65 protein-coding genes and 1 other RNA gene (1 of these 66 cut by a window edge) are annotated in these 52,801 nt (G+C 65.5%); 11 read left to right on the top strand and 55 right to left on the bottom strand.

Features of this window, described 5'->3' with window-relative positions; genetic code table 11:
* The 17 genes from ACWHTU_RS00330 to ACWHTU_RS00250 all read right to left on the bottom strand — a co-directional run.
* Positions 1-1,273 carry the beginning of a phage tail protein gene (locus tag ACWHTU_RS00330; protein ID WP_447860957.1) on the bottom strand. 1,427 nt of this gene lie to the left of the window's left edge, so only the first 1,273 of its 2,700 coding nucleotides appear in the window; its start codon is at positions 1,271-1,273; its stop codon lies off the left edge, out of view.
* Positions 1,273-1,914 carry a DUF6441 family protein gene (locus tag ACWHTU_RS00325; RefSeq protein WP_447860956.1) on the bottom strand — a complete coding sequence of 214 codons (642 nt, stop codon included), beginning with the start codon at positions 1,912-1,914 and terminating at the stop codon, positions 1,273-1,275. The genes ACWHTU_RS00330 and ACWHTU_RS00325 overlap by 1 nt, the downstream gene beginning before the upstream one ends.
* A complete protein-coding gene (locus ACWHTU_RS00320; RefSeq protein ID WP_165908759.1) occupies positions 1,911-2,075 on the bottom strand; it encodes a hypothetical protein in 165 nt (54 codons plus the stop codon). The genes ACWHTU_RS00325 and ACWHTU_RS00320 overlap by 4 nt, the downstream gene beginning before the upstream one ends.
* The gene (locus tag ACWHTU_RS00315; protein ID WP_447860955.1) at positions 2,075-2,503 is read right to left on the bottom strand and encodes a DUF6631 family protein; all 429 of its coding nucleotides are present in this window, start codon (positions 2,501-2,503) and stop codon (positions 2,075-2,077) included. Before ACWHTU_RS00315 ends, ACWHTU_RS00320 begins: the two co-directional genes overlap by 1 nt.
* 10 nt (positions 2,504-2,513) lie before the next feature.
* Positions 2,514-3,266: a phage tail tube protein gene (locus ACWHTU_RS00310; protein ID WP_447860954.1), complete on the bottom strand. Its 753-nt coding sequence runs from the start codon at positions 3,264-3,266 to the stop codon at positions 2,514-2,516.
* Positions 3,267-3,268: 2 nt separating this feature from the next.
* Entirely contained in the window at positions 3,269-3,490 is a 222-nt protein-coding gene (locus ACWHTU_RS00305) for a DUF7210 family protein (RefSeq protein WP_123770460.1), read from the bottom strand.
* Between the two features lie 8 nt (positions 3,491-3,498).
* On the bottom strand, positions 3,499-3,924 hold the full coding sequence (locus tag ACWHTU_RS00300; protein ID WP_447860953.1) for a hypothetical protein: 426 nt from the start codon (positions 3,922-3,924) through the stop codon (positions 3,499-3,501).
* Entirely contained in the window at positions 3,921-4,205 is a 285-nt protein-coding gene (locus ACWHTU_RS00295; RefSeq protein WP_447860952.1) for a head-tail joining protein, read from the bottom strand. The genes ACWHTU_RS00300 and ACWHTU_RS00295 overlap by 4 nt, the downstream gene beginning before the upstream one ends.
* Positions 4,206-4,218: 13 nt before the next feature.
* Positions 4,219-5,220 carry a major capsid protein gene (locus tag ACWHTU_RS00290; protein WP_447860951.1) on the bottom strand — a complete coding sequence of 334 codons (1,002 nt, stop codon included), beginning with the start codon at positions 5,218-5,220 and terminating at the stop codon, positions 4,219-4,221.
* A 66-nt stretch (positions 5,221-5,286) separates the two neighbouring features.
* Positions 5,287-5,664, bottom strand: a complete 378-nt coding sequence (locus ACWHTU_RS00285) for a head decoration protein (RefSeq protein WP_447860950.1) — start codon at positions 5,662-5,664, stop codon at positions 5,287-5,289.
* A 3-nt stretch (positions 5,665-5,667) separates the two neighbouring features.
* Positions 5,668-6,891 (bottom strand): S49 family peptidase, encoded by a 1,224-nt coding sequence (locus ACWHTU_RS00280; protein ID WP_447860949.1) that lies wholly within the window; start codon positions 6,889-6,891, stop codon positions 5,668-5,670.
* Positions 6,892-6,896: 5 nt separating this feature from the next.
* Positions 6,897-8,414 carry a phage portal protein gene (locus ACWHTU_RS00275; protein ID WP_447860948.1) on the bottom strand — a complete coding sequence of 506 codons (1,518 nt, stop codon included), beginning with the start codon at positions 8,412-8,414 and terminating at the stop codon, positions 6,897-6,899.
* The gene (locus ACWHTU_RS00270) at positions 8,414-8,635 is read right to left on the bottom strand and encodes a phage head-tail joining protein (RefSeq protein WP_104302188.1); all 222 of its coding nucleotides are present in this window, start codon (positions 8,633-8,635) and stop codon (positions 8,414-8,416) included. Before ACWHTU_RS00270 ends, ACWHTU_RS00275 begins: the two co-directional genes overlap by 1 nt.
* Positions 8,635-9,027 (bottom strand): hypothetical protein, encoded by a 393-nt coding sequence (locus ACWHTU_RS00265; protein ID WP_447860947.1) that lies wholly within the window; start codon positions 9,025-9,027, stop codon positions 8,635-8,637. The genes ACWHTU_RS00270 and ACWHTU_RS00265 overlap by 1 nt, the downstream gene beginning before the upstream one ends.
* Positions 9,027-9,518 (bottom strand): hypothetical protein, encoded by a 492-nt coding sequence (locus ACWHTU_RS00260; RefSeq protein WP_447860946.1) that lies wholly within the window; start codon positions 9,516-9,518, stop codon positions 9,027-9,029. Before ACWHTU_RS00260 ends, ACWHTU_RS00265 begins: the two co-directional genes overlap by 1 nt.
* 12 nt (positions 9,519-9,530) lie before the next feature.
* On the bottom strand, positions 9,531-11,504 hold the full coding sequence (locus tag ACWHTU_RS00255) for a phage terminase large subunit family protein (protein ID WP_447860945.1): 1,974 nt from the start codon (positions 11,502-11,504) through the stop codon (positions 9,531-9,533).
* Positions 11,504-12,034, bottom strand: a complete 531-nt coding sequence (locus ACWHTU_RS00250; protein WP_019562352.1) for a hypothetical protein — start codon at positions 12,032-12,034, stop codon at positions 11,504-11,506. Before ACWHTU_RS00250 ends, ACWHTU_RS00255 begins: the two co-directional genes overlap by 1 nt.
* A 120-nt stretch (positions 12,035-12,154) precedes the next feature.
* On the opposite strand from ACWHTU_RS00250, the gene ACWHTU_RS00245 reads away from it, so the two are divergent.
* From ACWHTU_RS00245 to ACWHTU_RS00235, 3 genes are all read left to right on the top strand, one after another.
* Positions 12,155-12,421, top strand: a complete 267-nt coding sequence (locus ACWHTU_RS00245) for a hypothetical protein (RefSeq protein ID WP_447860944.1) — start codon at positions 12,155-12,157, stop codon at positions 12,419-12,421.
* A 93-nt stretch (positions 12,422-12,514) separates the two neighbouring features.
* Entirely contained in the window at positions 12,515-12,760 is a 246-nt protein-coding gene (locus tag ACWHTU_RS00240; RefSeq protein WP_447860943.1) for a hypothetical protein, read from the top strand.
* 34 nt (positions 12,761-12,794) lie between these two features.
* A complete protein-coding gene (locus ACWHTU_RS00235) occupies positions 12,795-13,382 on the top strand; it encodes a DUF3489 domain-containing protein (RefSeq protein ID WP_072756622.1) in 588 nt (195 codons plus the stop codon).
* A gap of 56 nt (positions 13,383-13,438) precedes the next feature.
* Here ACWHTU_RS00235 and ACWHTU_RS00230 read toward each other — a convergent pair whose 3' ends face one another.
* The 18 genes from ACWHTU_RS00230 to ACWHTU_RS00145 form a co-directional block, all read right to left on the bottom strand.
* Positions 13,439-14,704 carry a site-specific DNA-methyltransferase gene (locus ACWHTU_RS00230; RefSeq protein WP_447860942.1) on the bottom strand — a complete coding sequence of 422 codons (1,266 nt, stop codon included), beginning with the start codon at positions 14,702-14,704 and terminating at the stop codon, positions 13,439-13,441.
* Positions 14,701-16,128, bottom strand: a complete 1,428-nt coding sequence (locus tag ACWHTU_RS00225; RefSeq protein WP_447860941.1) for a DNA modification methylase — start codon at positions 16,126-16,128, stop codon at positions 14,701-14,703. Before ACWHTU_RS00225 ends, ACWHTU_RS00230 begins: the two co-directional genes overlap by 4 nt.
* Positions 16,110-16,628 carry an HNH endonuclease gene (locus ACWHTU_RS00220; protein ID WP_054284880.1) on the bottom strand — a complete coding sequence of 173 codons (519 nt, stop codon included), beginning with the start codon at positions 16,626-16,628 and terminating at the stop codon, positions 16,110-16,112. The genes ACWHTU_RS00225 and ACWHTU_RS00220 overlap by 19 nt, the downstream gene beginning before the upstream one ends.
* 479 nt (positions 16,629-17,107) lie before the next feature.
* Entirely contained in the window at positions 17,108-17,503 is a 396-nt protein-coding gene (locus tag ACWHTU_RS00215) for a DUF6362 family protein (protein ID WP_077729913.1), read from the bottom strand.
* The gene (locus ACWHTU_RS00210) at positions 17,490-17,705 is read right to left on the bottom strand and encodes a hypothetical protein (protein WP_077729912.1); all 216 of its coding nucleotides are present in this window, start codon (positions 17,703-17,705) and stop codon (positions 17,490-17,492) included. The genes ACWHTU_RS00215 and ACWHTU_RS00210 overlap by 14 nt, the downstream gene beginning before the upstream one ends.
* Positions 17,702-18,193: a crossover junction endodeoxyribonuclease RuvC gene (locus tag ACWHTU_RS00205; protein ID WP_172601808.1), complete on the bottom strand. Its 492-nt coding sequence runs from the start codon at positions 18,191-18,193 to the stop codon at positions 17,702-17,704. Before ACWHTU_RS00205 ends, ACWHTU_RS00210 begins: the two co-directional genes overlap by 4 nt.
* A 284-nt stretch (positions 18,194-18,477) precedes the next feature.
* On the bottom strand, positions 18,478-20,664 hold the full coding sequence (locus ACWHTU_RS00200) for an AAA family ATPase (protein WP_447860940.1): 2,187 nt from the start codon (positions 20,662-20,664) through the stop codon (positions 18,478-18,480).
* Entirely contained in the window at positions 20,664-21,419 is a 756-nt protein-coding gene (locus ACWHTU_RS00195) for a PD-(D/E)XK nuclease family protein (protein ID WP_102043231.1), read from the bottom strand. Before ACWHTU_RS00195 ends, ACWHTU_RS00200 begins: the two co-directional genes overlap by 1 nt.
* A 10-nt stretch (positions 21,420-21,429) precedes the next feature.
* Entirely contained in the window at positions 21,430-21,786 is a 357-nt protein-coding gene (locus tag ACWHTU_RS00190) for a DUF6511 domain-containing protein (RefSeq protein ID WP_127478525.1), read from the bottom strand.
* Positions 21,783-23,459, bottom strand: coding sequence for a DEAD/DEAH box helicase (locus tag ACWHTU_RS00185; protein ID WP_102042184.1), 1,677 nt, complete (start codon positions 23,457-23,459; stop codon positions 21,783-21,785). Before ACWHTU_RS00185 ends, ACWHTU_RS00190 begins: the two co-directional genes overlap by 4 nt.
* Before the next feature lie 14 nt (positions 23,460-23,473).
* Positions 23,474-24,070 carry a hypothetical protein gene (locus ACWHTU_RS00180; protein WP_102042183.1) on the bottom strand — a complete coding sequence of 199 codons (597 nt, stop codon included), beginning with the start codon at positions 24,068-24,070 and terminating at the stop codon, positions 23,474-23,476.
* 12 nt (positions 24,071-24,082) lie between these two features.
* Positions 24,083-24,940 carry an ATP-binding protein gene (locus ACWHTU_RS00175; protein ID WP_102042182.1) on the bottom strand — a complete coding sequence of 286 codons (858 nt, stop codon included), beginning with the start codon at positions 24,938-24,940 and terminating at the stop codon, positions 24,083-24,085.
* Complete coding sequence (locus ACWHTU_RS00170; protein WP_102042181.1) at positions 24,937-25,218, bottom strand: hypothetical protein; 282 nt, start codon at positions 25,216-25,218, stop codon at positions 24,937-24,939. The genes ACWHTU_RS00175 and ACWHTU_RS00170 overlap by 4 nt, the downstream gene beginning before the upstream one ends.
* A gap of 5 nt (positions 25,219-25,223) precedes the next feature.
* Positions 25,224-25,694, bottom strand: a complete 471-nt coding sequence (locus ACWHTU_RS00165) for a hypothetical protein (RefSeq protein WP_102042180.1) — start codon at positions 25,692-25,694, stop codon at positions 25,224-25,226.
* Positions 25,691-25,903: a helix-turn-helix transcriptional regulator gene (locus ACWHTU_RS00160; protein ID WP_024892258.1), complete on the bottom strand. Its 213-nt coding sequence runs from the start codon at positions 25,901-25,903 to the stop codon at positions 25,691-25,693. Before ACWHTU_RS00160 ends, ACWHTU_RS00165 begins: the two co-directional genes overlap by 4 nt.
* A 189-nt stretch (positions 25,904-26,092) precedes the next feature.
* Positions 26,093-26,317, bottom strand: coding sequence for a DUF2188 domain-containing protein (locus tag ACWHTU_RS00155; protein ID WP_026045836.1), 225 nt, complete (start codon positions 26,315-26,317; stop codon positions 26,093-26,095).
* 65 nt (positions 26,318-26,382) lie between these two features.
* On the bottom strand, positions 26,383-27,339 hold the full coding sequence (locus ACWHTU_RS00150) for a hypothetical protein (RefSeq protein WP_127476613.1): 957 nt from the start codon (positions 27,337-27,339) through the stop codon (positions 26,383-26,385).
* Positions 27,340-27,347: 8 nt separating this feature from the next.
* Positions 27,348-28,571, bottom strand: a complete 1,224-nt coding sequence (locus ACWHTU_RS00145; RefSeq protein WP_102042178.1) for a hypothetical protein — start codon at positions 28,569-28,571, stop codon at positions 27,348-27,350.
* 198 nt (positions 28,572-28,769) lie between these two features.
* On the opposite strand from ACWHTU_RS00145, the gene ACWHTU_RS00140 reads away from it, so the two are divergent.
* Together ACWHTU_RS00140 and ACWHTU_RS00135 are read left to right on the top strand one after the other, a co-directional pair.
* Entirely contained in the window at positions 28,770-29,096 is a 327-nt protein-coding gene (locus tag ACWHTU_RS00140; protein WP_102042177.1) for a helix-turn-helix domain-containing protein, read from the top strand.
* Positions 29,086-29,979: an ImmA/IrrE family metallo-endopeptidase gene (locus ACWHTU_RS00135; protein WP_447860939.1), complete on the top strand. Its 894-nt coding sequence runs from the start codon at positions 29,086-29,088 to the stop codon at positions 29,977-29,979. The genes ACWHTU_RS00140 and ACWHTU_RS00135 overlap by 11 nt, the downstream gene beginning before the upstream one ends.
* Before the next feature lie 135 nt (positions 29,980-30,114).
* Here the strand turns inward: ACWHTU_RS00135 and ACWHTU_RS00130 are convergent, their stop codons facing one another.
* On the bottom strand, positions 30,115-30,276 hold the full coding sequence (locus tag ACWHTU_RS00130; protein WP_447860938.1) for a hypothetical protein: 162 nt from the start codon (positions 30,274-30,276) through the stop codon (positions 30,115-30,117).
* A gap of 35 nt (positions 30,277-30,311) precedes the next feature.
* Here ACWHTU_RS00130 and ACWHTU_RS00125 point away from each other — a divergent pair, with 35 nt between their 5' ends.
* From ACWHTU_RS00125 to ACWHTU_RS00115, 3 genes are read left to right on the top strand one after another with little or no spacing between them, the layout of a single operon-like run.
* Positions 30,312-30,809: a DUF2924 domain-containing protein gene (locus tag ACWHTU_RS00125; protein WP_072755420.1), complete on the top strand. Its 498-nt coding sequence runs from the start codon at positions 30,312-30,314 to the stop codon at positions 30,807-30,809.
* Complete coding sequence (locus ACWHTU_RS00120) at positions 30,806-32,164, top strand: recombinase family protein (RefSeq protein ID WP_072755419.1); 1,359 nt, start codon at positions 30,806-30,808, stop codon at positions 32,162-32,164. Before ACWHTU_RS00125 ends, ACWHTU_RS00120 begins: the two co-directional genes overlap by 4 nt.
* Entirely contained in the window at positions 32,161-32,592 is a 432-nt protein-coding gene (locus tag ACWHTU_RS00115; RefSeq protein WP_102042175.1) for a hypothetical protein, read from the top strand. The genes ACWHTU_RS00120 and ACWHTU_RS00115 overlap by 4 nt, the downstream gene beginning before the upstream one ends.
* A 31-nt stretch (positions 32,593-32,623) precedes the next feature.
* Here ACWHTU_RS00115 and ACWHTU_RS00110 read toward each other — a convergent pair whose 3' ends face one another.
* From ACWHTU_RS00110 to ACWHTU_RS00045, 14 genes are all read right to left on the bottom strand, one after another.
* Entirely contained in the window at positions 32,624-33,211 is a 588-nt protein-coding gene (locus ACWHTU_RS00110; RefSeq protein ID WP_024892249.1) for an NERD domain-containing protein, read from the bottom strand.
* Positions 33,208-33,696, bottom strand: coding sequence for a hypothetical protein (locus ACWHTU_RS00105; RefSeq protein WP_024892248.1), 489 nt, complete (start codon positions 33,694-33,696; stop codon positions 33,208-33,210). The genes ACWHTU_RS00110 and ACWHTU_RS00105 overlap by 4 nt, the downstream gene beginning before the upstream one ends.
* A complete protein-coding gene (locus tag ACWHTU_RS00100) occupies positions 33,693-34,619 on the bottom strand; it encodes a nucleotidyl transferase AbiEii/AbiGii toxin family protein (RefSeq protein ID WP_185974921.1) in 927 nt (308 codons plus the stop codon). The genes ACWHTU_RS00105 and ACWHTU_RS00100 overlap by 4 nt, the downstream gene beginning before the upstream one ends.
* Positions 34,616-35,215, bottom strand: a complete 600-nt coding sequence (locus ACWHTU_RS00095; protein WP_024892246.1) for a type IV toxin-antitoxin system AbiEi family antitoxin domain-containing protein — start codon at positions 35,213-35,215, stop codon at positions 34,616-34,618. Before ACWHTU_RS00095 ends, ACWHTU_RS00100 begins: the two co-directional genes overlap by 4 nt.
* 338 nt (positions 35,216-35,553) lie before the next feature.
* Positions 35,554-35,903, bottom strand: a transfer-messenger RNA (tmRNA) gene (gene ssrA, locus ACWHTU_RS00090).
* A gap of 190 nt (positions 35,904-36,093) precedes the next feature.
* Positions 36,094-37,062 (bottom strand): VTT domain-containing protein, encoded by a 969-nt coding sequence (locus ACWHTU_RS00085; RefSeq protein WP_447860937.1) that lies wholly within the window; start codon positions 37,060-37,062, stop codon positions 36,094-36,096.
* A 15-nt stretch (positions 37,063-37,077) separates the two neighbouring features.
* On the bottom strand, positions 37,078-37,464 hold the full coding sequence (locus ACWHTU_RS00080; protein ID WP_447860936.1) for a rhodanese-like domain-containing protein: 387 nt from the start codon (positions 37,462-37,464) through the stop codon (positions 37,078-37,080).
* A 44-nt stretch (positions 37,465-37,508) separates the two neighbouring features.
* Complete coding sequence (locus tag ACWHTU_RS00075) at positions 37,509-37,715, bottom strand: CDGSH iron-sulfur domain-containing protein (RefSeq protein ID WP_447860935.1); 207 nt, start codon at positions 37,713-37,715, stop codon at positions 37,509-37,511.
* A 33-nt stretch (positions 37,716-37,748) separates the two neighbouring features.
* Positions 37,749-38,177, bottom strand: a complete 429-nt coding sequence (locus tag ACWHTU_RS00070; protein ID WP_447860934.1) for a VOC family protein — start codon at positions 38,175-38,177, stop codon at positions 37,749-37,751.
* 9 nt (positions 38,178-38,186) lie between these two features.
* Positions 38,187-39,104: an MBL fold metallo-hydrolase gene (locus tag ACWHTU_RS00065; RefSeq protein ID WP_447860933.1), complete on the bottom strand. Its 918-nt coding sequence runs from the start codon at positions 39,102-39,104 to the stop codon at positions 38,187-38,189.
* Complete coding sequence (locus tag ACWHTU_RS00060; protein ID WP_447860932.1) at positions 39,101-39,547, bottom strand: VOC family protein; 447 nt, start codon at positions 39,545-39,547, stop codon at positions 39,101-39,103. The genes ACWHTU_RS00065 and ACWHTU_RS00060 overlap by 4 nt, the downstream gene beginning before the upstream one ends.
* Before the next feature lie 181 nt (positions 39,548-39,728).
* Positions 39,729-40,466: a pirin family protein gene (locus ACWHTU_RS00055; RefSeq protein WP_447860931.1), complete on the bottom strand. Its 738-nt coding sequence runs from the start codon at positions 40,464-40,466 to the stop codon at positions 39,729-39,731.
* A 51-nt stretch (positions 40,467-40,517) separates the two neighbouring features.
* Entirely contained in the window at positions 40,518-40,967 is a 450-nt protein-coding gene (locus tag ACWHTU_RS00050; protein ID WP_447860930.1) for a DoxX family protein, read from the bottom strand.
* A gap of 205 nt (positions 40,968-41,172) precedes the next feature.
* Positions 41,173-41,310, bottom strand: a complete 138-nt coding sequence (locus ACWHTU_RS00045; protein WP_447860929.1) for a hypothetical protein — start codon at positions 41,308-41,310, stop codon at positions 41,173-41,175.
* A 274-nt stretch (positions 41,311-41,584) separates the two neighbouring features.
* On the opposite strand from ACWHTU_RS00045, the gene ACWHTU_RS00040 reads away from it, so the two are divergent.
* Both ACWHTU_RS00040 and ACWHTU_RS00035 read left to right on the top strand, forming a co-directional pair.
* Positions 41,585-43,183, top strand: coding sequence for a hypothetical protein (locus ACWHTU_RS00040; RefSeq protein WP_447860928.1), 1,599 nt, complete (start codon positions 41,585-41,587; stop codon positions 43,181-43,183).
* Between the two features lie 29 nt (positions 43,184-43,212).
* Complete coding sequence (locus ACWHTU_RS00035) at positions 43,213-43,809, top strand: hypothetical protein (protein WP_447860927.1); 597 nt, start codon at positions 43,213-43,215, stop codon at positions 43,807-43,809.
* Between the two features lie 79 nt (positions 43,810-43,888).
* Here ACWHTU_RS00035 and smpB read toward each other — a convergent pair whose 3' ends face one another.
* Positions 43,889-44,374, bottom strand: coding sequence for an SsrA-binding protein SmpB (gene smpB / locus ACWHTU_RS00030; RefSeq protein ID WP_447860926.1), 486 nt, complete (start codon positions 44,372-44,374; stop codon positions 43,889-43,891).
* A 121-nt stretch (positions 44,375-44,495) separates the two neighbouring features.
* On the opposite strand from smpB, the gene ACWHTU_RS00025 reads away from it, so the two are divergent.
* Positions 44,496-45,008 (top strand): DUF721 domain-containing protein, encoded by a 513-nt coding sequence (locus tag ACWHTU_RS00025; RefSeq protein WP_447860925.1) that lies wholly within the window; start codon positions 44,496-44,498, stop codon positions 45,006-45,008.
* A 171-nt stretch (positions 45,009-45,179) separates the two neighbouring features.
* Here ACWHTU_RS00025 and gyrA read toward each other — a convergent pair whose 3' ends face one another.
* The 4 genes from gyrA to dnaA form a co-directional block, all read right to left on the bottom strand.
* Positions 45,180-47,654: a DNA gyrase subunit A gene (gene gyrA / locus ACWHTU_RS00020; RefSeq protein ID WP_447860924.1), complete on the bottom strand. Its 2,475-nt coding sequence runs from the start codon at positions 47,652-47,654 to the stop codon at positions 45,180-45,182.
* A 57-nt stretch (positions 47,655-47,711) separates the two neighbouring features.
* Positions 47,712-50,213 carry a DNA topoisomerase (ATP-hydrolyzing) subunit B gene (gene gyrB / locus ACWHTU_RS00015; RefSeq protein WP_447860923.1) on the bottom strand — a complete coding sequence of 834 codons (2,502 nt, stop codon included), beginning with the start codon at positions 50,211-50,213 and terminating at the stop codon, positions 47,712-47,714.
* A gap of 95 nt (positions 50,214-50,308) precedes the next feature.
* The gene (gene dnaN / locus ACWHTU_RS00010) at positions 50,309-51,436 is read right to left on the bottom strand and encodes a DNA polymerase III subunit beta (RefSeq protein WP_447860922.1); all 1,128 of its coding nucleotides are present in this window, start codon (positions 51,434-51,436) and stop codon (positions 50,309-50,311) included.
* 24 nt (positions 51,437-51,460) lie between these two features.
* A complete protein-coding gene (gene dnaA / locus ACWHTU_RS00005; protein ID WP_447860921.1) occupies positions 51,461-52,801 on the bottom strand; it encodes a chromosomal replication initiator protein DnaA in 1,341 nt (446 codons plus the stop codon).

Raw genomic sequence — 52,801 nt, 5'->3', positions numbered from 1 at the left:
GGCGACGGGCGATCTCGGCGTCGAGTTCGCGCTGCTCCAGCGCAGTCTTGCGGCCGTGGTAGTCGCGCACCGACAGCAGCCGGTCTTCCAGTGCTTGATCGACCGCGCGCTGTTGGCGCTCGAGGCCGTCTTTGAGCAGGGCGAACTCGGCGTCCATCTGCGCCTTGCGCAGGGCCGCCAGGGCGCTGGCGGCCTCGCGGGCCTGGCCCGGAGCCGTGAGCCGTTGCAGCAGCGCCGGGTCGGCCTGGATGCGCGGCGCCTGGACCTCGATGGGCTTGGGGTCGAACAGGCTGTCCCGGAACTCGGCCAACTCGTCCAGACGCCGCACGAGGCTGCCCTTGAGTTCGGCGATGATGGCCTTGGCCCCGGCGGTGTTGCCGCGCAGGGCCTCGACCGCCGCCGCGACACCAGCGCCGATCGCCTCGCCGAGTGCGACGAAGGCCTTGCCGACCGTGGCGGCACCCAGCGCCAGGGTCTTGAGCACCAGCACCACGCCGTCCAGGATCGCGCGCAGCGTGCCGCCCTGCTTGGCCGACTCGACCATCCCGCCGGCCATCTCGTTCAGGGCCGGCAGGAACGCCTCGATCACCCGGTTGGCCAGACTCGTCGCGGCGAGCCGCAGCTTGGCCAGCGAGTCGTTGAACACCTCGGCCTGTGCGGCGGTGTCGCCGCCGATCTGCACGCCGAGCGCTTCCATCTCGCCGGTCAGGGCCGCGATGCCTTCGCGTCCCTGGTTCAGGAAGGGGATGAGCTCGGCGCCGCTCTTGCCGAAGAGCTGCACCGCCAGCGCCGACTTCTGCGCGCCGTCGGGCATGGCCTTGAAACGGTCGGCCAGATCGAGCAGCACCGCATCGGTCGCGCGCAGCGTGCCGTCCTGGTTCTTGAACTCGACACCCAGCGCTTTGAGGCGCCGGGCGGACTCCTCCGAGCCCGTGGCCGCCTCGAACATCGTGGTGGCGAGCTTCTTGAGCCCCGTCTCGAAGGTCTGCGCCGAGACCCCGGACAGTTCCGCCGCCGGCACCAGGGTGGAGAGCGATTCCACCGTGATGCCCACGCGCTGCGAGAGCTTGTTGAGCGCATCGGCCGACTCCAGCGCCGACCTGACCATCGCGGCCAAGCCCGCCGCCGACAACGCCACGCCGAGCCCGGCGAGCACGCCGTTGACCCGGCGTGCGGCGTCGGCCAGGCCGCCGAGGTTGCGCTGGATCGAGCCGAAGGCCGCGCGCGTCTCGTCGACGGCGCGGATGAGGATTTGGGCTCGCTCGGTTGCCATTAGAGTTTGTCCAATTCACGCCCGATCGCGGCAGCGAGCTTGGGCAAGGCGCCTTGCACGCCTGCTGCGAGATCGAACCGGCGCTTGAGAATCACCCGCCGCACCAACACGGCGATGGGAATCTCCTGGCCGCGCTGCAGGCGCTTGACGCCGCTGCGCTCGCGCTCGGCACGCTTGAAGCGGCCAAGCTGCGCGGCGTTCTCGCGGAGGTTCTCGGCCATCAGCAGCACGCGGCCGTTCTTCTCGACGAAGAAGGCGTTGCCCGAGCGCATCAGGCCGTCGATGACCTGACGGAAGCGCTTGGGGCCGATCCGTCCCGGTAGCAGCGGGATCAGCATCCGGCCCGCCACCGTGCCGCCGTGCGTGTGGATGCCCAGCCAGGCAATGCGGCTGCCCACCCACAGCGCGGGCAGGCGATCGGGCTTGCGGTCGAACACCTTGGCCTGCAGCGAGGCGACGAAGCTCGCGCGCCGGACCTGGAAGGCGCTGCGCATCTGGGCGCGGGCGGCCTCGCGCACCTCGCGGCCGCCTGCGGCCATCCCTTTGGCCACCGCCGCGTGGATCGCCCGCCGGCGTTCGGCGCTCCAGGCCGAGAGCTTCCTTGGATCGAGCAGTCCCTCGGTGGTGAGCGTCAGTTTCATGGCCGCACGTCCTCCCACAACTCGCGCTGCAGCCGCTCGATGGCCGCCCGGTCGCCCTGGGCCGCCACCGCGTGCAAGGCCAGCCGCAAGGCGTGCTGCCGGCGCTCCCGCCGCTCGTGGGCGGCCAGCAAGCCGCGCACTTGCGCGAGCGTGTAGCCCATCACCTCGGCGTGGCGGTGGCCGGCGGCGACGAGCCGGGCGACGGCGTCGTCCCAGCCGAGAGGATCGGCGCCAGCCGCTCGCCCGCCTGTGCGATGCTCGGCGTCACCCGCCGCACGAAAAAATCCGCGTTCACCTCGAACACGGCGGCGGCCAGGGTGACGGCCTCGTCGAGCGCCAGCCCCTCGATCCAGGCACGCTCGCGCCGGGTGGCGAGCGCGAGCAGATCCAGCACCGCCTCGCCGTGCCGGGCCAGCAGCGCGAGCCAATCCGGCTCGGCCGAGAGATCGGCGGCGATGGGCCGCACCGCGGCGAGGATCCGCGGCAACTCGCCCAGGCGGATCGGCGTGAGTTCCACCGCGGTGCCCGCCACCGTGACCACCTGGGGCACGGGCGGGAAGGTCTGGAAGTCGGTATTGCTATCGGTCATCGCCATCCCCTTACAAGAGCACCAGGCGGCCGAACTGGCCCAGTTCGCCGTCGGTGGGTTTGGAGAGATCCGCCAGCACCTGGCCGGAGAGTTCGAACTTCAGCAACTCGTCGGTGATGATCGACAACTCCTTGGCCGGGTTGATGGCCACGCGATAGAGGTCGATCACCACCTCGCGGTTGGCGTCGGCGGTGTTCAGGCCCTCGAAGCGGATCCAGCGCTCGGGCAGCGGCCGGGTGAACATCGCCGTGCTCTGCGCGGCGCCATAGGCGTAATCGACGGTGAAGGGCTCGACATAGGGGCCGCCGGTCGTGGCGTCGAGGATCAGCACCGAGCCGTGCTTGGCATGCACCTGGTACTGCGCCGCCGGCAGGGGCTTGGGCGGGCTGTCGGAATCCTGGATCTGCACCGCCGAGACGTTCTGGTGTGCGAGCGGATAGAGGTGGCCCGCGGTCACCGGGTTGGGCAGCGCCTCGCCCGTGACCGTGCCCGCTGCCACCGTGGTGGAGTGGCCGTAGAGGGCGAGCGCGAGGTTGCCGCTGCTCAGTTCCTCCAGCGTGCAGGCGAACTCGCCCTTCTTGGTCTTGATGAGCTGCAGGTCGGTCAGGCGCTGGCCGGACTGCGCCTCCTGGTGTTCCAGCGTCTCCACCGACAGCGACACCTTCAGTTCCGGCACGTTGCCGACGAAGGTGAGGCCGGCGGGGTTGCCGGCCGCATCGCGCGCGCCGATGTAGACGCGCCCTTGTCCGGAGAAGTAGGCCATGGTCAGTCTCCCGTGGGGGTGGGCGTGGACGGGGCCGCGGCGGCGGGACCGTCACGGCGCGAGGGTTTGAGGGATGCGGCCGGCGCCGGGGAGTCCGGCGTGACGAGCCGGGCCGCGCCCTGGGCGATCAGCCAGCGGGCGCTGGCCTCGGGCAGGTCCAGCCGCGCGCCGGCGCTCAAGCGCCGACCGGCGTGGGTGTGGGCTTGGAGCAGTTCGATGTGCATTGGATGGGTCATCCCGTGGTCGTGAGGTCGGTCAGCGTGGTGCGGTAGCGGATCTCGTAGCGCGCCGGCAGCGTCACCGTGCCGGCATCGAGGTCGTCGGCGTCCCAGTCGGCGTCGAGCTCGCGCACCGCGAGCGCCAGGCCGCCCAGGTTCGGGTCCGCGAGCACGGCGGCGTGGGCGGCGACGATCAGCCGGTCGGCCGCGTCGAAGGCGTCCGCGCCGCGCGCGAGCGCGACCAGGCGCACGGTGAGCGCCCGGTCCACCAGCCGGTTGGCATGCGCGGTGAGGGCGTCGCCCTCGACGAAGACGAGCAGTGCCGGGCCGGCCTCGCGGGGCAGCGGTGTCGCCGGCTGGCGCAGCACGGGCGCCGGGGCCAGGGCCGCCGTGAGCCGATCGACGAGGATGCGCAGCAGGCGCTCGCGCACCGAGTTCATGGCAGCCTCGCAAGCTGGGCCCGGCACTCGCGGCCGTCGCCGAGCGCTCGCACCTCGCGCACGCGGTAGGGCTCGCCGGCGATGGTGACCACGTCGCCCGGTGCGAGCGCCAGGCGCGAGGCCGCGTACTCGAGCTCGAAGTCGCGCGAGAGCGCCAGGCCTTCGAGCACCGTCTCGTCCGGCGCACGGAACGCACAGTGCACGGTGGCGGCGCCCACCACGACGGGCGTCAAGAGTCCCGCGCGCTCGGCGGCGTCGTACAGATCCTCCACACGCACCATCGCACAGGCACCGTCAGACGGTGAGCTTCACCAGCACACCCGGTCGGTGGCACATCGGCAGCGGGTTGCTCTGGGTGTGCAGATCGGTGCCGCGGTCGAACTTGCGCGGCTCCTGCTTGGCGTAGAGCGGCTGGCCCAGGGTGTTCACGGTCTCGTTGAAGTCGGCCGGGGCGAAGTAAGTGGCGAAGGTGTCCACCGTGCCCAGCGGAAAGGCGTGGGCCTCGCCCGCGGCGATGAAGCGGCGCGCGTTGCCGTGGGCGTCGGTGGCCTGGCCGCGGTACTCCTCGAAGGTGATGCCGGCGAAGACGAAGCCCGCGCGCACGTCGTTGATCAGGATCGCGCCCTGTTGCCACTGGGTATAGGCCTCCTTGACCGACTTGTGGCCGGTGAGCGCCCGGAAGAACTCGGGCGAACAGAGGACGTGCACGCCGGTCATGAACTCGCCCTTCAAGTTCTCCTCGATGTGGGCCAGCACCTCGTAGCAGTGGCCCTTGACGTCGCTCGCGGCATTGGCCAGATCGAAGGCGATGGTGGTCTGCCTGAGATCGAACTCGTCGAACAGGTCGTAGATCGTGCTGCCGTCGGCGTCCAGGATCTGGCCCTTGAGTGCGCCCATACGCAGGTGTTCGAGGGTGATCGCGTGCTTGTTGCGCATGGTCTCCAGATGCCGTGCCAGCACGCCCGCGACGGCCTCCATCTCCGTCTCCGAGCCGAAGGCCCGGATGCCCTGGACCTCCTCGGGCAGCACCACGTCGTCGTGCGGGATGTGCGGGACGACGAAGGAACGCAAGGAGCGCTGGCCGCGTTCGCCCACCGTGCCCGGCGAGCCGGGCGGCCGGGTGGGCAGCAGGTTCAGGCGCCCGGCGTACTCCTCGATCACGACCTGGCGCGTGCGCACGGGCTTGGCCGGAAACAGGTTCAAGGCTTCCAGCCGCCCGTAGCGGTTGGGGATCAGGTTGATGGCGGCGGTCAGGCTCGCCATCGAGAAGCCGGGGGAATCGAAGGGGTTGAGCATCGGGAGACTCCAGAAACGACGAACCCGCCGAATGGCGGGTCGTCCGAGGTGTGGGGAGGGGCGGAATCAGGCGCTGTCGCGTACCACGATGCCGCGCGCTTCGAGCTGTGCGATCGCAGCGATCTGCTGCGCGGTGGTGATCCCCGCGGGCCAGACCAGCGCGTTTCGCGCGACGATGGCGTGGCGGGCGATCAGGATCGCGTCCTCCCGGTCGATCAGCGTCGCATCCACCGCCTGGGCCAGGACGCCTGCGGCGATCTCGGTGCCGTCGGATGCACTGGGATCGAGCGCCTTGAGCTTGCTTGTGGCCGTCTCGCGACCGACCACGGCGCCGAGCGGCAGGTTCTGCCCGGCCGCCACGGTCGCCTGCTCGCGCGAATACAGGTTCGGCGCCTCGTACTTCAGCAGGTCGCCGAGGTTGGGGGCTTGGGTGAGCGTGGGCATGGTTCACTCCCGGGTCACGAGTTTCTTCACGGCGGCGACCACGGGCGAGGCGGCCGGATCGGCGCCGGGGGTGGCCCAGTCCTGGGGCGCGTGGGTCGAGCGCACGGCCGACTCCATGCTGTGGGTGGCGCGCGCCTCGATCAGGGCGCGGCGCACCTCGGCTTCGGTGCGGCCGGCGGCAATGAACTCGGCGGCGCGCTCGGGGCAGCCGGCGATCAGGCACAGTTGCGCGATCGCTTGCGCGGACTGCGCCACTTCGCGGCGGGCCTCGGCCACCCGGGCGGCGGCTTCATCCACGCCGAGCGTCTCGGGCGGGGTGTCGGTCATGGTGGGGGTTCCTCGGAGAACGGTCGCCTTCCCGGTCGGGGCCTGGCGCGGCGGGGAAGACGGACGCCGCGCGGCAGAAAGATGTCGGTCGAACTCGGCGAGCACCGCGGCCAGCGTGGCCACCCCGTCGGCCAGCCCGGCTCGAGCAGCCTGCGGGCCGAAGAAGAGCGCGGCCTCGGTCGCGCGCACCGCGGCCTCGTCGAGGCCGCGCATCGCCGCCACGTGCGCGACGAAGAGCGCGTGCAGCCGGTCCACCTCGGCCTGCAGCGCCGCGCGGGCGGCATCGTGTAGCGGCTCGTGCGGCGAGTAGTCGTTCTTGCGCTCGCCCGCGGTGATCGCGGTGTAGCGGTAGCCGTCTTGGGCGTCCTTGACCGACTGGTCGACGTGCAGCGCGATCACGCCGATCGAGCCCACGCCGCCGGTCTCGGTGACGAAGAGCCGCTCGGCCGCGCAGCCGATGGCGTAGGCCGCGGAGAAGGCAGCGTCGTTGGCCACGGCCCAGACGGGCTTGAGGCCGGCCGCCTCGCGCACGCGGCGTGCGAGCTCGAAGCACCCGCCGGTCTCGCCGCCGGGCGAGTCGATGTCGAGCACGATGCCGGCCACCAGAGGGTCGCCAAGGGCCGCCTCCAGCCGCGCGCCGATCTCGGCGTAGCTGGTCAGGCCCGAGGCCGCCTCCAGCCCCAGCGTGCGCTTGACCAGGGTGCCGTGGATCGGCAGGACCGCGATCGAGCTTGACGGAAACGCCGCAGGGTTCGGGGCCCTCGGCAGCGGCGGCGCGAGTGCGACGTCCGGCGCGGCCAGATGCAGGCGCTCGGAGAGCACCGCGAGGATCAGGTCGAGCTTGGCGCGCTGGACGAGCAAGGGCGTCCCGAACAGGCGGGAGGCGAGATGGGGCAGCATCGGTGTCAGTCCTGAAGTTCGGTGTCGGGCGCAGGTGTCGGCACCGGCGGCGTCGGTTGGTCGTGCCGCGGATCCGAGTCGAACACCAGCCCCAGTTCATCGGCGCGCCGGTTGTCGGCGGCGATCTCGCGGTCGATGTCCTCGGCGTCGTAGCCGTAGGCCGAGATCGCCTCCGAGCGGCTCATCAGCCCGGCGCGGATCGCGAGCTTGAGCGCGTTGAACTCCTTCAAGGGATCGACCCACTGCCAGCCCTGCGGGATCCACTTGGCGGCCTGGTACGCGCGCCGGCGGCGGGCGTAGCCGGGCAGGCTCAGCGCCCCTTCGAGCACGGCCTGCTCCATCCAGGCCCGCCACACCGGGCGGCACAGCTGGTACACGATCACCCCGTGCTGGATGGCCTCGCAGCGGCGGCGGAACTCCAGCAGCCCCGCGCGGATGCTGGAGTAGTTCACCTGGGTGAGATCACCGGTGAGCATCTCGTAGGTGATGCCCATGGCGGCGGCCACCGCCCGGAACTGCTGGCGCATGAACTCGGCGTAGGAACTGCCGACATCGGCTGGCGCGGAGAACTTGATGTCCTCGCCCGGCTCCAGGATCTGCAAGGTGCCGGGTTCCAGCCCGGCGAGCGCCGCGCCTTGGGGCTCGGCGAGCCCTTCGCCCATCAGGCTGTCCTCGGGGGCGAGCCGCGTGATGAAGCCGGCGAACATCGCCGCGGTCTTCTTGCGCACCAGTTCCGCGTCGTCGTACTGGTCGAGCTCGTGCAGCTTCACCAGCGCCCGCGCGAGCCATGGCTCGCCGCGGATCTGCCCCGGGCGCAGCGGGCGGAACAGGTGGATGACCTCGGAGGCACCCACGCGCACGGTGTCGAGACCTCCCGCGGAGGCGCCCGTGCCCGACATCGGCGCCAGGTTCCCGTCGCCCGGGTGCGAGCGGTGCAGGTGGTAGGCCACGCGCCGCCCGAGCCGGTCGAACTCGATGCCGGCGCGGATGACGTGACCCGAGGGCAGGTCGCGGTTCAGGGTGGTCGGCAGGTGCTCGGGCTCCAGCACCTGCAGCTGCAGGCCGACCGCGAGGCCGTCCTCCGGGCGGCGCCAGCGCAGGCGCACCAGCGCCTCGCCGCCTTCGAGCATCGCGCGGCAGGCGAGCGCCTGCAGGCCGTAGAAGTCGGTGAGTCCTGCGGCGTCGGCCTCCTCCACCCAGTCCCACCACAGGGCGTGGATGGCCTCGCGTACCGCGGCGTCCTCGACCATACTCTGCGGCTTGATGCCGGTGCCGATGGCGTTGGCCACGAAGGCTTCGATGCCCGCGGCCGCCCAGGCGTTGCGCCGGGCGAGATCGCGGCTCTTGGCGCGCAGCTCGCCCTGGGTGGAGGCGAGTGCCGCGACCGCCCCGGGATTGCCGACCTGCCAAGCGACGGCCCGGCGGCCGCCGCCCACGCCGTCGTAGGTGGGGCTCGTGCCAAGCAGCCGGCGCTTGAGGGTGCTGAGCCAGCTTGCTGGCGTTCGTGAGGTGCGCCAACCCATCACGTCCCCTTGGTCGTCGTGATCCGGATCTGCCGCGGTGCGCCGGGCCACAGCCCCGTGGCCACGGCCTGCTCGAAGAGGTCGCGTTTCACCTGGCGAATAGCGGCCTGCAGTTCCTCCACGCTGCGGTACTCGACCGTCTTGTCGCCGAAGCTCACGCGCTTCTCGCCCTTGGCGAGCGCGGCTTGCAGGGCCTCGAGGTCGGCTTGGGTGTAGGCCATCAGCGGTAGACCACGAGGTCGATCTCGGGGGAGTCGGCGAACGACGCCGCGGTGGTCGCGCAGCCCACATCGACGTGCGTCGGCGTCTTCTCGTCGGCGGTCGCGCGCACGATCAGCAGCCGCTGCGTGCCGCTGTTGGTGCTGCTGCGGGCCACGCCCACCCAGCAGTAGTTCGCGTCCGGCAGCGGGCTGGCGAAGCTCACGCGGTAGCGCCCTGGGGCGAGCCGCGTGACCGAGGCGACGTTGTGCGCAGCGCGCACGACGACCTGGTTGCCGACATAGCCGAAACACACCCAGGCCCGCGCCAGACCCGGGTGGTCGGCGCCGACCTTGACCTTGACCTCCCGCCCGATGCGGCCGGCCAAGGCGGCGATGCGCGCAGCCAGACTCATCAGAGCAGCGCCCCTTCGAAGATCGCGACGAAGTCGGTGTCGGTGTCGCCCACCTCGGCGGCGGCCACGGCGCCGATGTTGCTGCGCGCCTGGGCCTGCTCGGTAGCCGTCAGGGACTGCGCCGCGTCGAAGCGCACGCGGTGGTTGACCGCAGTGAGCAAGGCGTCCAGGCCGCTGGTGCCGTCCTGCAGCAGCTGCTGGATCTCCAGCAACGTGTCGTAGGCGGCATCGGCCCCGCCCAGGATCTCGGCCTTGAGCGTGTCGAGCAGCGTGACGATCTTGTGCGAGGAGTAGGTGCTGCTCGTGGCGACCTGGGCGTCGTCGATCGCTCCCGAGGCCACCACCGCGGCCTTCAGCTCGTTGATGGCCGCCACCAGGCTCGACTTGTCGGTGGTGGTGAGGTGGGCGAGGTTCCCGGCCTTGGCGCGGACGTCGTTGAACTCCTGCGCGACGCGGATGACCAGGCTCTCGATGCGGGTGGTCAGTGACATAGCGTCTCCTCGTCAGGACAGCCAGCGGCTCTTGATCACGCGCCGGCCGGTGTTGCGGTTGCCAGAAACACCCAGGCCACCTCGATGGGTGGCCTCGGTGATCGATTCAGTAGGTGTTTCAAGGGCTGGCGGACTGGCCAGCCCCAGTTGCCGCTCCAGTTCGCGCCAGTGGCGTTCCTCGAAGCGGTCGAGCCCTGCGGCCGCAGCAGCAGCACGGGCATACACGTAGCAGTCCAGCGCCTCGTTGCGCTCGCGCATCTTCTGCCACTCGCGCACCGCAAAGCCGTGGCGATCACGCCGGGTGACGAGCTGCTCGGCGCACAGTTGCTGGAGGAACTCGGCGTCGATCTTGGGCAGGTGGACGAAACCGGCCGGGTAGGTCACCGTCACGCCGTCGTCGGCCACCTCCGCGCTCTGGCGCAGGTGGTTGTAGAACTCGAGTTTGGCGAGCCCCACCGCGACCGCATACACCTTGATGCCCCGGCGCAGCTTCTTGCCCGCCTGCGAGACATCGACCGCCGTCGGTGTGCCGATCAGGGCCGCGCCCCCCATCGAACCCGTCCGCACGCCCTTGACCGCCATCACCCGCGCGTCGCGGCAGGCGCGCACGAAGGCGTAGGCCTCCTGTGTCGCAAAGCCGGTGTCCAGCGCCAAGCGGGCCAGCGGCATGGCCGCGCCCGAGGCATGGGTCCAGGTCTCGGCGAGCATCCCGCCCAGCGCCTTCCACACCGCATCCCGTGCGGTGTCGCCCATCAGCACCCGGTGCTCGATGAGCCAGGCCTCCTTGCCACGCCCGAAGGCCCAGACCGAGACCTCGATGCGGTCCTTCTGCACGTCGGCGCCGGCGGTGAGCAAGAGCCCGCCGGCGGGGACGGTGCCGATCGGGTAATCCTCGCGCCGCTCCAGCAGGCGCTGCCAGTCCGGCGCCTCGCCCTCCTCGACCCAGGTCTCGCCGAGCTCGGTGTTCTTGAAAGTCTTGATGGCAGCGGCCGATCCCGACTCTTTACTGACGGCGGCTTCCCACGCAGCGGCGATCTCGCACCAGGCGCGCCAGCCCAGCGGGCTGTACAGCGACGACAGATGAAACCCCGCCGTCTTGCCCGCGCCTTCCGCCGTCGCGCGCCACTCGCCGTGCTCCAGCATCCAGGTCTTGTGATGCTCGGCGATCGCCGTCTCGCATGATTCGCACACATACGCCGCCGTCTCGGGCCGGCCCTTCTCCCAACGCAGTTGCTCGAAGCGCAGCCACTGCCGGTGCGAGCAATGCGGGCAGGGCACGAAGTAGCGGCGCTGGTCGCTGGCCTCGTACTCACGCTCGATGGCCGAGGCGCCCGCGATCGTCGGCGTCGAGACGATGAAGATCTTGCGCCGCGCAAAGGTGCGCGTGCGCGCCTCAGCGAGCGAGATCGCATCGCCCTCCCCCTCGACGTCGAGCGGGTAGGCGTCCACCTCGTCGAGAAAGAGATAGCGCACCGGCATCGAGCGCAGGCCCACCGCGCTGTTCGCGCCGGTCATCACCAGCACGCCGCCACGAAACTCCTTGGCGAGGATGGTGTTGCCCGAGTCGCGGCTTCTCGCCGGGGCGATGAGTTCGCAGAGCACCGGCGACTCCTCGATCAGCGGGTCGATGCGCTGCTTGGAGTTGCGCTTGGCCATCTCCACGGTGGGCCACACGGCCATCATCGGCCCCGGCGCGTGGTGGATCACGTAGCCGATCCAGTTCGAGCCGGTCTCGGTCGCGCCCACCTGCGCGCCCTTCATGAACACCACCCGCTCGATGGGCGAGGTCGGCGACAGGCAGTCCATGATCGCCTTCAGATACGGCGTGCGGCTGGTGCGCCAGCGCCCCGGCTCGCTCGAGGCCTTGCTCGACAGCACCCGGTGACGGTCGGCCCATTCGGAGACGGTGAGCAGCGGGTCCGGCGTGAGGCCCTCGCGCCAAGCGCGCTCGATGACGTCCCAGCCCTCATAGGCGAACTCGTCCATCAATCGACCCGAACCTTGAGTTCCCCGAGCTCGGCGAGGTGCTCGCGCACGGCGGCATCCAGGGCCACGTGCAGGGTGTGAGCCTCCACGCCGAGCCGGGCCGCCATCTGCGCCGAGATCCGCGCCGGCCAGTTGAGCCAAGCGTCGCGCTCCGTACGGGCGAGCTTGAACACATGCGCGATGGCCTGGTGGCGATCGACCAGTTCGCCCTTGAGGCGGGCCAGCCGCACCTTGTTGGTCTGCGCCTTGACCACCTCGTTGACCGTGCGCGCCTGCACGAGCGTGGTGCCGCCTGCGGGCAGGCCGGTGGCGAGGTTGGGGGCCGGATCCTCCGCCACCCGCACCTTCACGGTCCGGGAGCCCGTTCCCGCCTTCGGGGGCTCGGAGTTCCGGGTCCAGTCGCGGTCGGCCCGGTCTGGGTCGATGGTGCCGTCCGCCTCGGGCGTGATGCGCCCGGTGCGGATGGCCTTGTGCACGGCGGTGTCCGATACCCCACGGTGGCGGGCGTAGGCGCGAATCGAGATGCCCATGGCCCTCTTCGATCAAGTCATCGTCAGTTCTTGGCCAACACCCGCAGAAAACGCTTGGCTTCACGGGCGAGAAGCGCGTTCATCACGTCACCCCGAACCACCCGATCGAAAGGACGCCCGATGAACCCCCACACCCCCGACCTCCTCGCCACCAAGCTCGCCGAGGCCGCCCTGACCGTGCTGGTGCGCACCTGCCGCAAGGAGGTGGCCGCCGCCAGCCGCGACGAGCTCGAAGCCGCCTGCGTCGCGATGCGCGCCAAGGCCCGGCCGGTCATCGACCAGTTGCTCGACGACGCCCGCGCCGCACCCTGGGTGGCCGAAGCCGCCTTCCACGCCGCCGCGCTCGAACTGGCGCAGGCCGGCATCGCGGTGTTGCGCAAGGTCTGACGAGCAATGCGAAGCCAAGCAAGAACGCTTGGCTTCTCACGCGAACAGCGCGTTCATCACCTCACCCGATCACCACGCACCAAGGAGCAGACCATGACCCTGCGCATCCGCCAATCCCAGGTCACCGACACCAACGGCAACGCCCTCGGCACCCGCCTGATCCGAATCGAGTTCGACGAGCAAGGCCCAGCGACCGTGATGCACGACGGCCAGCGTTACGACTTCACCGGCAAGACCGGCACCCACCTCAAAACCGGCTTGGCGGTGCGCGAGATGGCCACCGCGCGCGACGCGCGCCTGTGGATCAGCCTCGATGGCGAGCGCCTGTGGGAAGACTGACTCGCGCCGATCCATCCCTATCCAGGAGCAGACCATGAGCACCATCACCCTGACCCCCGCCCAGCACGCGATCCTGGCCCATGCGCTCGAGCACAGCGACGGCCGAATCGACTGGTTCCCCGAGCACATCCAAGGCGGTGCCCGCCGCAAGGTGCTCGACGGCCTGGCCAACCGCGCCCTGATCGCCCGCCAGGGCGAGGTCTGGGTCGTTGCCGACGCAGGCTACGAGGCCTTGGGCGTGCCGCGCCCGGGTGCCCGCACCGCCCCGCGCCAGTCCTTCGTTGCGAAGCTCGATGCGGTGATCGCCCGGGCCGAGCAGGCGCAGACGGCGCGCGACGAGGCCGACCTGGAGGCGGCGGTGAACGCCGCCGAAGCGGCCTGGGCGCAGGATGCGCATCGCAGCGCCGAGCCGCGCCGCCCCCGCGCCCACAGCAAGCAGGCGCAGGTGATCGCGATGCTGCAGCGTCCCGAAGGCGCCACCCTCCGCCAGATCATGGACAGCACCGGCTGGCAGGCGCACACGGTGCGCGGCACCTTGGCCGGGGCGCTGAAGAAGAAACTGGGCCTGACGATCGTCTCCGAGAGATCCCCGGGCGGCGAGCGCGTCTACCGGCTTGCCTGAGTCGCGATGGGGCAGCACATCCCGCGCGGGCTGCCCAATCTGACCGGGTTCGTGATTCACTGCGCGATCGCCGACGAGTCGCTCGCCGCCTGATCGAAGGCCAGGCCATCCGCCTCGCGGGTGGCTTGCTGGCCCGTCCAGTCCTGCCAGCGCCGCACGATCACGTCCGCATACTTCGGGTCGAGTTCGATCAGGCGCGCCACGCGCCCGGCCTTCTCGGCGGCGATCAAGGTCGTGCCCGATCCGCCGAAGGGGTCGAGCACCACGTCGCCGGGGCGGCTGGAGTTGCGGATGGCCCGCTCGACCAGATCCACCGGCTTCATGGTCGGGTGCAGATCGTTCTTCGCTGGCTTCTTGATCTGCCAGACGTCGCCCTGGTCGCGGTCGCCGCACCAGTGGCGCGTCGCGCCTTCGGGCCAGCCGTAGAGGATCGGCTCGTACTGGCGCTGGTAGTCCGAGCGGCCCAGCGTGAAGGTGTTCTTGGCCCAGATGATGAAGGTCGACCAGTGCCCGCCGGCGGCGCGGAAGGCCGCTTGCAGCGTGTCCAGTTCGCTGGAGGACATGGCGACGTAGATCGCGCCTCGGGTGTGGGCAACGAGCAGCGCCAGCACGTCGTAGAGGAAATCGTAGAAGCCTTCGCCCAGCGCATCGTTGAGGATGGGACGGTGTTTGCCACGCAGTTTGTCTTTCGCGCTGTTGGCGTAATTGACGTTGTAGGGAGGGTCGGTGAACACCATGTCCGCTTGTTCACCGTCTGGGAACAGGCGCGCATAGGCCTCGGCGGTGGTCGCGTCGTCGCACACCAGCCGATGGGGGCCGAGCAGCCAGACATCGCCCCGCTTGGACACCGGCTCTTCCGGCATCGCCGGGATGGCATCGTCTTCCGTCCGGCCCTCGATCTGTGGTTCCTCATCGGCCAGCAACGCGGCCAGTGCATCGGCGTCGAACCCGGTGAGATCGAGGTCGAAGCCTTCGTCTTGCAGTGCCTCCAGCTCCACGCGCAGTAGCGCATCGTCCCAGGTCGCCAGCTCCGCGAGCCGATTGTCGGCGAGCACCAAGGCGCGGCGCTGGGTCGGTGTAAGGTGGTCGAGCACCACCACCGGCACGGTGGCCAGGCCCAGCTTGCGCGCCGCGGCGAGCCGTCCGTGGCCCGCCACCAGCACGCCGTCGGCACCGGTGAGAATGGGATTGACGAAACCGAACTCGGCAATCGATGCGGCGATTCTCGCGATCTGCTCCTCCGAGTGCTGGCGGGCGTTGCGCACGTAGGGCAGCAGCTTGGTCGTCGGCCAGTGCTCGATGCGATCGGCCAGCCAGCTCATGCAGTGACCTCCGCCGTCTCGCCCAACCGCTCGGCGGCGACTTCGGCGAAGGTCCGGCCGCTGCCCTCCAGCACCGGCGCCGTGCCCGGGTGGTGCTGCAGCCAGCGGCGCAGCGCGACGTCCACGTACTGGGGAGCGAGTTCGATGGCGCGCACTTTGCGGTCGGTGTGTTGCCCGGCCAGCAGTGTGGTGCCGGAGCCCGCGAACGGCTCGAAGACGATCTCGCCCGCGTCGGTGTAGGCCTCGATGAAGAACTTCGGCAGGCCCACCGGGAACACCGCCGGATGGTCGATACCTTCACCGATGCGGCCGCGCTGGCGCGTCACCTCGATGACGGAATCCGGGATGCGGAAGTCCTGCGTCGGCAGCCCTGCGTGGCACCAGGCGCCGACCGTGCCGTCCTTGCCGCGCATCGCGGTGGAGGATCCGTCGGCGCGCAGATGCGTCTCGTGACCGGCCCACTTGCAGGGCACGGTCTTGTTCGGCTTGCGCGAGCGGCGGTTGAAGTGGAAGACGAACTCGTGGCGGGGCGCCAGCCGCCCGGCCCAGTCGCCGGGCACGGTCACCGACTGGTCCCAGACGTACCAGCCGAAGCGCCGCCAGCCTTGGCTGCGCATCCACTCGATCCAGCCGTCCCAGTACGGCTGCCATTCGTTGTCGCGATGGACGAGGCCGAGGTTGACCAGCATCTGGCCGTCCTCGCGCATGGCCGTTTGAGCAGCGCCGAACACGCTTTGCATCAGTGCGTCCCAGTCCGAGATGCCGCCGGTGGTGTAGTCGCGCTGGTTGGCATACGGCGGACTGGTGAACAGCAGGTGAGCGCGATCGCCCTCGAGGAGGCGCACGACGGCGGCCGCGTCGCGGCTGTCGGCGCAGATCAGGCGGTGCTCGCCCAGGAGCCACAGATCGCCTGGCCGCGTGACCGCCACCGTGGGCGGTGTGATGTCGTCCTCGTCCGCATCCGATGACTCGCCGCTCACTGCTGCTTCATCCTCGGCGACCGGCTCTTCCTCGATGTCAGCCAGGAGTCGCTCGATCTCGGCATCATCGAAGCCGGTGAGCGCGAGGTCGTAACCCGCCTCCGACAACTCGGCCAGTTCCAGCGAAAGCAGTTCCTCGTCCCATTCCGCCCAACTGACGGACCTGTTGGCGATCAGCCGAAAGGCCTTGATCTGAACATCGGAGAGTTCATCGGCCAGGACTACCGGGACGGTCTTGAGGCCGAGCTTGCGCGCCGCCTTGAGCCGCAAATGTCCGTCCACCACTTCACCCGTGCTGCGGGCCACGACAGGAATCCGGAATCCAAACTCCACGATGGCCGCAGCCATCCGGTCGACCGCGTGATCGTTTTTTCGCGGGTTGCGTGCGTAGTCGATCAATCGCTCTATCGGCCAATGCTGCAGGTTTAGCTCAGATGCAACCAAGTCTCACCTCGGACAATGTGATGGATGACATGGCGAGAAACGTCAAACTCGCGCGCCAGACGGATTTGCTCGCCACGCCTTCCCGAGTAGCGGCGGCGAATCTCTCGCACCGCACTGTCTGTCAGCGTGGTACGCGGGTGCCGTTGCCCTCGAAATACTGGAACATGGGCTGTGCCATGCACGAAGCTGTCGGCCACGTTCTGCGCATGCGTGGCCCAGCGCAAGTTGGTGATCGCGTTGTTGTGGCGATTGCCGTCGGAATGCGCGACTTCGTGCAGCGGGCTCGGCGGCGGGCCAAGAAAAGTCAGCGCAACCAAGCGATGGATGCCGGTCTTGAGTCCCTTCGCGCCAAGTTGTACGTACCAGTAGCCATATCCCGCCAGCCACGGCTTGAGCACATGACCGGTTCGCGTGTTGCGAACGGCGCCGAGACTGCAGACCTCGTAGCGGGTGTCGCCTGGAAACGGACGCCACTCGCCCCCTGTCGCCACGTCTGTCATCAGCGGTGATCGGCAGAAGTCTGTTCGTTGCATCAAAGGCCAGCGGCCCGGACGGGTGAAAGGAGGAAAGCCCCCTCACGGGCCGCGAGGGTCGCTGCTGCGTTGAAATGAAAAAACCCGCCGACGTTCAGACCGTGGGCGGGTTTCGTAATGCGTACTGGATGGTGGCGGGGTGCAAACTGCAAACCATGCAAACCCCGGTTTGCACTCTGACGCTAGATAAGCATCGCGCTCGCGCCCCCCGCATGGCTTTTTGGCCAGGAAGGACCCATCGCGCTCGGCGGGTCGGATCGCGAAGGCAGAAACGACGAAGGCCACGGATCGCTCCGTGGCCTTCGCACATGCTTCTCTCGCGAGGTTAGCGAAATCCTAGCGCAAAAACGGGTGAAGTGTTGCACGTCCAAAATGGCTCGAAACCGGCATCTTTCCGCATCCGCACGCATGGCTTGGATCGCTTTGGAAACGACCCGCAACTTCACTCATGAAAGGCTGGCCACCGTCCGGCGGGTCTGCTCGTTCAGACGGCAGGCGACGATGTCGAGCGCCTTCTGCCACCGCCGCCAAGCCGTGGTGCGGTCACAGCCGAAGCGCCGGCAGATCTCCCGCCACCCCCGTTCCTCGGCGCGCATCCAGACGAGATGGCGCTGCTCCTCGGTGAGCCACAGCACCCAGCGCATGGTCTCCTCCATGCGGTCGATGGCGGCCGGGTCGGGCGGAAAGCGGTACAGCACGTCGTCGCCGGAGTAGGTCTCCCACGGCTGGCGCAGGATGGCCGGCCAGGTGTTGAAGTAGCCCTGGACGCGCACGGGCGGCAGGCGCCGCGCGGTCTGGGCGGCCTCCCGGAAGCGCTCGGCGACGCCGTCAACGCTCCACATGGCCGTCTCCCAGGCGACCGTAGAGCCGCTCGCCGATGCGCTTCACCAGCTCCCGCTCGATCCAGTCCAGCCGCTCGTCGTCGAGCGACACCACCAGGATGCCCTGGTCGCGCCAGCCGTCGCGTTTGATGACATCGACGTCCGGGCGAGTCGGTTGCAGGCGCCCCAGGGGACAACGATAGTGGGGGTTGGGCGCGTTCATGCCGGCACCTCCTGCGTCGCGATCGCCCACATCAGCAGTGCCAGCGCGTCGGCCTCGTTGTCGTCCGCGGGCCGGAAACCCAGGGCCTGCATGGCGGCCACCATCTCCTGCTTGCCGGCGTTGCCCTTGCCGGTGGCGTGCTTCTTGATCGTGCCGACCGGCACACCCTGGTACGGGATGCCGTGGTGCTCGCACCAGGCGGTCAGCTGGGCCATGAAGCCGCCGTAGGCGTGGGCGGCATCCACTCCGGCGTGGCGGCGCACCTCCTCGAAGTACACCGCATCCAGCCCGTCCGCCGATTGTTTGACCTCGGTGAGCCAGCGCTTGAAGCGCAGGTAACGCATGCCGCCGCCCTCGAAGCGCCGGGGCTTGAAGGACTCCGAGCCGCTGGTGATGGAGCCGTCACGGCCGAGCAGCGCCCAGCCGGTCCGGGTGCCGAGGTCGAGGCTCAGGATCGCTGCACCGGGTTCTCGGCCCCTATCACCCAAACCGGGCAGACCCCTTCGGGTCGGGGGAGAGGACACCGCGTGTTCCTCTCCCCCCGAAGGGGGGAGGGAGTTTTCGCCAACTTGGAAATCTCCGGAAACCCAGCAACCACGCGGGTTTGGGGAAGTTGGCAAGTTGGCAGCGTTGCCAACTTGCCAATCTGCCGACAACTCCCTAACGCGTTGATCAGTATGGGATTCAAGTTGGCAGGCGTTTGCCAACTTGCCAACGTCTCTGAAAATCGGGGGGAAGTTGGCAGAGGTTTTGCCAACTTGGCTGTGCGTGTTCATGCGGGCTCCTCGGGGTCGTTCAGGTCGTCTTGGTAAACCCACACCTCGGGGTTCTCGACCGGCAATGCGGCCCCCGATTGCGGGCATTTGAAGTGGGTGGGCAGCACCGGCAGTTCGCGCAGCGATACTTCGCCCGTGGCTGGATCGGGCTCGCCGACAATCGAGCGCAGCACCATCGCCTCGACGCACAGGTAGCCGAACTTGGTGCGGGCGGGCGGCAGGCCGTAGTCCTGCGCGTTGCGGAAGTACTTGATGTAGCCCTGGGTCGAGAGCGCGGAGAGGCGCTCGCGGATGGTGCGCTCGCCACCGAGCCCCGCCTTGCCCTCGAAGCTTTCCGCGAACTGGTTGGCGGTGTAGCAGCGCCCTTGGGCCGCCTCGTCGAACAGGATCTGCAGGATGGCGTCGCGCTTGCGCCGGCGCTCGGCATCGAGGCGCTCGCCGTAGTCTTTCATCACCAGCCGCTCGTTGGCATCGACCTCCCGCCACTCGCCGCGGATCTTGTCCACGTGCATCGAGGGGATGGCCGCGCCGTTGCGCAGCTCGAAGAAGAGCTGGCGCGTGGTGCGCGTCTCGTCGGGGCGAAACAGCAGCATGCCGGTGGTGTAGTAGCCGCGCAGACTCCCGGCCCCGGCCAGCGCCTGGAACGGGTCCTCCTCGAACTGCTTCTTGCCGAGCTTCTTGGTGTGGTGGGCCAGCACGATGCCGGCGTCCGGGTTCACCGCATCGCGCAGGCGCTCGACCCGCTGCGACAGGAAGAACAGCATGGCGGCGTTGTCGTTCTCGCCGCCGGCGTCCCCGCCGTCGAAGACGTTGCGAATGGGGTCGATGGCGATGATGTCCGGCAGCTCGTCGCCGAATGCCTGCTTGATCGCGGGGATCACCTGGGCCAAGCCAGCGTCGTCCAGGATCAGCCGCAGCTGCGACGTGGCGACGAAGTTGACGTGCGCTTCACCGATGCGACTGGGCGGTAGGCGGATCTCCTTCACACGCTCGCGCAGGTAGTGGTACTGCACCTCGGCTTGCAGATAGAACACCCGCAGCGGGCGCGGCGGCGTCATGGCGAGGAAGGTGGCGCCCGCCGCCATGTGCGTGAGCCATGCGAGCAGAAAGTCACTCTTGCCGACCTTGGGCGCACCGCCGAATACCAGCAGGCCGCCGGGTGTGAGCACGCGCGGTGCGATGAGATCGGGCGGCAACGGCGAGTCGTCGTCGAGCAGCGCACCCAGGGTGAAGGTCGGCAGTGTCGGCGCCGCCCCCTTGACGACCCTGCGCTCGCCCTCACGAATGAAGGTGGCGCAGTCGAAGCCCTCGGCCACGGCATCGGCCGCGTCCCACTTGTCCGGTTTATCCATGGGCGGCACGAGGATGGCGACCGACGCCGCGCCCGCCGTCACGCAGGCACGGGCGGCGTTCTCCGCGTAGTCCCAGCCCGGGACGTCGCGATCCGGCCAGACCAGCACGTGCTTGCCCGCGAGCGGCGTCCAGTCGGTCTTGTCGATCGGCGCCCGCGCGCCGTTCATGGCCGTGGTCGCCGTGATGCCCGTCCCGATCAGGGCGCAAGCCGCCTTCTCGCCCTCGACCAGCACCACGTCACGCGCATTGGCCACGGCCGGCAGGTTGTAGAGCGGACGCGGATCGGGGGCGCGCCACATGCGGGCGCGCACGTCCCAGGGGCGGTACTCCTTGCCGGTGGGCGGGTCGTAGCGGTAGACGCAGGCGATCAGTCTGCCATCCGCCGTGAGGTAGTCCCACTTGGCGGTATAAGGGCCGAGTTCGTCGACGGGGGCGCTGCGGGCATTCGATCGCTCCGGGGTGTGACCGATGGATGGTGCAAGCCCGAGCCATTGACGGATTTCCTCCGCGATCCGGGGGAAGTCGTGCCGGGCGGAGAGTCCACGGGAACGGGCCCACAGATCGATGACGTCGCCGCCTTCGTCGGTCGCAAAATCCTTCCACAGCCCACGCCGTTCACCATCGAGCTCGACCACCAGGCTCTTGCCGCGATTGCCGTCGATATCGCCGACATAGAATTTACCGCCGCGGATGCGGCCCTGCGGGAACAGGTAGAGCAGCACCGCCTCCAGGCGCTCGAGCAGGCCTCGGCGCAGCGAATCGGTATCGGGGAGTGCCATTCCCTGCTGTTCGGGTGCGTCGTTGTAGTCGAGCCAAATGACGTCTGCCATCAAGCCGACCCCCAACACCGGTCCTGCCAAGGGCACGACTTGCATGTGACATGGGTCGGCGTAGTGGCGTGTCGGGGCAGCAGCTCGCCCGCCTCGGTGGCGGTGATGACGCGCACGGCCCGGTCCGACATGCGCTGCGCGAGCCCGCCGTCGAAGGGTACGCGCTCGAACCAGATCTCCTCGCTGTCCTTGTTGATGGCGGTGAACAGCGCGGGATTGCTCGCGATGCCCGGCACGGCGCCTTCCATGTAGGCCTGGTAGACGGCAATCTGCGCGGCATAGATCGGCTTGGCACGTGTCACGCCCTGCTTGACGGTCTCGCGCCAGGACTTGTCATTCATCGTCTTGCACTCCCACAGCGCGGGATAAGCAAGCTCGATGTCGGCAGGGCCCGCAGCCAGGATGCCGTCGACGTGCCCCTGGATGCGTCCGCCGGCGACGGAGAAACCGAACTGCTCCCCATCGGCCCTGCGGGTGTAGAGCTCGAAGCCGGCGAGGCGCAGCCAGCGGATCGCCAGATCCTCCAGGGCATGGCCGACCTCGAACACCCGCAACACCCGCCCGGGCAGCTCGCGCCCCGGATCGACCGCGGCCTGGGCGTACTCGTACTGCAGGGCGCGCTCGCAGGCCACGCCGAGCCGGGAGGCACCGAGGTAGGTCCGAGATACCTGTGCTGCCCGTTCACGCGCCAGCGCTTCGTCGATGACAGCGTTGACGCGCTCGTGGAACCTGGGGCGGTGGTTGTAATCGAGCATCACCGCCTCCTCAAAACGGCACATCGTCGGGCGTGCGCTCCCGCAGGTTGTCGAAGTAGGCGGTGAGCACCACATCGACCAGTTGCAGGACCTCTTCCCGGGTGTAGCTCGCGAGCGACCGGTCCATGCCGATGGACGCCACGTACTCGCCGAGCGAGGGCAGGACCGCCTCCATCGCGGCCTTCTCGTTATGGGTGGGATCGATCACGACACCGCCTCCCGCCTTCAGTCGTTGCAGATGAATGTCCTGGCAGCGCATGGAGCAGAAGCGCTTGAACAGGCGCTTGCCGTCCGGCGCACGCGAGCCGTTCCTCGGCGACAGCCAGCAGAAGCCGCGTCCCTCTCGTCCGCAGATCGCGCATATCACGCCGCCCTCCGGTGTTCGTCGTTGGCTGCCAGCACAAGGCGATGGATCGACGACTTGTTGAACTGGAACGCGAGCAGCGCCGAGGCCTGGTAGCGGGTGAGCCCGAAGTCGGCGCGCATGGCCTGCGGCAGGTAGCGCAGCTGCTTCTCGGTGGGCGGTTCGTTGAGCCAGCGGCGGGTCTTGTGGGCGGTGTCGAGGGACTCGTTGTCGTTGAGCCAGTCGTCCGCCTTGGCCATGCAGACGCTGCGGTCGCCGACCGCCAGCAGACGGGGCGGAAGACTCCGGCCGCCACCGACCGCGTGCCAGCGCCCGTTGAGGAAGAAGATGCCGCCCCAGGCTTGGAGGCCGGTGGCCATCAAGGCATCGTCGCAGCCGAAGAGATCGCACCAGCGGAAGTTGGAGCGCTTGAGCAGGTCGATCTCCGTCATGACGAAGTCGTCCATGGCTTCCGCCTGCTCGGCCGGATCAATGGTCCACTCGAAGCCGCACAGTGGGCATTCGCGGCAGCCGAGCGGCACCGTCGCCTCGCAGGAGGGGCACTCCTTGGTGGGCGCCTGCCCCTGGTGCTGGTGGCCGTCCAGGTTGGCCTCCTGCTCCAGCGAGCCGTGCATGAGGGTCGCGGTGCCGAAGTCGAGGACGATGCAATCGGTCTTGACCACGCCGGGATGCTCGGCCGGATCGACGGTGCGCAGCCCCCGCCCGATCATCTGGGTCAGCGTCGACTTGTGCGAGCTCGGGCGCAGCAGCACCACGCAGGAGGTGGGTGTGTAATCGTAGCCTTCAGTCAGCACCGCCACGTTGACGACTACTTGTGCCTCGCCGCTTTCATATTCGGCGAGCCGGACCTTGCGCTCGGCGTCCGACAACTCGCCGTGGATGAGCACGGCGCGGATGCTGGCGGCGACAAACGCGTCGGCCACGCACTGCGCGTGGGCCACGGTCGAACAGAACACGATGGTCTTGCGCTCGCCCGCCTTCTCGCGCCAGTGACGGATCACCGCGTCGGTGATCGGCGTCCTGTTGAGGATCGCCTCCACCTCGGTCATGTCGAAGTCGGTGGCGGTGCGGCGCACCTGGGCGAGGGCCGATTGCGCGCCGACATCAATGACGAAGGTGCGCGGCGGCACCAGATGGCCGGAGGCGATGAGCTCGCCCAGGGTGATCTGGTCGGCCACGTTGCTGAAGACCTCCCGCAGCCCCTTGCCGTCGCTGCGTGCGGGCGTGGCCGTGGCGCCGAAGATCAGCGCCCTGGGGTTGCGCGACAGCACGCGATCGATCACGCGCCGATAGGACGGCGAGGCGGCATGGTGCGCCTCGTCGACCACCAGCAGATCGAGCGTGGGCATCGCGTCGAGATGCGCGTCGCGTGAGAGCGTCTGCACCATCGCGAAGGTGGCGCGCCCGGCCCAGGACTTCTCCTTGGCATCGAACACCGAGGTCGCGACGCCCGGATTGACCCGGCCGAACTTCTCCCGGTTCTGGGCGGTGAGCTCATCGCGGTGCGCGAGGATGCAGGCCTTCGCGTCGGGCTCCTCCAACACGCCGCCGGCGACCGCCGACAGCATGATGGTCTTGCCGGAGCCGGTCGGGCCGATGGCCAGGGTGTTGCCGTGCAGGTAGAGCGCGGCGAGCGAGCGCTCCACCAGCAGGGCCTGACGGGGACGAAGCATCATGCCGGCAGTCCCCCTTACTGCGCCCAGCTCGGACGGCCCGTGACCGGAGCGCGACCCGTGGCTTGGGCATATGCGTTGGGCGTGGTGGCCGAAGGCGCCGGCGCACGCGGTGCCCCCATCAGCGCGGCGTAGTCCTTGTGATCCGGCTGGATCGCCTGCTTGATGACGGCCTTGTCCTGGCCGTTCTGATCCTTCTCCCAATCGACCTTACCGAGGAACTCGATGCCGTCGAGGTCGGCGAACCCGGCGATGCGCCGCGCGTTCTGGGCCTGGGGGCTGGCGTCGCCCGGATGGACGCCGCGCGCGGAGTTCAGGATCGCCTTGACGAAGGCGCGGCCCATGTTGGCCCACTCGGGACCCTTGGGGCTGTAGAGACCGATCAGCGACCACAGCTTGCGACGGGCGTACTCACCCTCCATCACCACGAACTCGCAGTTGAGGTACACCGAGCCGGTGTTGTCGTTGCGGGTGGCGTAGCCGCCGGTCCAGCCCTGGCTCGCATCGTCGAAGCCGCCCGGGCGAATGGTCATGCGCACGCGCACCAGCGTGCCCTTGGGGATCAGGTCGAACGAAGACTGCTCGTTGGCATCGTTGAAATCGAAATAACTCATGGTCGTGGCTCCTTATTGCTGTACGGGTTCGGAAGGCGCGGGGCGCGCGAAGTCGAGGCGTTCGAGGGCGGGGCGCGCGGGGCTGGCGATCTTGGCCATCAGCCGGCCGAGGTGCGGTTCCTCGATCTGGTCGAGGCGGCCGGAGCGGTCCTTGGCGGGGTAGCTCCAGGGGTTGAGCGTGTGGCAGACGAAGGCGCGGTAGGCGCTGCCGTCGTCGGCCTTGAGCTCGGCCAGCGTCACCACCTCGTCGACGATGCCGGGCAGCTCGAGCCCGGTCTTGGAGCCGTCGATCTGCAGCTGGAAGACGCGGCGATTGAAGTCGTCGAGACGCTCGTCGAGGATGCCGACGAACCACACGTTCTTGCCGCGGGTGTGCTGTAGGTGGGTGAGCCAGGCGATCATCTCCTGGCCCATCAGGCCGTAAGCGCCGCGTGTGTCCGGCTTGCCGGTCTTCTCCGAGTAGGCCTGCGGCTGGCCCTTGCACCATTGCAGGCACAGGCGCCCGGCGACGGTGATCGAGTCGACGAACACCGTGTCGTAGCGGTCGAGCACGGACGGGTCGCCGAAGCGCGCGCAGACGGCATCGAAGTGGGCCTGGCTGAAGGGCTGGTCCTCGCGCAGCGCCGGGTTCGGACCGCCGATGAACACCGCGAAGTCGCGGCACTCCTGCCAGGTGCGCGGGCGGATGGTGTCGCCGGCCCACCCCTCGACGGCGAGGTCGCCCGCCTCGAGGTCGAAGAACAAGGTGGCCTCGGGCGCCAGGGTCCAGAGCTGCGAGGTCTTGCCGATGCCGCTCTTGCCGACCAGCACGCCTTTCACGCCGCGCTTCTCGGCCAGACGCTGGTCGGCGGAGATGATGGGGAGGCTCATGAGCGGCCTCCTTTGTCGGCGAACGCGTGTCCGATCCGGTGTGCGCCGAGTGCGCCGTGTTTGCGGGCGAGGTCGTAGAGCTCCCGCAGAGCGTTCATGCGGCGGCTGATGGGCCGGACCTCGTTTTCGAGGGCGATGACGGCGAAGGCGATCTGATCCAGGGTGGCATCTTCGATTGCCACGTCGGCGCCATTCGTCCCGATCCGTTCCGGCAGGGACTCCAGCAGATAGGGGTGCTGCTTTTTCAGCTTGTCGAGCAAAGTGCGGTTCTTGAACATGACGGTCACTCCTCCAGCAGGGCGAGACGGAATCCGGGCTTGCCGGTCTTGAGCGTGCGGGCGGGGGCGAAGGCGCTCTTCAGCGATTCGGGCCAGGCGTTGAACTTGGTCTCGGAGACGCGGTAGGCGGTCTCGACGTACTCGGCCGGGTCCTCGCCGCCCTCAGCGATACGGCGCACGATCTCGGCGAGCCGCTTCTGATCCCACTCGACCCGCTTGGGAAGGTCGGCGGTGACGCGCACGCGGCCGTCGTCGAAATGCACGACGCCGGTGTCCTTACCGGCGGCCATGCGCAGGGCATGGGCGCGGTCGGCGTACTTCATATCCAGCGCGCGTTCGAGGTGCTCGACGATGGCCTTGGCGGCCGAGAGCAGATCGGCGGCATCGTTCTTGAGCTGGAACAGCGCCTCGCTTTGCAGCGCGGCGAGCTCGCCGGCCGGCGTGGCGAGAACCTGGTCGGGGGTGAGGCGGCTCATGCCACACCTCCCGCGCCGACGCGCTCGGAGGTGCTCTTGCGCAGGCACTCCGCCTCGTAGGACTCGACGTCCTCGACACGGTAGAGCACGCGCCCCTGGATCTTGAGAAAGACCGGCCCGATTCCTTCGGAGCGCCAGCGTTCCAAGGTGGCTTCGCTGACGCCCCAACGGTCGGCCAGTTGGCGTTGGTTGAGGTGTTTGATACTCACGATTCGCTCCTTACGGGTTGTTGCGGAAACGTGAGGTCATTCTGGGTTTCAGGGGGTGGGCAAACCGGCGGGCAAAGCGGGCAGGATGGGCGGGCAAATCGTGCAAATCGGCCATGCGCAGAGACGGAAAAGAAAAAGGCCCGGAGTGGTTGGCTCCGGGCCCTTATCGGGGGTGGAAATGCGGGGTGGTCAGCCGGGAGGCGGGAACGGATCTTTGCCGTAGCTGTTGCGCTCGCGGATCTTCCCGTCCTCGCCCTGGATGAGCACCTCGCTGCCCTGGTTGCGCGCGATGTCGCGTGCGCGCTCGAAGGCTTCCTGTTGCGTATCGTGTACGGAGGTCAGGCGGTCGTTGCCTTCCCCCCGGACACCCCACTTGTCGCCGTTGCGGACGACCCACTGGTTCTTACCACTCATGTCATTCACCTCATCGAGATCGAAGTTGAACTGCCGGATGAAAGGATTGCGCTTCGTTGGGTGCATCACCTCCTTTGGTCGTTGACGAATTCGGGTTTCAGCCAATAGTGACCGTCGTTGTCGTGGGCGACGAAGGTGCGGTAGACGGCCTTGTGCCGCTTGCAGATGTCCGCGCCCTTGCACTTGTCGACATCGATTTCCAAAGCGTCGGCGATGGTGCGTTTATGGACGGGATCGCCGCCGCCCTGCGCGAGTACCGAAAGAAAGCCGTAGACCTGGGGCGACAGTGCGTGCCGCTCTCCGTCGATCAGTGCGATGCGGCCGGAGTGCATGAGCCGCAGGGAGGTTTCCGAATCCCGTTCGCCGATCCCGGCGGAACCGTCGAGGTATGCGTCGAGATTCTCGATGACGAAGCCGGCCTTGCGGAGATGCGCCACGGCACGCAGCGGAACGACGAGATGGCCGGCGGCCTGGATCGCTTGGGCGACGTCGGGTGTAGTGGTGATGAGGACGCCGCAGCCGGGTGCGCAGGCGGTGCGCAAACGAGCTTCGATGATGGGCGTCAAGGCCGGGTCGCTCAGCCTCCGACCGAAGAAGATAGTGCGCCGCTTTCGTCGATGTTCGATCTCGCCCAGGCGCCACAGCGCTGTCGGAACCATCTCTTCATGTTGATACCGTCCCGCAAGGCCCAGGGCCGAGGCGAGCCACCGGACGATGCGCGTGATGTCCACCCTGAGCCGTGTCACTTGATCACTGGCCAGATCCACCCAGCCGCAGTCCGTGCAGTACCCCTGGCGGCCTCCTTGCTCGAAGCGAATCCCCTCCAGATCGCCCATTCCGCACCAGGGACAGAGGATGCTCGATCCGACACCATCACCCGCCCCGATGGCGCCGAGGTCGAGGAGATGCCGATAAGCATCCATTTGTCCGGAATACCGGGCGGCATCCGGATGGAGGCTTCCCTCGGATTCCTCGACGAGCCCGCAGAGCAGGCCGAAGGCGATGTCGTTGCGCGCCTGCACGGCGGCTTCTACGCGACCAGGGCCAGTTCGACCTCGGTCGGTTCGGAGACGCGCCAGGCACGCAGGAGGCGCTCAGCGAGCTTGGCGTCCTCCTCTGCCATGTCCTGGAGGTTGGAGATCCCCGATTGCTTGAGGTCGATGTTCAGTACGCGACCGCGCTTGCCCATTTCGGCAGGGGCGAAATAGATGCTGATGAGGGCCTCGACGATATTGAACGGACCGCGGAACAGGTCGTGGTCCTTCAGGTGGGCGCTCGATGCAGCGAGCACGCAGTGTTCGGCCTGATCCGCCGGTACGCCTACCCAGAAGTCGCAGATCGGCGCCCTCGTGCTCCTGAGCCGGGCGCGGCGGAGGCGAATGCGATCAATGCCGTGGGCGGCGAGGTCGATGTCGCTGTCCTCCGGAAGGTCCAAGCCGTGCCGCAGCCGGTTGAGATAGAACATCGGCTGCTTCACTGCCTCGGGCTTGACCTCCTGTTTCAGCAGATGGCGTGCGAAGAGCGTCACCAGCGGCTGGTGGACCTTGGCTCCGCCCCGGCCGACGGTGTCGACGATGCCGGATGCGGGGAAGTAGACCAGCGCGAGATTGGTCGCCGGGCGGGTCGTCCGGCGGCGCATGCCCTCTTCGACGAACTCCACCAGATCGTTGGGATCGTCCTCCACGTAGACGCTGATCTGCACACCGCCGTCCAGGTGACGGTCGCAGACGTCTACGTGGCAGGCGCGCCGCGGTCCCTTGCGTTTCGAGAGCACCTCGGACAAGGCGGCCTGCAATCCCTCGATGTCGGCAGCCTCTCGGGACACCGGCTCGGTCACCTTGATGGCTTGCCGTTTCCACGACCGCTTGCCGACGCCGAGATCGAATTGGAGCAGCGCCTCGGCCGTCATGAAGGTTTGCGGCCAGTTCACCAACACCCACATGGCCCGCTCGGCGTGGTTGCGGAGCTGTCCGAAGTCCTCCCGAATGGCCACGTCGTTGTCGCTGGCGTTGAGGATCGCATCGATGCCTTTCTGGGTCGCGAGGGCGTGGACATGGCGCAGCTCGGCGTGCAGCAGGGCCTGTTGATCCGGTTCGAGTTCCTCCAGGAGGGCGATCAGGGCATCGGAAAATGCCTTTTCCTCGGCGCTCCAGTCGAAAGATTCGGGGATGGCGATGGAACGGGAGGACAGATACGCCTGCCAAGTGGTGGCCGGAACCTGACGGGCGAGGTGACGAGGGTTGAACGCGGTCATGCCTTTCTTCTCCTTCTTCGAGACGGACGGTGCCCGGCATGCCGCAACATCCCAGAAGTACTCCTAGACAGGGATATTATGCGTTCGGTGTGCCGAACGATTCGGATTATTGATGGCTTGTGCTGGGTTTGTCAAGCAGATACCAAATCGTTCGGTACAGAGGTATACTTTCAGGCCATTCAGAGAACGAGGTGCCACATGCCATCCCCGCTGGGAGAAAAGATACGGGGCCTCCGCAAACAGCGCGGACTCAGCCTCGAGCAGCTGGCGGAACAGACCGAATCCAGCAAGAGCTACATCTGGGAGCTGGAGAACAAGGACAATCCGAAGCCATCCGCCGAGAAGATCGCGAGAATCGCTGGCGTGCTCAAGGTGACGCCCGAATATTTCATGGACGACCGGATTACCGAGCTTGAACCGTCGGAAGAGGACAAGGCCTTCTTTCGCAAGTATCGGGGCCTGTCGTCGGGAACCAAGAAGAAGCTGGACGACATCCTCAAGATCATAGAAGGCGATGACAAGTAATCCGACCACGCCCGGTGCTTGGGCCAACTTTCTCTCCAAGGCGTGGGGACGCGATCGTTTCCCGATCGACGTCAAGCTCATCGCTCAGGACATCAGTTCCCGCCAACCCGATCCGATCGCCCACATCCGGGGCGGTGACATCGGTGAGCTGGAGGGAATGCTGCTCAAACGGGAAAAGGGCTGGTACCTGCTCTACAACGACCAGGTGCAATCGAGCGGACGCATCAACTTCACCATCGCCCACGAACTGGGCCATTACCTGCTGCATCGCAAAGAGGAAGACGCCTTCCGATGCAGCACGGAGGATCTGTTGGACTGGGGCTCGACAGTCCGGCAGCGGGAAGCCGATGCCGACAAGTTCGCGGCGACGCTGTTGATGCCGCTGGACGATTATCGCAAGCAGGTCGAGTCGGCCAAGGTGGACATCGATCTGCTCGGCGCTTGCGCGGATCGGTATGGGGTATCGCTCGTGGCGGCCATCCGGCAATGGATCGAGTTCACGCCGCTGCGGGCGGTCTTGGTCGTTTCCAACGACGGCTTCATCAATTGGTCCTGGTCGAGTCGCAATGCTCTACGCACCAGGGCCAGGTTTCGGTTCTCAAAGGAGACGATACCCGTCCCCGAGGCGTCCTTGGCGGCGCAGACGATACGTCACCCTGATGAAAGAACGGGAATCGAGTTGCCTGCTCGCGTATGGTTCAAGGAAGAGCCCGCCGACATGTCCCTGCGCGAGATGCGTGTCGTCTCCGATCAGTACGAACTCGTCATCACGCTGCTCATCCTCCCCGACCGCGAGCCCTGGGAGAAAAATGACGACGAAGAGGACGAACTCCTGGTCGACACCTACACAAATTTCATCCGCAACGGGCAGCATCCGTATTAGCGGGGTCGCGACCTTCCGCATCCTTTCGTACCGGCCCGAAACTCCCTGATGGCCGAGGTCACGGCCTGACCGGACAATCTCGTCATCAAGCGAGTTGGACGTTCAGGACCGATACCGATGTGCACGATCAACCACCTACCACCCGAACGGATGACGCCGGAGCAGCGCCGGCGCGAAGCCGCATCCTTGCTGGCCCACGGCCTCGTCCGACTGCGCGAGGCCGTGTTCGCCCAGTCCGCAGGCGGCCCCGCGGAGAGCGAGTTTGAGCTTGGCTTCTCCGGCCACCAGCGCCTTCATAGCCACCCCGTCAACAACACTTTGGAGGAGGCTCCATGAAGGCAAGCACCGTCCCACCCACCCCGCCGAGCGTCGTCGCCCGGATCGCCGGGCTCCCGGATCTCTCGATAGAGGAAATGAGGGCGCTTTGGCGAGAACTCTTCGGCAGCGACAACCCGACGCCCAATCGCCAGTTCATGGAGCGGCGGATCGCGTACAAGCTGCAAGAGATCGAGTTCCGCAAGGTCGATCCCAGCCTCTTGGAGCGCAACAAGCGGCGCATCAAGGCCCTGGTGGAGACCGGCAAGGCGCGCAAGCTCGATCGCGACATCCGGCTGATGCCCGGCACCGTGCTCACCCGGGAGTACCAGGGGATCGAGCACCGGGTGACGGTCGCCCAGGACGGACAGTATGAGTTCGAGGGCAGGCGCTACCCGAGCCTGTCCATGATCGCCCGCGAGATCACCGGCACCCGCTGGTCCGGGCCGCTCTTCTTCGGCGTGAAGGCACCGGCCAAGGCGAAGAATCCGAAGAAGCAGGGAGGTCGGCGATGAACGAAGCCCTGAAGCGCCGCCTGCGCTGCGCCGTCTACACTCGGAAGTCCACCGACGAGGGGCTCGACCAGGAGTACAACTCCATCGACGCCCAGCGTGACGCCGGCCACGCCTACATCGCCAGCCAGCGCGCGGAGGGCTGGATTCCGGTGGCCGACGACTACGACGATCCCGCCTTCTCCGGTGGCAACATGGACCGGCCGGCGCTCAAGCGGCTGCTGGCCGACATCGAGGCCGGCAGGATCGACATCGTGGTGGTCTACAAGATCGATCGCCTGACGCGATCGCTGACTGACTTCTCGCGAATGATCGACGTCTTCGAGCGCCACGGGGTCTCCTTCGTCTCGGTCACCCAGCAGTTCAACACCACCACCTCGATGGGGCGGTTGATGCTCAACATCCTGCTCTCCTTCGCCCAGTTCGAGCGCGAGGTTACCGGCGAGCGCATCCGCGACAAGATCGCCGCCAGCAAGCGCAAGGGCATGTGGATGGGTGGCGTGCCGCCGCTCGGCTACGACGTCGAGAACCGGCGGTTGGTGCCCAACGAGCGCGAGGCCAAGATCGTCCGCCACATCTTCCAGCGCTTCGTCGAGCTCGGGTCCTCGACCCTGCTCGTGAAGGAGCTGCGCCTCGACGGCGTGACCTCCAAGGCCTGGACTACCCAAGACGGGCGGGTGCGCGATGGCAAGCCCATCGACAAGAGCCTCGTCTACAAGATCCTCAACAACCGCGTCTACCTGGGCGAGATCCGCCATCGCGATCAGTGGTATCCGGGCGAACACCCGCCCGTCGTCGAGCGCAGGCTGTGGGATGCCGCCCAGGCGATCCTCGCGCAGAACTCGCGTGTGCGAGGCAACAACACCCGCGCCCGGGTGCCGTTCCTGCTCAAGGGGATCGTCGTGGGGATCGATGGCCGGGCGCTCACGCCCTGGTCCACGCGCAAGAAGAACGGACGTATCTACCGCTACTACCTGCCGACGCGGGAGAACAAGGAGCACGCCGGCGCCTCCGGGCTGCCGCGCCTGCCGGCCGGTGAACTGGAGGCCGCCGTGCTGGAGCAGATGCGCCGGGTGCTGCGCGCCCCGGCCATGGTCGCCGGGGTGGCCGAGCGCGCCGCCCGGCTCGACCCCTCCCTGGACGAGGCCCAGGTCACGGTGGCCATGACCCGGCTGGATGCGATTTGGGATCAGCTCTTCCCGGCCGAGCAGCAGCGCATCGTGCGGCTCCTCATCGACAAGGTGATCGTCTCGCCGGACGACATCGAGGTGCGGTTCCGGCCCAACGGCATCGAGGTGCTCGCCCTGGAGCTGCGCCCCGAGCCCGCCCCGGAAACCCTTGAGGAGGCCGTGGCATGAATGAAATCTTGATCGACAAGACCGGTCAGCCAGAGGTGATCACCGCGAGCGACGGCAGCCTTACCATCGCTGTGCCGATCCGGATCAAGCGCCGCGGCAGCCGCAAGGCCGTGGCCCTTCCGGACGGCAGCGCTGTCCAGCCCCGTCCCTGGGATGACACGCCGACGCCGATCCAGCTCGCGCTCGCCCGCGGCCACCGCTGGCTGGCGATGGTGGAGTCCGGCGAGGCGCGCACGCTATCCGAGGTGGCCGAGCGCGAGGGGATGGATCGGGCCTATGTGAGCCGGATGGTGAACCTCACTACCCTTGCGCCGGACATCGTGGCTGCGATCCTCGACGAAACGTTGCCGCCGGAGGTGACCCTGTTCGATCTGGCGTCGGGGACGCCACTGCTATGGGACGAGCAGCGGGCCATCATCAATCCCTGATTACCGTCGCACGTGCATCCTTCGGGTTGGATTACTTGTCGAGAGACCAGCCTGACGCCTTGATCAGCTGCAGAACCCGTCCAACTTCCGATGAGGCCGGAGTCGTGTCGATGGACGGAAAGAGTTCTTTCAGCATGTCGCCGAAGGTCAGTATCTCGATGGGGTTGCCGCCGAGATTCTCGCGGAACGTCGCGTTGTCCTGCCACGCCGCTCGGCTGCCCACGACTTTCGTGACGGCCGTGATGTAGGTGAACGAGGACGAACCCGTCAGTTCGGCGACCATCGTCCTGAACGCTGCGGCCCACTTCTCCCTGGTCAGTTCGCGAAACCCGCGCCAGGCCTCACGCCCCGAGACCACCTTGTTCTTGGCGATCGCATCGACCCAGTATTCGGGACGAAAGCCACCCTGCCAGCTCTTGCAGCTCACGACCATCACCCGACGCGCGCCGTCGAGTCGCGGATGGATGCCGATCACGTCGATGTCGCTATGCACGGCATCCTGGCGGGTGTCGTACTCCACATGATCGCCGGCAGGTCGAAACTTGATGTTGTGCCGGGTGAAGTACCCTTTGTGCTGCAGGTACTCGTCCACCATTTGTTCGAGGATGTCCTCTTTCATGCCTGTCCGCCCTCGCGATCGATCCGTTGGCTGGCAAATCCCTCGAACTCAGGCCGGAGGCGGCACTGCAGAAATGCCTCGAGGAGGTTGAGGACGTGGACACCGAGCGACGCATCGAGGATGAAGTTCACCCGATCGGTGTGCTCCCTGATCCAGCCGGGGACGTTCGTTTCGTTCAGGCCGGCGACGCCGATGCGCTCGCCGTGTTTGATCAAGGAGGCTGCCAGAGTGCTCTTCGCGCTGCCGGCGTTGTAGTGTTGAGCCGTGTAGCGAGCAGCGCTGTTGGGGCCGACCTTCCCGACCTTCAGCACATGAGGCCCAAACGAGAAGACGTACACCGCCATGGTGCCGGGCGGTAATGTCTTGGGCGGCACGTGCGGCGCAGGGCACCGCTCGATCGCGATGGCATCAAGCGCCAACGAGACGCCAGCCATGCCGGCGACACGGTGAAAATCCTCCAAGAGCAGATCGGGATTCCAGGTCATCGGCCCGATTCCTCGCCGCTCGACATCCACCCGTTTCCGGCAAGCCATGTTTGCGGAAATGCAGCACCTTGCTGGAGCGCGTCCAGCGGGAATGACAGGAAGGCACGCAGACCGGCAACGACCTCGGAAAGCTGAAGCTCGTCCAAGGCATTCTTCCTCAAGAATGCTTGCCACTGAGTCTGCTTCTGCCGATCCTGCGCGAATTCGTCGCTCAATCCGAAAGGGACGCCATCCGGCAGCGGTGTCCTGCGGCGCTCGAAGGTGGCGTGGATCGCCTTGCACAGGAGCGCGCCGTCGAAGTCGGTGTAGCGCGACAAGATCCAGAGATCGAAGTAATCCTTCATGCGGCTGTTGGCGATGCCGAGCGACACCAGTGCCTCCAGCTTCTCGGCGACAACCGTGTAGCGGGGGTAGGCGCGCAGCTTCGGGGCTGGCATGTCCGGCAGCATTACCGGGTAGTCGACGGCCTCGGGGCCGGGCGTCACGGCGTCGCCGAAACCCACGTCGACCTGCACGTGGCATCGGGCACCGTCCAACAGGCCGATCAGCGTGACCCGGACACCGGAGTAGTTGGCTTCCTTGCGGATCTCCTCCGCGTGTACCGAGTCAGGCTGGAAGCGTATGCCGTCGTCCAGTTCCACCGTACAGATGTCCCGAAACGCCGCCTCGACATGCGGGATCTCGGCCGAGCCGAAGCCCAGCAGATCGGCGTCGCGTGTCGGACGATGCGGGATGTCGAACCACAAGTCGAACAGCAGCGCACCTTTCAGCAGGAACTGGTCGGCGTGGGGGGAGATGCTGAGCCGGTAAAGCAGGCGCTCAAGCGCATAGCGGGTCAAGATCAGATTGAAGTCTTGTCGGGTCTCGCGGGCGCGGTTGAGCAGGCGGGCGCGCACCGAGGCGGCCATGTTGCGCTGGTTCATGACAGGCTTTCCATGTAGGGGCGCATCACATTGGCCACACGGCACAGCGCAGCAAAACGCCAAAGTTCATCCATGCTGACGCGCTTGGCACGCCAGGACTCCTGTAGCGCCTCCAGCGCGACATCGAGGCCGATCTTGTTGCGGAACTTGAAGCAGTCAGCCACGGTCCGGGCGACGTTGGTCACGCGCACCGGCACACCATCGATGAGGTGCTCCTCGACCCCCTCCGTCAGCGCGGCGCCAGAGAAGCGCACGATGCGCAGCGGGGGATAGTCCATCTTTGGCGCGCGTGCCTTGTTGGGAATTGCCAGCCAGACCTCGAACGGCGACTGTGTGGTGAGTTCATGTAGGCGCAGTGCCGACAGCAGGCAGACGATGGCTTGCGGGTGCTTGCGTGCCACCTCGGAGAGTGCGCCGTGTTCCGAGACGGCCCGGTCCGGAATTGCGTACAGGCCCCGTCCCACGCGCTGGAGCAGCCCTTGCCGCACCAGCCGCGTGAGGGCGATCGTGGGCAGCCCACGCTCATTGAGATCGCGTGGGCGAATAAGGCCGCGCTGGGCGGCAAGATCCAGAATGCTCTGGTGCGAACTGTCCATGTCGTCATAATGTTGCGAAACGTCGGTAGCTGTCAAGAACTACCGACAAAACACAACGGCCATGGTTTCCTTTGCCTGCCGATGCCGCAATCCAACCGTTTGATTCGTCAGCACGTAACCCATTGATCTGTATAGGTCCACGTTGCGGCCTCTGCGGACTTCGGCCCTTAGCCGGCGAGCGAGGCTGGAGAGAAGAATGGCCAGGAGAGAGCGAAATGGGGCCGAGATGGGCGAGACGACCGGAGGAAGGAAGTCCGCAGGAATCCGCAGGAGTCCCCGCGAACACGCGGGAGCGCGCAAGAAAAAAGGCCAACAGCGAACTGTTGACCTTTGTGTATTGGTGGAGGCGAGGGGAGTTGAACCCCTGTCCGAAGATCTTCAGCGCACCGGTTCTACATGTGTAGCCGATGTTTTGGTTTCGCCGCCGCCCACGCCCATCGGCCGGCTTAGAACGGCCGCTAGCCCAGTGTGTTCTCGTCCTCAGCCGCTGAGCACCGGCCTCGGACCAGCCCGCTGCATCGCGCCCCTTCCACCCCCGCGGGCCTCAGGTGGAGGGACGTCGCGGTCACTTACGCCGCGAGTGCCAGCTCGTGGTTGGCAGTTGCTTGTTTCCCGGAGGTTTTACGAGTCCCCGAGAGCTCGACATGCCCCGATGGCCTCACGATCCCCGTCGAAACCGGTCGCCCCCCTTCTCTTACGTGAAACATCGCTCGTCGTTCGTGAAGCGCGAGACATTCAAACCCACGCCTGAACCTACTGAAGCCATGTCTCTCCTCTTGCGAGATACGCTTCACGAGATATGTAATTATGATACCGTACAGATCAACGGGATGCCAGTGCGCTCCTCCGCTTTCACCGATGGAATTCGTTTGACCAACTTACAGGGCTCTGACCCGCTCCGGCTCGGCCTGGCGCGCCGTCGCCTCCAATGGAAACTCGCGTTCGCGCCAGGCGTCGATGCCGCCGGCCAGCGGGCGGACGTTGGTGATGCCTTTGCGCCGAAGCATGAGCGCCATCTTGGCGGCGGTGGCCTCATTCGGGCAGGCGCAGAAGAGAATCACGTCCCGATGCCGAGGGATCTCATGGTACCGCTGTTCCAATTCCTCCGCCGTCATGCGAAGCGCGCCGGGAATCGTGTACGGGTCGGCTTCGCGATCCAGTTCGCCCCGCAGGTCCACCACGAACACCTCCTGCCTGTTGTCCATCAGATCTTTCAGCTCATCGGCCGTGATACGGGCGATCCGTAGTTCACGCAGCACCCGCTGTCGATGCACGAACTTGTAAACGATATACGCGAGCAGGCCGATCCCCAGCGCCACCAGGAGGAACGTGCCCACGCGGGCCTCATGAGAGGCGATCGCTTCAAGTTGGCTGCTGAACACATACCCTGGCAGGATAAAGGCCAGCGTCCACAGGGCCGCCCCCAGACCGTTATAGAGCAGGAACCGCTTGTGTCCGATCCCGAACAGCCCGGCCAGCGCCGGGGCGAGCGTGCTCAGGCCGGGGATGAACTTCGCCAGGATCAGCGCGCGGGTGCCGTGGCGCGTGAAGAAGTTCTCGGTCCGCCGTACGCAGGAGTCCGGCTCCAGCGCAATGCGGCACAGGAGATTGAGCGCCTGCCGACCTCGATGACGGCCCAACTCGTACCAGACCACGTCACCGCTCAGGCAGGCCACGACGGAGAGCAGCACGGCGAAGGCGAGGTTCATCTTCCCGGCACCGGCCAGGGCACCCGCCGCCAACAACACAGGGATGGCCGGCAGCGGCAAGCCGATCTGCTCGGCAAAGACCACCGAGAATAAGACGATCCACCCGTACTGAATCAGAAACGCGCTGACTTCATCCACCGTCGTCGCTCGCCGTCATTTCTCGATCTCGAACCCGTTCTCCTTCCACCAGCGCCAGCCGCCTTCCAGCTCCATCACCGGATAGCCTTTCTTCGCGAACTCGAGTGCCCCCGCGGCGGCGAGGTGACAAACTTGCGAATAGCAATACAGGACATTGATCTTGTCCCTGCGCAGCACCGCCTTGAGTTTTTTGGCGTCGCCCCATCGGTCTTTGGGCAGGTTCGCCGCGCCAGGAATGTGGCCTTCGGCATAATCCTCCGAGGCCCGCAAGTCCACGATGTTCACCGGCTGGCCTTCTCTGACCCATCGTTCGAGCTCCACCGGGCCGGTGGTGAACGCCAGTTTGTCCGCAAAATACTTCTTCGCCCTCGCCGCACTGGGAATTTTGAGCTTGGTCGCCATTTCAATTCCTCCTTTTCCGAACTCTACGGCCTGCAGCCCTCTCGTCAGGATTTCGCGTCCAAATTGTTTTTGAAGCCCGCCTTCTTGTGCGCGCCGTCGCAGAACGGCTTGTTCGCCGACTGCCCGCAGCGGCATAGCCAGGTTTCGTCCCCGTCGACCGCGATCTCGCGGCCGCCCTCGGTCACGATCTTGATCTTGCCTTTGATGTAATACGGACCATCGTTCTTGGGAGTGATAATGACGTCGGCCATGGTTCTCCTCCTTGGTGTAAGTGAAGGTTGTCTCTACCTGCCTCCTCGCTTTCCATTCCCGAAGACGACCCCGGCTTGTTGCACTTCCCGGTAGGGCAGCAGCCAGACCAGCGATTCATCGTGCAGGTCCACCACTTGGACGCGATTCCCCCAGGGGTCGCGGAAGTCGCAGCGGAAGCCGGGCTCGAGTTTGAGCTTGTATTTCTTCGTGAGCTTTCTCCGTATTTCTTTGATCTGCCGGTCGTCGCGGACGATGAGGCCGAAGTGTTTCATGCGATCGGGTTGGAGCCGTGTGACTTCGAAGATGGCCATGAACTGGTGTTCGCCCAGTTTGCACCAGGCCGCGCCTTCGCTGCCGCGGAGCATCGTCAACCCGAACACATCCGAGTAGAATTTCACGGCCTGCTTCACGTCCGTGACCTCGATCGCGACATGGTTGCAGCCGTACACGTGAACCGCCATGGGTCCTTCCTACTTGTTCTCCTCCCCGTCGAAGGAGAGGATCGGAGCGGGGACGCGGCGCGCCACCAATCGCCTCAGATGTTCCGCCATCTCGTCGGCCGAGAGGCGGATTCGGTCACCGTGGCCCGGCAGCACCCATTCGAAGCGATACGAGAGCAGCTTGGCGAGCGATCCCAGCAGGCGCTGCTGGTCCCACACCAACCGTTCCGGTGCCCCCAGTCCTTTGCTGCCTCGATCCCACCACAGATGGTCGCCGGAAAACAGGAAGCGGTCGCCGTACAGCAGGGCCATGCTGCCTTCCGTGTGGCCCGGCACCGGAATGATGCGAAACTGCGCCGACACCTCGACCGCCTCGCCTCCCTCCACGACCCACTCCGCGCCCGGCGCCGCGTGGGCGTCAGCGCGGTGAATGATGCGGGTGGCACCGAACTCCTTCGCGTAGCGGGCTGAATCCGCCACGTCGTCTTCATGCGTGAGGAAGACGTACCGAATGCCACCCATGTTTTCGAAAGCCTGCACGAGCCGTTTCAGATAGCGGGGCGAATCGATGAGCCAGTTGCCGGCCGGATGGCGAATGACATAACTGTTCCCGCCGAACGACTTCTCCGAGTTGAATCCGCAGTAATAGACGCCGCCCTCCAGATGAAGCGGGAAGCTCGCCATCGCCGCCTGCAAGTGCGCCTTGTCGCTCCGCTCCGTTCCGATCGAGCCCACCGGGCAGGCAAGCAGGGCCCGGTAGGCTTGGCGGTGCTCTGTCTCACCCTCCGGCTGATGCGTGACTGCTGAGAATTCGCCTACTTCCTGGAAGCTCTTCGGGGCCAGTTGCCGGCAGGTGTCGCAGTTGATGCACGTCGCATCGACGAAGAAGTTGCCGGCGACGTTGGTCTCCAGGCGTTTCTTGATATCGGCCATAACGGCGGTCTTCACAGGCGAAGCGGCTTGATCGGCGACACCACCGCCGCGGGGTTCTGTTTCCAGATCGACTCGTCGGCGTCCACGTACAGCTCGACTTCATTCCCGTCCGGATCGCGGAGGTAGAGGCTCTGGCTGACCGTGTGGTCGCTCATCCCCTCGATGGGAATGCCGGCCCGCTCCAGCTCGCGCTTGGCTGTCCGCAGCTCTTCCAGACTATCACCCACTTTGATGCCGATGTGATAGAGCCCCAACCGCCGCCCGCGCGCCGGCGCCGGCGCGTCGCCGACTTCGATCAATAGCAATTCATGATGCGTTCGACCCGCCGTGAGGGCCACGGCCTTGCCCTCGAAGAGGCGGCCGACTTCCTTGAACCCCAGCAGATCACGATAGAACGCCAGCGACCGTTCCAAGTCTTTCACATAAAAAACCACATGCCCGAGATAGTGCGCTTTCATCTTCTTCTACCTCTGTTCAGCGCAGTCACCGACACAGGACGAAGTGTTCTGCTTCCAAACTTCGTTTCCCGATCCTTGTGAAGCGCACACTCCAGCCGTCGCTTGCCGATTGCAGCACCAGAGATAGACGACATCCGAGCGACGGAAACATCGAGGATTATCGCTGTCTCTTCCGTCCGGCTCAATTCATCTCCCAGATCAGCACCTCCGCGCCGGCGGTCGCGTCCGCCGTCAGGCGCCTGGCGCCGGCGGCGGTCAGCCGGACGGCATCCCCGGTCTCGAGCGCTCCAGCGCCTTCCAACGTCGCGCCACCCTTGGCCACATAGAGGTGGACAAACTTGGCGTCGGGCACGGTCACCGTTTCGTTCGGCTTCAGGCGGCCGCCCCACAGCACGGCGCTTTTCTGCCGAATCGAGATCGCGGCATTGTGTCCGCGGCCCGAGGCGATCGGCACCAGCCCGCCGCGGTTCAGCTCGTTGGTGATGTCAAGCTGTTCGTAGCCGGGCGTGACGCGCTCTGTATCGGGCAAGACCCACATCTGAACCAGGTGCAGGTCTGCAGCTTGCCGGGGATTCATCTCCGAGTGCCAGATGCCCGTTCCCGCGCTCATGCGCTGCGCGAGCCCCGGATAGATGATCCCCTTGTTGCCGACCGAGTCCTTATGCTCGACCTCCCCGTCCAACACCCACGTGACGATCTCCATGTCCCGGTGCGGGTGCGTTCTGAACCCCGTGCCGGCCTTGATCACGTCGTCGTTGCTCACCAGCAACAGGCCGTGATGGGTGTTCAGCGGGTCGTAGTGATCCGCGAAGCTGAAGCTGTGATACGAATCCAGCCAGCCGGTCTTCGTATGGAACCGTTCATGCGCCCGCCGAATGTCGATCGTCGAGGCCGTGCCCACCGTCCGTATCGTTTTCATGATCGTGTTTCCTTCCTTCCTTTCAAGCGGCTCAAGCGGCGATTTACTCTGTCACCTAGCCAGCTTCTCGGCGACCAGCTTATCCACCGACCATCTGCCCGCGCCGGTGATCATCAGCGCGATCGCGATCCCGATCACCAGCAGATGGTACTCATACCCTTCACCCTGTTGCTTGCCGAACCAGTTCATAAAGAACCCGTGCGGCCAGTGGACGAGTGAGACCGCTCCCAGCATGATGACGCCGATGCTCGCCGCGCTGAACCGCGTCAGAAACCCGGCAAGCAGGCCCAGGCTTCCGAAGAACTCGCCGATGATGATCAGGAATGCGACAAGCCACGGGAGGTGCATGGTCTCGGTGAAGAAGTTCATGGTACCGCCGAAGCCGAATCCCCCGTACCAGCCCAGCAGCTTCTGCGCGCCATGCGGAAACATCACCAGTCCCAATGTCACGCGCAGGATCAACCCGGTCCAACTGTCATCGGTTTGAAACAAGACTTTCATGGGTCACCCCCCTCTTCTCGCTGCGAAGCGACGCTCCCTCTTATTGCTCGTGGCGGGTCGAGGGAGCCCCGCGATGTGATTGCCCTGTTATCCGATCTCAACGGCCGCCGCCCGACAGTTGCGATTATAATAGTTCTAACTAGTACATTGTCAAGGGCCGAACGGCTTTTTCTCTACCTCGACCGGCCGGCAGGAATTTCCCTTGTCAGATCGGCCCGTTAAGGGGAGGGACCGGTTCAGGGTAGGACAATCCGGCCGTCTTGCCCTGAGTTCTGCCGAACGTGCCCGATTCCAGGACCGATTGCGCCACTTTGACGGCACCGTAGCCTCGACTGTCGTCCATTCCATAAGAGTCGGCTTCGCGCCGTAGCTTTTCTGCGACCGGCGACTTGAGACGCTTGGTTGACTTTTTACAGTCTTCTGACTAAGGTCAGACCCGCCCTGGTCTTCCCGCGCCACATTTTCAGGCCCCATGAGGCCGTCATGCCGAACACGTCAATGCGCCAGGAACCGGGGCGCCTTCGACGGCAAAGGCTTTGTAGGTCACTCGTTCCGTCAGTTCCTCACACGACGGCATTCTCCAACCATCCGTCATCCCTGCGGAGAAAGGGGGACATATGCTTATTCCTCTTCGAACTCTCATTGCTGGCGTACTGACATTCGTGGTGTTCGGCCTGCTCCGCGCGGCGGTCTCGGCCGAGGTGAAAGTCGACGAGCAGATCGTCGGTCCGGCCTATGAACGGGGCGTGACCTACATTCTCAGCTCGAAAGGCCCGCACCCCGCCACAGTGCATCCCCAAGGCAGTCGATTCGCGGTCACCGTGGATGGGGTGCAAGGTCCACCGTTCGACGAAACCTTGAAGTCGGCGCTCAACGATTTACGCCACGGCTACGCGATGAATCTGAACGAAAGCCCGGTCCACGTCGCGTTCAGCCCCGATGGCACTCGCTATGCCTTTGCGGCGCGCAGCGGGAAAGACCTCGTCGTGATAGCCGACGGCAAAGAGATGTATCGCGCGCCGGCGCCGGCCAGCGAAGGCGGTCTTCCTCCGCGATTCGAGGAGCAGATTCGTTACCTGATGTTTTCACCCGACGGCAAGAAGGTGCTGTTTCTTGTCCCGACTCTCGACGCACCGCAGGAGCAGGTCTATGACCGCCGGGAAGGTGTGCCGTTGCCGAGGAGTCTGGCGGTGCGGCTGATGATCGACGGCAAGCCGGCGTCACCGGCGTTTACGCCGACGGTGATGCATCTGCCGCGGTTCAACGCCGACGGCTCGCATTGGGTATTGCTGGGAGGGCGCCCGGGGACCGGAGGCATGGGCTTTCTCCTCGTGGACGGGAAAGACGCCGGCGATGTCGGCCGACCGGAGTTCGGGGATGAAACGGTAGCGGACGGAACCCGCTCGTTCCAGTTTTATCTCGGCTTGCCGCAGTTCACGCCGGACGGCAAACGGCTCGTTTCGTTGCGTCAGAATCCGAAGGAACAAACGCACGAATTGCTCGTGGATGGCAAACCGATCCTCGCGTCGAAAAGGATTTATTTTTATTTCGTGACCGCGGCCGGTCACATCGCCGCCGTGGCCATGGACCGCGACGGCAAGCGGCGGCTCTTTATGAACGGCAAAGCCGTCGCCGGAACCGATCATGCCTATCATGTCGTCTTCAGTCCAGACGGAAAACGGTGGGCGGCGGCTTGCGCGGAGTTGTCGGACATCGCCATCGGCAATTCTGCGGGCGCCCAAGCCGGCATTCACGCCCACGGCGCCTGGGTGGTCGTGGACGGCAAGAAAGAACTCGAATACGCGAAGGTCTCCGACCTCGCGTTCACGCCCGATTCGTCACGTCACGTGTATGTGGCCGAAGCTCCCGGCACCGGTGGCCCAGGCCAACAGTTCGTCGTGATCAACGGCGAGGAAGGTCCCGGCCACCGGAACTTGCGCGTCAAACCGACATTTTCCAAAACCGGCAACCGCGTCACTTACGTTGGTGAAGTGATGGGAGGAAAGGTCCAGGTGTACCTCGACGGCAAGCCCCTCCCTCCGTCGCAGAACGCTCATAACGTCACGCTCAGCCCAGACGGTTCACGCCACGCGTATTACGCTGCGGAGAGTTCGCTTGCATCGGCGTTGATGGTCGACGGCGAACCGAAAGGCCGAGGTGGCGGATTCGGCGGGCCGTTCTGTTCAGCGAAAACGGGAAACACCTCGTCACGATAGCGTCGCCTCCCCAAGGGGGTGGTGCTGCGATGTTCGTGGACGGCGAATTCCTCGCCTTTCCGAAAGCCTTGCAAGGCGCAGGGCCGTTGGCCTTCACCGCCGACCACCGCAACCTCATCGTCGGCGGACTGGAAAACGGTCCCGAAGGTCGACCCGCCCGCACGTACTATTTGAACGGAACGCGCGTCGCACAGTTTTCGTCTCAAGCCGTCTCATCGTTCGGCACGACGATGGGGCAACCGCAACCTTGGGAAATGCAGCCCGATGGCAGCGTGCTCTTCATCGGCGCCGAGCCGACCGGCCTGTTCGGCGGCCAGATGAAACGGATCACAGTCAGCCCGGACTCCGGCACTTCTGTCGCGACCTGGATTGCCGATGCTCAAGCCGCGCAGAAGAAGGCCGTGGAAGATGCCGCGGCTGCCGCCGCCAAGGCGAAGGCGGACAAAGACGCCGCCGCCGCGGCCAAAGCCAAAGAACGAGAGGAAGCCATCGCGGCGAAGGAAAAGGCTAGGCAGGAGGCCTTGGACGCCAGAAAAAAAGCCCTGGAGGAACGGGCGGCGGCCAGAGAAAAAGCCCGAGCCGAGGCCGAAGCCGCCAGAGCCGCGAAGAAGAAACAGCCGCAATAACTCCAGATTGTTGCCCGAAGGGAGGGGCTAAGCCATCTCTCCCTGAGAGCAGGCGCGCTCGAACGTGTGAGACCATGCCTTAATCACGATCCCGTCGGCCGCCCTTAAGGACCCGTTCGACTTCACGGCTGGCCTCGCGTTCCTTGATCGTCTCGCGGCGGTCGTACTGTTTCTTGCCCTTGGCGAGCGCCAGCTCCACCTTGGCACGGCCGCGCGGGGTGAAGTAGATGCGGAGCGGGACCAGCGTCAGGCCCTTCTGCTGCGTCCGGCCGATCAGCTTGTTGATCTCCTTGCGGTGGAGGAGCAGCTTCCTGGGCCGCAGCGGGTCGTGGTTCATGATGTTGCCGTGACTGTAGGGACTGATGTGGCAGTGGTGGAGGAAGACCTCGCCGTCGTCCACGCTGGCATAGCTGTCCTGCAGATTGGCCCGCCCTTCGCGCAGCGACTTGACTTCCGTGCCCTTGAGCGCGAGCCCGGCTTCGAACTTCTCCTCGATGAAATAGTCGTGGAACGCTTTCCGATTGGTCACCACGACCTTTTCGCCCTTATCTTTCTCCTTGATCATGACGCGCCACTATAGCACCCGCGGAAACGTTCAGCCATCAGCCTTCAGCATGAGGGCTTGATCCGGGGCCTGCTGAACGCTGAGAGCTGACCGCTGTTCGCTGCTCTGCTACAATGCCGCCATGCCTGCGGCCGGCTCCTTCGATTCCTTCGCATCCATTCTCGGCGGCATGGCCCGTCGTTTAGGCTTGGAGTCCAAGCTCACCGAATTCCGGTTGCGCCGGCAATGGGCCGAGATCGTCGGCCCGCAGGTCGCGGCGCATACGAGACCGGACCAGATTCGCTTCAAAAAGCTCCATCTGCTCGTGCGCAATTCGGTGTGGCTCCACCAACTGACGTTCTTGAAGCCGGACCTGTTGGCCAAGATCAACGCCGAAGCCGGCGGCGAGGCGGTCACCGACATCGTCCTGCGCATCGGCGACTTCGGTCCGGCGGATGAAGATGTTCAACGTTCGAGGCTGGATCTCGATTCCCGACCCTCGGACTTCGACCCTCGAACGGCTCTTGAACACGAGGCGGCTGCGCATGCCGAGGCAGTGAAGGACCCGGAGCTGCGGGCGCAATTGGCCGCCGTCATGGCCCAGGCGCTGTCTCTCCCCGAGAAACCTCGCTCCCCGCGGCAATCCGCCCCTTGATCAGCTCCCGCATGCACGCCGACTCGCCGAAGGGTGTCCTTCTCGCCGCAGCCCGGACTGCGGCGCCCACGCTGCTGCCGGATCGCATCGGCGAGAAGTAGGGGATACCACTCCAAAAAAGGATGCGCAAAGTAAGGCGGGAACTAGCAGGTGATCGCCGACGGCGCTCTGCTATCCGCCGCTCCCGTCGTCCGAAGCCGTGTCCTCGCGCTCGCCGCTCTCCGCCAGTCTGGCCACCGCGACCACCCGGTCGTCGTCGCCTTCGAGCTCGATGATCCGGACACCCTGGGTATTGCGACCGCTCTCCCGGATATCGTCCACGCGGCAGCGTAAAATCTTGCCTTTGGCCGCCATCAACATGATCTCATCGCCGTCCCGCACTTGCAGAAACCCGACCGCGAGCCCGTTGCGCTCCGTGGTCTTGACGCTGATGATGCCCTTGCCGCCGCGGCCCGTGACCCGATACTCGGTGACCGGCGTCCGTTTTCCATAGCCGCCTTCGGTGACCGTCAAGATTTGGGTCGTCGAGTCGGGGGTGATCGTCTCCATACCGATCACCTCATCGCCGTCCTCGAGCGTGATTCCACGGACGCCGTGCGCCGTCCGGCCCATCGGCCGCACCTCGGCTTCCTTGAACCGGATGACGATTCCCTGCCGCGTGCCAAGGAGAATTTCTCGCTGACCGTCGGTGATCTCCACCCCGATAAGCTTGTCGCCTTCATCAAGCGAAAGCGCGATGATGCCGCCTTGGCGTGGATTGCTGAACGCGGAGAGCTCGGTCTTCTTAATGATCCCCTGTCTGGTCGCCATGACGACATACCGGTCCTCGCGGAACTCTTTAACCGGCACCGTGGCGGTGACCTTTTCGTCCGACCCCAAAGCCAGTAAGTTGATGAGCGCTTTGCCTTTGGCGGCCCGGCCCGCCTCCGGGATCTCGTGGACTTTGAGCCAATACACCTTCCCGGCGTCCGTGAAGAACAGGAGGTAGTCGTGCGTGGAGGCGGTGAATAGCGTCTCGACGAAGTCTTCTTCCTTGATGCCCATGCCGATTTTGCCCTTGCCGCCTCGCCGTTGGGCCCGGTAGAGAGAGACCGGGTTCCGTTTGATATAGCCGGCGTGGGAGATGGTGACGACGACTTCCTCCTCGGCGATGAGGTCTTCGATGCTGATTTCCGCTTCTTCCTTGACGATCTGCGTCCGCCGCTCGTCCTTGTACGCTTCCCGGATCTCGACCAACTCATCCTTAATGATCTTCCGCACCAGCGCTTCGCTGCCCAGCACGGAGCGGAGATACTCGATCTGCTTGAGGACCTCTCGGTACTCCTCGACGAGTTTGGTGCGCTCCAACTGCGTCAGCCGCTGCAAGCGCATGTCGAGAATCGCGTTGGCCTGAATCTCAGTCAGGGCGAATCGCCGCATCAGGCCGCTGCGCGCCTCGTCCGGCGACTGAGCCCGGCGGATCAGCGTGATCACCGCGTCGAGGTTGTCAAGCGCGATCTTGAGCCCTTCGAGCACGTGGGCGCGCTCTTCCGCCTTGCGCAACTCGAAGGACGTGCGGCGCACGACGACTTCGCGGCGATGGTCGATGAAGGCGGACAGGATCTGCTTGAGGTTCAGGACCTCCGGCCGGTTGTTCACCAGCGCCAACATGATGACCCCGAAGGTCGTCTGGAGCTGGGTGTGCTTGTAGAGGTTGTTCAACACGACCAGGGGGATCTCGCCGCGCTTGAGCTCGATGACGATCCGGACGCCGTCCCGATCCGATTCGTCACGCAGGTCCGCGATGCCTTCGATCCGCCTGTCCTGGACGAGCTCGGCGATTTTCTCAATCAGGTTGGCCTTGTTGACCTGATAGGGAATCTCAGTGACGATCAGCCGCTCGCGGTCGGTCCGCTCGTCGCTTTCGATGTTGACCTTGGCCCGTAGAGTCAGCAGGCCCCGGCCCGTCTCGTAGGCCTTTTTGATCCCCTCCGTGCCGTAAATGAAGCCGGCGGTCGGGAAGTCCGGCCCGGGGATTTTCTTCATCAGTTGGGCGATCGTGGCGTCGGGGTTCTCCAGCAGCAAGAGGAGGCCGTCGATGACTTCGGCCAGGTTGTGCGTGGGGATGTTGGTCGCGTAGCCGACGGCGATGCCGCCCGCGCCGTTGATCAACAGATTGGGCACCTTGGCGGGCAGGACGACGGGCTCCACTCTCGACTCGTCGTAGTTGGGGACAAAATCGACGGTCTCCTTGTCGATATCGGCCAGCATTTCCTCGGCGAGCTTCGTCAGCCTCGCCTCGGTGTACCGCATGGCGGCGGGCGGATCGCCGTCCATCGAGCCGTAGTTGCCCTGGCCGTCCACGAGTGGATAGCGCATGTTGAAGTCCTGCGCCATCCGCACCAGCGTATCGTAGATCGCCGCGTCGCCATGGGGATGGTAGTTCCCCATGATCTCGCCAACGATCTTGGCCGACTTGCGATAGGCCCGGTTGTGGGTCAGGCCCATCTCGTGCATGCCGTAAAGGATGCGGCGGTGGACCGGCTTGAGGCCGTCGCGCACGTCCGGGAGCGCGCGTCCTACGATCACGCTCATCGCGTAATCCAGATAGGACGAGCGCATCTCGTCTTCGATCGCGATCTGGCCCAATCGTTCGTCGGAGGGCATTGGTCTCCTTGGCCGGCAGCAAGCAGCCGACGGCAGACTGAGTGACTGTGCTGCTTGCTACACGTCGAGGTTCCGCACTTCGAGCGCGTGCTCCTGGATGAAATTCCGCCGCGGTTCGACTTCGTCGCCCATCAGAATGGTGAAGATCTCGTCCACGCCGGTGACGTCCTCCAATTTCACCTGGAGCAGCGTGCGGGTCTCTGGATTCATGGTCGTTTCCCAGAGCTGTTCGGGATTCATTTCGCCCAAGCCCTTGTAGCGCTGGATGGTCAACCCTTGTTTTCCATGCTCTAGAATCGTCTGAACCAACCTCGACGTATCGGGATGCTGCGTCTCGACCCCCTTGGCCTTGAGCTTGTACGGGGCCCGGCCGAGTCCGATCGCCGACGGCGCGAGTTTCTGCAGCTCGCGGAAGTCGGCCGACCCGACCAGCTCGTGCGTCACATCCAGGCTGTGCACCAACCCGTTGGTCTGGATTCGGGTGATGATCTTGTTGGACTGATGTTCTTCATCCTCGACGATGTCGATCGTCGGCGCGGCCTTAGGATAGGCGAGCGCGAGGGTTTTCTTGACGCTCGCCACGACCTTCTTGAGCGCCGCCTGGTTCTTCAGCAGATCGCGATCCAGCCCGGGTTCGTCCACGAACGCCCGGAGAATGTTCGCCTCGTGATGCTTCTTGCTCAAGCGGCCAAGCAGGCTTTCGAACGCGATCAGCTTTCTCAGAATCGGCAGCAGCCGGCGGCCGGTGACGAAAGCCTGGGAACTCTCCATATACAGTTCGACATCCTCGACGGCCAGGTCGGCCAGATACTCGTTCAGCGCCGCCTCATCTTTGAGATAGCGCTCGGTCTTGCCTTTCTTCACTTTGAACAACGGCGGCTGCGCGATGTAGATATAGCCGCGCTCGATCAGTTCCGGCATCTGGCGGAAAAAGAAGGTGAGAAGCAGAGTGCGGATGTGGCTGCCGTCCACGTCCGCGTCGGTCATCAGAATGATCTTGTGATACCGGGCCTTCGCGATGTCGAAGGCTTCCTTGTCGTCCTTCCCCTTCTCGCTCTCCGCGTCTTCGCGCTTGCGCCCGATCCCGGTACCCAGCGCCATGATCAGGGTGCGAATCTCGTCACTCGAGAGCATCTTGTCGAAGCGGGCCTTCTCGACGTTGAGGATCTTTCCCTTGAGCGGCAGGATAGCCTGGAACTTGCGGTCGCGTCCCTGCTTAGCCGAGCCGCCGGCCGAGTCGCCCTCGACAATGAACAGCTCGCTCTGCGCTGGGTCTTTCTCCGCGCAATCGGCCAGCTTGCCGGGCAGGGAGCCTCCGTCCAGCGCGCTTTTGCGACGGATCAACTCCTTCGCCTTGCGGGCCGCCTCGCGGGCCCTGGCCGCCTCGATCGCCTTGCCAACGATCTTGCGGGCGATAGCGGGATTCTCCTCGAAATACGTCCCCAGCGCCTCGTTGACTGCCGCCTCCACGATGCCCTTGACCTCGCTGTTACCGAGCTTCGCTTTGGTCTGGCCTTCGAACTGTGGATTCCGCAACTTCACGCTGACGACGGCCGTCAGCCCTTCGCGCACATCGTCGCCCGTGAGTGACTCGACCTCCTTTTTCAGCAGGTCGTTGGCGCTGGCGTAATTGTTGATCGTGCGGGTCAGCGCCGCCTTGAACCCGACCAGGTGGGTGCCGCCTTCGCGGGTATTGATGTTGTTCGCGAATGAGAACAGGTTCTCCGCGTAGCCGTCGTTGTACTGAAGCGCCACCTCCAGGATCATGTCGGGCTTCTCGACATTGATGTAGATGGGCTTGTGCAGCGGCGTCTTGGCTTCGTTGAGGTGCTCGACGAACGAAACGATTCCTCCTTTGTACCGGAACGTCTGCTCCTTCACCGGTTCCTTGCGCTCATCCTTGAGCGTGATTGCCAGTCCCTTGTTAAGGAAGGCCAGCTCGCGTAGCCGCTGGGCCAGCACGTCGAAGCTGAATTCGGTCGTCTCGAAGATTTGAGGGTCCGGTTTGAAGGTCACCTTGGTGCCGCGCCGCTTCGTTTTGCCAGTGACTTTCAGCGGCGCTGTCGGCTTGCCACGTTCGTAGCGCTGTTCGAAGACCTGGCCGTCCTGCCAGATCTCGAGCTCCAGCCACTCGGAGAGGGCGTTGACCACCGAGATGCCGACGCCGTGCAGTCCGCCGGACACGGTGTAGGCGCCCTGTTCGAACTTGCCCCCCGCGTGGAGCATCGTGAGCGCGACCTCCGCCGCCGACTTTTTCTGCGTCGGGTGCATACCGGTCGGGATCCCGCGCCCGTTGTCCACAACGGTCACGCTGCCGTCGATGTGGATGGTGACATCGATCGTCTCGCCGAACCCGGCCATATGCTCGTCGACGCTGTTGTCGACGACCTCGTAGACCAGGTGGTGCAATCCGTCCGGCCCTGTGCTGCCGATATACATCGCAGGGCGCTTGCGGACGGCGTCGAGGCCCTCCAGCACCTTGATTTGGTCGGGACTGTAACTGTCCGGCTTACCCGGGCGCGGCTTCTCGGTGGTCTCGTCTGATTCCTTCGTTGCCATCCGTCTCCTACGTGCAGGCGGTAGGCTCTAGGCGACAGGCAAGAAATGAAGCACCGGTTCCGTCGTCCCTCGCCTAGCGCCCATTGCCTAGTGCTTCATATCTTAACAGGCATCACCACGCACTTGAACCCCGGGGTCTCTGGTTCCTGGATCAGGCAAGGGCTGAGCGGCGTCTCCATTTGCAGGGTGACGGTGTCCCCGTCCATCACGCCGAAGACATCCAGCAGGTAGCGCGCGTTGAAGCCGGTGGTCAACGGCTCGCCCTCGTACCGGGCGGCTAATTCTTCGGTGGCTTCGCCGTACTCCGGATGGCTCGCAAACAGCGTCAGTCTCCCTGGCGCGAAGGAGAGCCTCACCGCGTTGGCCTTGTCGCGCGACAAAACGGAGACCCGCCGTAGCGCACTTTCCAACTCGCCGCGCTTCACGGCGATCCGCTTGTGGCTCTCCTTGGGGAGGACTTGCTGGTAGTTCGGGTAGTTGCCCTCCATTAACCGCGAAGTCAGGAGCAGGCCGCTCTTGCGAAAGATCATCAGATTCTTGGTGAACCCGATCAACGGCTCTTCGTCGCCGCCTTCTTCCAGGAGCCGGCGGATCTCCTGGGCGGCCTTTTTCGGGATGATAGCTTTGATGTCCTTCGGCACGTTCCTGCTGCCGGGTTGGCCGATTTCCTGCTCGGCGACGGCCAGGCGATGCCCGTCCGTCCCAACCAGCCGCAGCATGGTCTTCTTGTCGGTCGCGGCCAGGGTGACCAGCAACCCGTTCAAGATGTAGCGCGCGTCGTTGTCCCCGGCGGCGAACAACGTCTTGCGGATCAACTCCAGGAAGCCGGCGCCGGTCAACGGCGTCAACCCTTCGCGCTCGATCGCCGGCAGAGCCGGGTAGTCGCCGCTGGGCAAGCCCACGATCTTGAATTGGCTCTTGCCGGCCTGGATTGTCGTCCAATGATTGTCGCCAGTGGTCAACTCGACGTCGCCGTCCGGCAATTCCTTGATGATCTCGTAGAGCTTCCGCGCTGAGAGTGTGATGCCTCCGGGCTCCAGCACGGTGGCCTTGTACAGGCCCCGCATGCCGATCTCCAGGTCGGTGGCAACGATCTCCGTCCCTTCCTGCTTGGCTTCCAGCAGCACATTCGACAGAATGGGCATAGTGTTCCGCTTTTCCACCACCCCCTGGACGCGTTGCAAGCCGGTCAGCAGCTCGTCACGACCGATCCGCATCTTCATAAATGGTCCCTCCGCCTCGAACCTTTATCCCCTCAAAATCTGTTCTTTTAAACTCTCCAACGTGGCGTTGAGCACGCTGTCGGTCTCCCGAGCCTTCGCGATCTGCTTGCACGCGTGGATGATCGTTGTATGGTCTTTGCCGCCGAAGTGACGGCCGATCTCGGGAAACGAGGCGTCGGTCAATTCACGGCAAAGATACATAGCGATCTGCCTGGGATGCACAAGCGTCTTGCTGCGCCGCCGTGACTTCAGATCGCTGATCTTGACGTGGAACCGGGCGCTCACGGCCTCCTGAATGTCGTCCAGCACGATGATTTTCTTCTTGTCGCCGATCAGATCCCGCAGCACGTTCTTCGCCATCTCCAGCGTGATAGCCTGCCCGGTCAACGATGAGTACGCGCCCAACCGGACCAGCGAACCCTCGAGCTCGCGGATGTTGTTTTTCATCGTGGTGGCCAGGAAGTGGATGACGTCTTCCGGAAGGACGATACCCTCGTCTTCGGACTTCTTGCGCAAGATGGCGATCCGCGTCTCCACGTCCGGCGGCTGCAGATCCGCGATCAACCCCCACTCGAAGCGGGATCGGAGCCGCTCTTCGATATCCGGCATATCTTTAGGGAACCGATCGCTCGACAACACAATCTGCTTCCTCGCCTCATAGAGCGCGTTGAACGTGTGAAAGAATTCTTCCTGTGTCCGCTCCTTTCCCGCCAGAAACTGAATATCATCGATCATCAACATGTCGATGTTCCGATACCGCTTGCGGAGGTCGATCATCTTGTCGTACCGGATCGAGTTGATGACCTCATTGGTGAACTGCTCCGTTGTCACATAGGCGATACGAAGATCGGTGTGGTCTGCGACGTGATTCCCGATTGCATTCAAGAGGTGGGTTTTCCCCAGCCCCACGCCCCCATAGATGAAAAGCGGGTTATAGGCCTTTGCAGGCTGCTCGGCCACGGCCATGCTGGCGGCATGGGCGAACTGATTTCCCGCCCCGACGACGAAGCTTTTGAACGTGTATTTGGGATTCAACTGAATGCCACGCCTGAGTCGGTTTGCTGTCTGCGAGCGCCCCGCAACGAGCGGCGCTCCTTCATCCGGCCGAGCCTCCGCTTTCCTGTCCACGACAAACGCGACGTCCACGGTTTCCCCTCCGTTCGCTCCAGACAGAGCCTCCGCTAAAAGATCGCGGTAATGTTGGGTCAACCAGTCCGCAAAGAACCGGTTCGGTACTGCGATTTTCGCCCCGGAATCGTCGAGGCTCTGTAGATGAAGCGGTGCGAACCATGTCTCGAAGACCTGCTTCGGCACCCGTTCCGACACCTCAGCCAACGCCCGATCCCACACAGCCTGGACATCCAT

Source organism: Nitrospira calida, assembly GCF_976986435.1.
The sequence above is the reverse complement of the archived record's forward strand: the minus strand, read 5'-3'. Positions and strand labels throughout refer to the sequence as shown.

Excerpts from the sequence above, each read along its gene's own strand:
- ACWHTU_RS00280 (WP_447860949.1), bottom strand. The coding sequence starts at position 6,891 with ATGCTGCCCCATCTCGCCTCCCGCCTGTTCGGGACGCCCTTGCTCGTC.
- ACWHTU_RS00295 (WP_447860952.1), bottom strand. The coding sequence starts at position 4,205 with ATGGTGCGTGTGGAGGATCTGTACGACGCCGCCGAGCGCGCGGGACTC.
- ACWHTU_RS00100 (WP_185974921.1), bottom strand. The coding sequence starts at position 34,619 with ATGAACCAGCGCAACATGGCCGCCTCGGTGCGCGCCCGCCTGCTCAAC.
- ACWHTU_RS00110 (WP_024892249.1), bottom strand. The coding sequence starts at position 33,211 with ATGAAAGAGGACATCCTCGAACAAATGGTGGACGAGTACCTGCAGCAC.
- ACWHTU_RS00315 (WP_447860955.1), bottom strand. The coding sequence starts at position 2,503 with ATGACCGATAGCAATACCGACTTCCAGACCTTCCCGCCCGTGCCCCAG.
- smpB (WP_447860926.1), bottom strand. The coding sequence starts at position 44,374 with ATGATCAAGGAGAAAGATAAGGGCGAAAAGGTCGTGGTGACCAATCGG.
- ACWHTU_RS00115 (WP_102042175.1), top strand. The coding sequence starts at position 32,161 with ATGAATGAAATCTTGATCGACAAGACCGGTCAGCCAGAGGTGATCACC.
- ACWHTU_RS00290 (WP_447860951.1), bottom strand. The coding sequence starts at position 5,220 with ATGCTCAACCCCTTCGATTCCCCCGGCTTCTCGATGGCGAGCCTGACC.
- ACWHTU_RS00140 (WP_102042177.1), top strand. The coding sequence starts at position 28,770 with ATGCCATCCCCGCTGGGAGAAAAGATACGGGGCCTCCGCAAACAGCGC.
- ACWHTU_RS00305 (WP_123770460.1), bottom strand. The coding sequence starts at position 3,490 with ATGCACATCGAACTGCTCCAAGCCCACACCCACGCCGGTCGGCGCTTG.
- ACWHTU_RS00055 (WP_447860931.1), bottom strand. The coding sequence starts at position 40,466 with ATGAAAACGATACGGACGGTGGGCACGGCCTCGACGATCGACATTCGG.
- ACWHTU_RS00235 (WP_072756622.1), top strand. The coding sequence starts at position 12,795 with ATGAGCACCATCACCCTGACCCCCGCCCAGCACGCGATCCTGGCCCAT.
- ACWHTU_RS00080 (WP_447860936.1), bottom strand. The coding sequence starts at position 37,464 with ATGGCGACCAAGCTCAAAATTCCCAGTGCGGCGAGGGCGAAGAAGTAT.
- gyrB (WP_447860923.1), bottom strand. The coding sequence starts at position 50,213 with ATGGCAACGAAGGAATCAGACGAGACCACCGAGAAGCCGCGCCCGGGT.
- ACWHTU_RS00255 (WP_447860945.1), bottom strand. The coding sequence starts at position 11,504 with ATGGACGAGTTCGCCTATGAGGGCTGGGACGTCATCGAGCGCGCTTGG.
- ACWHTU_RS00035 (WP_447860927.1), top strand. The coding sequence starts at position 43,213 with ATGTTCGTGGACGGCGAATTCCTCGCCTTTCCGAAAGCCTTGCAAGGC.
- ACWHTU_RS00145 (WP_102042178.1), bottom strand. The coding sequence starts at position 28,571 with ATGACCGCGTTCAACCCTCGTCACCTCGCCCGTCAGGTTCCGGCCACC.
- ACWHTU_RS00040 (WP_447860928.1), top strand. The coding sequence starts at position 41,585 with ATGCTTATTCCTCTTCGAACTCTCATTGCTGGCGTACTGACATTCGTG.
- ACWHTU_RS00215 (WP_077729913.1), bottom strand. The coding sequence starts at position 17,503 with ATGTGGAGCGTTGACGGCGTCGCCGAGCGCTTCCGGGAGGCCGCCCAG.
- ACWHTU_RS00175 (WP_102042182.1), bottom strand. The coding sequence starts at position 24,940 with ATGAGCCTCCCCATCATCTCCGCCGACCAGCGTCTGGCCGAGAAGCGC.
- dnaN (WP_447860922.1), bottom strand. The coding sequence starts at position 51,436 with ATGAAGATGCGGATCGGTCGTGACGAGCTGCTGACCGGCTTGCAACGC.
- ACWHTU_RS00200 (WP_447860940.1), bottom strand. The coding sequence starts at position 20,664 with ATGGCAGACGTCATTTGGCTCGACTACAACGACGCACCCGAACAGCAG.
- ACWHTU_RS00320 (WP_165908759.1), bottom strand. The coding sequence starts at position 2,075 with ATGGGCTACACGCTCGCGCAAGTGCGCGGCTTGCTGGCCGCCCACGAG.
- ACWHTU_RS00285 (WP_447860950.1), bottom strand. The coding sequence starts at position 5,664 with ATGCCCACGCTCACCCAAGCCCCCAACCTCGGCGACCTGCTGAAGTAC.
- ACWHTU_RS00075 (WP_447860935.1), bottom strand. The coding sequence starts at position 37,715 with ATGGCCGACGTCATTATCACTCCCAAGAACGATGGTCCGTATTACATC.
- ACWHTU_RS00210 (WP_077729912.1), bottom strand. The coding sequence starts at position 17,705 with ATGAACGCGCCCAACCCCCACTATCGTTGTCCCCTGGGGCGCCTGCAA.
- ACWHTU_RS00135 (WP_447860939.1), top strand. The coding sequence starts at position 29,086 with ATGACAAGTAATCCGACCACGCCCGGTGCTTGGGCCAACTTTCTCTCC.
- ACWHTU_RS00270 (WP_104302188.1), bottom strand. The coding sequence starts at position 8,635 with ATGGCCTACACCCAAGCCGACCTCGAGGCCCTGCAAGCCGCGCTCGCC.
- ACWHTU_RS00240 (WP_447860943.1), top strand. The coding sequence starts at position 12,515 with ATGACCCTGCGCATCCGCCAATCCCAGGTCACCGACACCAACGGCAAC.
- gyrA (WP_447860924.1), bottom strand. The coding sequence starts at position 47,654 with ATGCCCTCCGACGAACGATTGGGCCAGATCGCGATCGAAGACGAGATG.
- ACWHTU_RS00095 (WP_024892246.1), bottom strand. The coding sequence starts at position 35,215 with ATGGACAGTTCGCACCAGAGCATTCTGGATCTTGCCGCCCAGCGCGGC.
- ACWHTU_RS00180 (WP_102042183.1), bottom strand. The coding sequence starts at position 24,070 with ATGAGTTATTTCGATTTCAACGATGCCAACGAGCAGTCTTCGTTCGAC.
- ACWHTU_RS00300 (WP_447860953.1), bottom strand. The coding sequence starts at position 3,924 with ATGAACTCGGTGCGCGAGCGCCTGCTGCGCATCCTCGTCGATCGGCTC.
- ACWHTU_RS00105 (WP_024892248.1), bottom strand. The coding sequence starts at position 33,696 with ATGACCTGGAATCCCGATCTGCTCTTGGAGGATTTTCACCGTGTCGCC.
- ACWHTU_RS00070 (WP_447860934.1), bottom strand. The coding sequence starts at position 38,177 with ATGGCGGTTCACGTGTACGGCTGCAACCATGTCGCGATCGAGGTCACG.
- ACWHTU_RS00195 (WP_102043231.1), bottom strand. The coding sequence starts at position 21,419 with ATGCTCGATTACAACCACCGCCCCAGGTTCCACGAGCGCGTCAACGCT.
- ACWHTU_RS00325 (WP_447860956.1), bottom strand. The coding sequence starts at position 1,914 with ATGAAACTGACGCTCACCACCGAGGGACTGCTCGATCCAAGGAAGCTC.
- ACWHTU_RS00230 (WP_447860942.1), bottom strand. The coding sequence starts at position 14,704 with ATGAGCTGGCTGGCCGATCGCATCGAGCACTGGCCGACGACCAAGCTG.
- ACWHTU_RS00245 (WP_447860944.1), top strand. The coding sequence starts at position 12,155 with ATGAACCCCCACACCCCCGACCTCCTCGCCACCAAGCTCGCCGAGGCC.
- ACWHTU_RS00155 (WP_026045836.1), bottom strand. The coding sequence starts at position 26,317 with ATGAGTGGTAAGAACCAGTGGGTCGTCCGCAACGGCGACAAGTGGGGT.
- ACWHTU_RS00265 (WP_447860947.1), bottom strand. The coding sequence starts at position 9,027 with ATGAGTCTGGCTGCGCGCATCGCCGCCTTGGCCGGCCGCATCGGGCGG.
- ACWHTU_RS00120 (WP_072755419.1), top strand. The coding sequence starts at position 30,806 with ATGAACGAAGCCCTGAAGCGCCGCCTGCGCTGCGCCGTCTACACTCGG.
- ACWHTU_RS00050 (WP_447860930.1), bottom strand. The coding sequence starts at position 40,967 with ATGAAAGTCTTGTTTCAAACCGATGACAGTTGGACCGGGTTGATCCTG.
- ACWHTU_RS00025 (WP_447860925.1), top strand. The coding sequence starts at position 44,496 with ATGCCTGCGGCCGGCTCCTTCGATTCCTTCGCATCCATTCTCGGCGGC.
- ACWHTU_RS00310 (WP_447860954.1), bottom strand. The coding sequence starts at position 3,266 with ATGGCCTACTTCTCCGGACAAGGGCGCGTCTACATCGGCGCGCGCGAT.
- ACWHTU_RS00185 (WP_102042184.1), bottom strand. The coding sequence starts at position 23,459 with ATGATGCTTCGTCCCCGTCAGGCCCTGCTGGTGGAGCGCTCGCTCGCC.
- ACWHTU_RS00045 (WP_447860929.1), bottom strand. The coding sequence starts at position 41,310 with ATGGACGACAGTCGAGGCTACGGTGCCGTCAAAGTGGCGCAATCGGTC.
- ACWHTU_RS00250 (WP_019562352.1), bottom strand. The coding sequence starts at position 12,034 with ATGGGCATCTCGATTCGCGCCTACGCCCGCCACCGTGGGGTATCGGAC.
- ACWHTU_RS00060 (WP_447860932.1), bottom strand. The coding sequence starts at position 39,547 with ATGAAAGCGCACTATCTCGGGCATGTGGTTTTTTATGTGAAAGACTTG.
- ACWHTU_RS00275 (WP_447860948.1), bottom strand. The coding sequence starts at position 8,414 with ATGGGTTGGCGCACCTCACGAACGCCAGCAAGCTGGCTCAGCACCCTC.
- ACWHTU_RS00260 (WP_447860946.1), bottom strand. The coding sequence starts at position 9,518 with ATGTCACTGACCACCCGCATCGAGAGCCTGGTCATCCGCGTCGCGCAG.
- ACWHTU_RS00220 (WP_054284880.1), bottom strand. The coding sequence starts at position 16,628 with ATGACAGACGTGGCGACAGGGGGCGAGTGGCGTCCGTTTCCAGGCGAC.
- ACWHTU_RS00170 (WP_102042181.1), bottom strand. The coding sequence starts at position 25,218 with ATGTTCAAGAACCGCACTTTGCTCGACAAGCTGAAAAAGCAGCACCCC.
- ACWHTU_RS00130 (WP_447860938.1), bottom strand. The coding sequence starts at position 30,276 with ATGAAGGCGCTGGTGGCCGGAGAAGCCAAGCTCAAACTCGCTCTCCGC.
- ACWHTU_RS00165 (WP_102042180.1), bottom strand. The coding sequence starts at position 25,694 with ATGAGCCGCCTCACCCCCGACCAGGTTCTCGCCACGCCGGCCGGCGAG.
- dnaA (WP_447860921.1), bottom strand. The coding sequence starts at position 52,801 with ATGGATGTCCAGGCTGTGTGGGATCGGGCGTTGGCTGAGGTGTCGGAA.
- ACWHTU_RS00125 (WP_072755420.1), top strand. The coding sequence starts at position 30,312 with ATGAAGGCAAGCACCGTCCCACCCACCCCGCCGAGCGTCGTCGCCCGG.